The 56,505-nt window shown below is 63.4% G+C and carries 52 protein-coding genes and 1 pseudogene (1 of these 53 only partly in view); 21 read left to right on the top strand and 32 right to left on the bottom strand.

Annotated elements, in window-relative coordinates; translation table 11 throughout:
- The 3 genes and pseudogenes from M2368_RS18020 to M2368_RS18030 all read left to right on the top strand — a co-directional run.
- Window positions 1-118 (top strand): annotated as a pseudogene (locus M2368_RS18020) (acyl-CoA desaturase); the annotation flags it as partial.
- Window positions 119-582: 464 nt separating this feature from the next.
- On the top strand, window positions 583-786 hold the full coding sequence (locus tag M2368_RS18025; protein WP_105658961.1) for a cold-shock protein: 204 nt from the start codon (window positions 583-585) through the stop codon (window positions 784-786).
- Between the two features lie 701 nt (window positions 787-1,487).
- Window positions 1,488-1,928, top strand: coding sequence for a hypothetical protein (locus M2368_RS18030; protein WP_105662366.1), 441 nt, complete (start codon window positions 1,488-1,490; stop codon window positions 1,926-1,928).
- A 119-nt stretch (window positions 1,929-2,047) separates the two neighbouring features.
- Here the strand turns inward: M2368_RS18030 and M2368_RS18035 are convergent, their stop codons facing one another.
- Complete coding sequence (locus M2368_RS18035; RefSeq protein ID WP_402697699.1) at window positions 2,048-3,010, bottom strand: cation diffusion facilitator family transporter; 963 nt, start codon at window positions 3,008-3,010, stop codon at window positions 2,048-2,050.
- Window positions 3,007-3,438: a transporter substrate-binding domain-containing protein gene (locus tag M2368_RS18040; protein ID WP_332727624.1), complete on the bottom strand. Its 432-nt coding sequence runs from the start codon at window positions 3,436-3,438 to the stop codon at window positions 3,007-3,009. Before M2368_RS18040 ends, M2368_RS18035 begins: the two co-directional genes overlap by 4 nt.
- Before the next feature lie 350 nt (window positions 3,439-3,788).
- Between M2368_RS18040 and M2368_RS18045 the strand changes: the two genes are divergently transcribed.
- Window positions 3,789-5,018, top strand: coding sequence for an MFS transporter (locus M2368_RS18045; protein WP_498724796.1), 1,230 nt, complete (start codon window positions 3,789-3,791; stop codon window positions 5,016-5,018).
- A gap of 230 nt (window positions 5,019-5,248) precedes the next feature.
- Here M2368_RS18045 and M2368_RS18050 read toward each other — a convergent pair whose 3' ends face one another.
- From M2368_RS18050 to M2368_RS18070, 5 genes are all read right to left on the bottom strand, one after another.
- Window positions 5,249-6,139 carry an ABC transporter ATP-binding protein gene (locus M2368_RS18050; protein ID WP_498724797.1) on the bottom strand — a complete coding sequence of 297 codons (891 nt, stop codon included), beginning with the start codon at window positions 6,137-6,139 and terminating at the stop codon, window positions 5,249-5,251.
- Complete coding sequence (locus tag M2368_RS18055; protein WP_105658957.1) at window positions 6,136-7,236, bottom strand: FecCD family ABC transporter permease; 1,101 nt, start codon at window positions 7,234-7,236, stop codon at window positions 6,136-6,138. Before M2368_RS18055 ends, M2368_RS18050 begins: the two co-directional genes overlap by 4 nt.
- Window positions 7,233-8,342: a FecCD family ABC transporter permease gene (locus M2368_RS18060; RefSeq protein ID WP_105662362.1), complete on the bottom strand. Its 1,110-nt coding sequence runs from the start codon at window positions 8,340-8,342 to the stop codon at window positions 7,233-7,235. Before M2368_RS18060 ends, M2368_RS18055 begins: the two co-directional genes overlap by 4 nt.
- A 5-nt stretch (window positions 8,343-8,347) precedes the next feature.
- Entirely contained in the window at window positions 8,348-9,223 is an 876-nt protein-coding gene (locus tag M2368_RS18065) for a siderophore-interacting protein (RefSeq protein ID WP_105658956.1), read from the bottom strand.
- Window positions 9,224-9,366: 143 nt separating this feature from the next.
- On the bottom strand, window positions 9,367-10,356 hold the full coding sequence (locus M2368_RS18070; RefSeq protein ID WP_133833967.1) for an ABC transporter substrate-binding protein: 990 nt from the start codon (window positions 10,354-10,356) through the stop codon (window positions 9,367-9,369).
- Window positions 10,357-10,489: 133 nt separating this feature from the next.
- Here M2368_RS18070 and M2368_RS18075 point away from each other — a divergent pair, with 133 nt between their 5' ends.
- Together M2368_RS18075 and M2368_RS18080 are read left to right on the top strand one after the other, a co-directional pair.
- The gene (locus M2368_RS18075; RefSeq protein ID WP_498724798.1) at window positions 10,490-12,238 is read left to right on the top strand and encodes an ABC transporter transmembrane domain-containing protein; all 1,749 of its coding nucleotides are present in this window, start codon (window positions 10,490-10,492) and stop codon (window positions 12,236-12,238) included.
- Window positions 12,235-14,016: an ABC transporter ATP-binding protein gene (locus M2368_RS18080; RefSeq protein WP_498724799.1), complete on the top strand. Its 1,782-nt coding sequence runs from the start codon at window positions 12,235-12,237 to the stop codon at window positions 14,014-14,016. The genes M2368_RS18075 and M2368_RS18080 overlap by 4 nt, the downstream gene beginning before the upstream one ends.
- A 209-nt stretch (window positions 14,017-14,225) precedes the next feature.
- Here M2368_RS18080 and M2368_RS18085 read toward each other — a convergent pair whose 3' ends face one another.
- The 3 genes from M2368_RS18085 to M2368_RS18095 all read right to left on the bottom strand — a co-directional run bounded on the left by M2368_RS18085 (window position 14,226) and on the right by M2368_RS18095 (window position 18,062).
- Window positions 14,226-15,269, bottom strand: coding sequence for a hemolysin family protein (locus M2368_RS18085; RefSeq protein WP_133833964.1), 1,044 nt, complete (start codon window positions 15,267-15,269; stop codon window positions 14,226-14,228).
- Window positions 15,266-16,612, bottom strand: coding sequence for a hemolysin family protein (locus M2368_RS18090; protein WP_332502756.1), 1,347 nt, complete (start codon window positions 16,610-16,612; stop codon window positions 15,266-15,268). The genes M2368_RS18085 and M2368_RS18090 overlap by 4 nt, the downstream gene beginning before the upstream one ends.
- Window positions 16,613-17,273: 661 nt before the next feature.
- On the bottom strand, window positions 17,274-18,062 hold the full coding sequence (locus M2368_RS18095; protein WP_498724800.1) for an SDR family NAD(P)-dependent oxidoreductase: 789 nt from the start codon (window positions 18,060-18,062) through the stop codon (window positions 17,274-17,276).
- Between the two features lie 287 nt (window positions 18,063-18,349).
- Here M2368_RS18095 and M2368_RS18100 point away from each other — a divergent pair, with 287 nt between their 5' ends.
- Together M2368_RS18100 and M2368_RS18105 are read left to right on the top strand one after the other, a co-directional pair.
- Window positions 18,350-18,928, top strand: coding sequence for a hypothetical protein (locus M2368_RS18100; protein WP_498724801.1), 579 nt, complete (start codon window positions 18,350-18,352; stop codon window positions 18,926-18,928).
- Window positions 18,925-20,511 carry a GMC family oxidoreductase gene (locus M2368_RS18105; RefSeq protein ID WP_105662354.1) on the top strand — a complete coding sequence of 529 codons (1,587 nt, stop codon included), beginning with the start codon at window positions 18,925-18,927 and terminating at the stop codon, window positions 20,509-20,511. Before M2368_RS18100 ends, M2368_RS18105 begins: the two co-directional genes overlap by 4 nt.
- Before the next feature lie 17 nt (window positions 20,512-20,528).
- Here M2368_RS18105 and M2368_RS18110 read toward each other — a convergent pair whose 3' ends face one another.
- From M2368_RS18110 to M2368_RS18120, 3 genes are all read right to left on the bottom strand, one after another.
- Entirely contained in the window at window positions 20,529-21,329 is an 801-nt protein-coding gene (locus tag M2368_RS18110) for an IclR family transcriptional regulator (RefSeq protein ID WP_388025876.1), read from the bottom strand.
- A 95-nt stretch (window positions 21,330-21,424) separates the two neighbouring features.
- Window positions 21,425-21,745 (bottom strand): putative quinol monooxygenase, encoded by a 321-nt coding sequence (locus M2368_RS18115; protein ID WP_105658946.1) that lies wholly within the window; start codon window positions 21,743-21,745, stop codon window positions 21,425-21,427.
- Between the two features lie 191 nt (window positions 21,746-21,936).
- On the bottom strand, window positions 21,937-22,353 hold the full coding sequence (locus M2368_RS18120) for a cold shock domain-containing protein (protein WP_498724803.1): 417 nt from the start codon (window positions 22,351-22,353) through the stop codon (window positions 21,937-21,939).
- Between the two features lie 25 nt (window positions 22,354-22,378).
- Here M2368_RS18120 and M2368_RS18125 point away from each other — a divergent pair, with 25 nt between their 5' ends.
- A complete protein-coding gene (locus tag M2368_RS18125; protein ID WP_332595309.1) occupies window positions 22,379-23,611 on the top strand; it encodes a glutaminase in 1,233 nt (410 codons plus the stop codon).
- Between the two features lie 10 nt (window positions 23,612-23,621).
- Here M2368_RS18125 and M2368_RS18130 read toward each other — a convergent pair whose 3' ends face one another.
- Window positions 23,622-25,508 carry a glycerophosphoryl diester phosphodiesterase membrane domain-containing protein gene (locus M2368_RS18130; protein WP_498724804.1) on the bottom strand — a complete coding sequence of 629 codons (1,887 nt, stop codon included), beginning with the start codon at window positions 25,506-25,508 and terminating at the stop codon, window positions 23,622-23,624.
- Between the two features lie 177 nt (window positions 25,509-25,685).
- Here M2368_RS18130 and M2368_RS18135 point away from each other — a divergent pair, with 177 nt between their 5' ends.
- On the top strand, window positions 25,686-25,946 hold the full coding sequence (locus tag M2368_RS18135) for a GlsB/YeaQ/YmgE family stress response membrane protein (RefSeq protein WP_498724805.1): 261 nt from the start codon (window positions 25,686-25,688) through the stop codon (window positions 25,944-25,946).
- An 88-nt stretch (window positions 25,947-26,034) separates the two neighbouring features.
- Here M2368_RS18135 and M2368_RS18140 read toward each other — a convergent pair whose 3' ends face one another.
- Both M2368_RS18140 and M2368_RS18145 read right to left on the bottom strand, forming a co-directional pair.
- A complete protein-coding gene (locus M2368_RS18140; RefSeq protein WP_133833959.1) occupies window positions 26,035-26,334 on the bottom strand; it encodes a hypothetical protein in 300 nt (99 codons plus the stop codon).
- Between the two features lie 284 nt (window positions 26,335-26,618).
- Window positions 26,619-27,167 (bottom strand): MarR family winged helix-turn-helix transcriptional regulator, encoded by a 549-nt coding sequence (locus M2368_RS18145; RefSeq protein ID WP_133833958.1) that lies wholly within the window; start codon window positions 27,165-27,167, stop codon window positions 26,619-26,621.
- Between the two features lie 207 nt (window positions 27,168-27,374).
- Between M2368_RS18145 and M2368_RS18150 the strand changes: the two genes are divergently transcribed.
- Window positions 27,375-27,749, top strand: coding sequence for a hypothetical protein (locus M2368_RS18150; RefSeq protein WP_498724806.1), 375 nt, complete (start codon window positions 27,375-27,377; stop codon window positions 27,747-27,749).
- Window positions 27,750-27,954: 205 nt separating this feature from the next.
- Window positions 27,955-28,437, top strand: a complete 483-nt coding sequence (locus tag M2368_RS18155) for a hypothetical protein (RefSeq protein WP_105658938.1) — start codon at window positions 27,955-27,957, stop codon at window positions 28,435-28,437.
- 645 nt (window positions 28,438-29,082) lie between these two features.
- Here M2368_RS18155 and M2368_RS18160 read toward each other — a convergent pair.
- Both M2368_RS18160 and M2368_RS18165 read right to left on the bottom strand, forming a co-directional pair.
- Window positions 29,083-29,586 (bottom strand): DUF3253 domain-containing protein, encoded by a 504-nt coding sequence (locus tag M2368_RS18160; RefSeq protein ID WP_105658963.1) that lies wholly within the window; start codon window positions 29,584-29,586, stop codon window positions 29,083-29,085.
- Between the two features lie 307 nt (window positions 29,587-29,893).
- Window positions 29,894-30,394: a hypothetical protein gene (locus tag M2368_RS18165; protein WP_105658936.1), complete on the bottom strand. Its 501-nt coding sequence runs from the start codon at window positions 30,392-30,394 to the stop codon at window positions 29,894-29,896.
- Between the two features lie 281 nt (window positions 30,395-30,675).
- Here M2368_RS18165 and M2368_RS18170 point away from each other — a divergent pair, with 281 nt between their 5' ends.
- Entirely contained in the window at window positions 30,676-31,593 is a 918-nt protein-coding gene (locus M2368_RS18170) for an MsnO8 family LLM class oxidoreductase (RefSeq protein ID WP_332488110.1), read from the top strand.
- A gap of 234 nt (window positions 31,594-31,827) precedes the next feature.
- On the opposite strand, the gene M2368_RS18175 is transcribed toward M2368_RS18170, so the two are convergent.
- Window positions 31,828-32,529 (bottom strand): FadR/GntR family transcriptional regulator, encoded by a 702-nt coding sequence (locus tag M2368_RS18175; RefSeq protein ID WP_105658934.1) that lies wholly within the window; start codon window positions 32,527-32,529, stop codon window positions 31,828-31,830.
- 168 nt (window positions 32,530-32,697) lie between these two features.
- Here M2368_RS18175 and M2368_RS18180 point away from each other — a divergent pair, with 168 nt between their 5' ends.
- From M2368_RS18180 to M2368_RS18200, 5 genes are all read left to right on the top strand, one after another.
- Window positions 32,698-34,146 carry a four-carbon acid sugar kinase family protein gene (locus tag M2368_RS18180; protein ID WP_498724807.1) on the top strand — a complete coding sequence of 483 codons (1,449 nt, stop codon included), beginning with the start codon at window positions 32,698-32,700 and terminating at the stop codon, window positions 34,144-34,146.
- A gap of 28 nt (window positions 34,147-34,174) precedes the next feature.
- The gene (locus M2368_RS18185) at window positions 34,175-35,068 is read left to right on the top strand and encodes an NAD(P)-dependent oxidoreductase (protein ID WP_105662339.1); all 894 of its coding nucleotides are present in this window, start codon (window positions 34,175-34,177) and stop codon (window positions 35,066-35,068) included.
- Between the two features lie 58 nt (window positions 35,069-35,126).
- Window positions 35,127-36,506 (top strand): GntP family transporter, encoded by a 1,380-nt coding sequence (locus M2368_RS18190; protein WP_498724808.1) that lies wholly within the window; start codon window positions 35,127-35,129, stop codon window positions 36,504-36,506.
- 20 nt (window positions 36,507-36,526) lie between these two features.
- The gene (locus M2368_RS18195) at window positions 36,527-37,354 is read left to right on the top strand and encodes a class II fructose-bisphosphate aldolase (RefSeq protein ID WP_498724809.1); all 828 of its coding nucleotides are present in this window, start codon (window positions 36,527-36,529) and stop codon (window positions 37,352-37,354) included.
- 65 nt (window positions 37,355-37,419) lie between these two features.
- On the top strand, window positions 37,420-37,557 hold the full coding sequence (locus M2368_RS18200) for a hypothetical protein (RefSeq protein WP_181149073.1): 138 nt from the start codon (window positions 37,420-37,422) through the stop codon (window positions 37,555-37,557).
- 537 nt (window positions 37,558-38,094) lie between these two features.
- Here the strand turns inward: M2368_RS18200 and M2368_RS18205 are convergent.
- The 10 genes from M2368_RS18205 to purU form a co-directional block, all read right to left on the bottom strand.
- Window positions 38,095-39,543 carry a PepSY-associated TM helix domain-containing protein gene (locus tag M2368_RS18205; RefSeq protein ID WP_498724810.1) on the bottom strand — a complete coding sequence of 483 codons (1,449 nt, stop codon included), beginning with the start codon at window positions 39,541-39,543 and terminating at the stop codon, window positions 38,095-38,097.
- 39 nt (window positions 39,544-39,582) lie between these two features.
- Window positions 39,583-40,785, bottom strand: coding sequence for a Dyp-type peroxidase (locus tag M2368_RS18210; RefSeq protein WP_498724811.1), 1,203 nt, complete (start codon window positions 40,783-40,785; stop codon window positions 39,583-39,585).
- Complete coding sequence (locus M2368_RS18215) at window positions 40,785-41,357, bottom strand: copper chaperone PCu(A)C (protein ID WP_105662334.1); 573 nt, start codon at window positions 41,355-41,357, stop codon at window positions 40,785-40,787. Before M2368_RS18215 ends, M2368_RS18210 begins: the two co-directional genes overlap by 1 nt.
- A gap of 398 nt (window positions 41,358-41,755) precedes the next feature.
- Window positions 41,756-42,664, bottom strand: a complete 909-nt coding sequence (locus tag M2368_RS18220; protein ID WP_146112962.1) for a hypothetical protein — start codon at window positions 42,662-42,664, stop codon at window positions 41,756-41,758.
- 238 nt (window positions 42,665-42,902) lie between these two features.
- A complete protein-coding gene (locus tag M2368_RS18225) occupies window positions 42,903-44,126 on the bottom strand; it encodes an amidohydrolase family protein (RefSeq protein WP_498724812.1) in 1,224 nt (407 codons plus the stop codon).
- 148 nt (window positions 44,127-44,274) lie between these two features.
- Complete coding sequence (locus M2368_RS18230) at window positions 44,275-45,342, bottom strand: M14 family zinc carboxypeptidase (RefSeq protein ID WP_332488140.1); 1,068 nt, start codon at window positions 45,340-45,342, stop codon at window positions 44,275-44,277.
- A 78-nt stretch (window positions 45,343-45,420) separates the two neighbouring features.
- Window positions 45,421-45,915 carry a hypothetical protein gene (locus M2368_RS18235; protein ID WP_498724813.1) on the bottom strand — a complete coding sequence of 165 codons (495 nt, stop codon included), beginning with the start codon at window positions 45,913-45,915 and terminating at the stop codon, window positions 45,421-45,423.
- Window positions 45,908-47,455, bottom strand: coding sequence for a sodium/proline symporter (locus tag M2368_RS18240; protein ID WP_105658924.1), 1,548 nt, complete (start codon window positions 47,453-47,455; stop codon window positions 45,908-45,910). The genes M2368_RS18235 and M2368_RS18240 overlap by 8 nt, the downstream gene beginning before the upstream one ends.
- A complete protein-coding gene (locus M2368_RS18245) occupies window positions 47,452-47,580 on the bottom strand; it encodes a hypothetical protein (protein ID WP_286134668.1) in 129 nt (42 codons plus the stop codon). Before M2368_RS18245 ends, M2368_RS18240 begins: the two co-directional genes overlap by 4 nt.
- Window positions 47,581-47,875: 295 nt before the next feature.
- The gene (gene purU, locus M2368_RS18250; RefSeq protein ID WP_498724814.1) at window positions 47,876-48,748 is read right to left on the bottom strand and encodes a formyltetrahydrofolate deformylase; all 873 of its coding nucleotides are present in this window, start codon (window positions 48,746-48,748) and stop codon (window positions 47,876-47,878) included.
- A gap of 450 nt (window positions 48,749-49,198) precedes the next feature.
- On the opposite strand from purU, the gene M2368_RS18255 reads away from it, so the two are divergent.
- Window positions 49,199-49,867, top strand: a complete 669-nt coding sequence (locus tag M2368_RS18255; RefSeq protein WP_498724815.1) for a GntR family transcriptional regulator — start codon at window positions 49,199-49,201, stop codon at window positions 49,865-49,867.
- A 27-nt stretch (window positions 49,868-49,894) separates the two neighbouring features.
- On the opposite strand, the gene M2368_RS18260 is transcribed toward M2368_RS18255, so the two are convergent.
- The 3 genes from M2368_RS18260 to M2368_RS18270 form a co-directional block, all read right to left on the bottom strand.
- Window positions 49,895-51,766 carry a BCCT family transporter gene (locus M2368_RS18260; protein ID WP_498724816.1) on the bottom strand — a complete coding sequence of 624 codons (1,872 nt, stop codon included), beginning with the start codon at window positions 51,764-51,766 and terminating at the stop codon, window positions 49,895-49,897.
- 210 nt (window positions 51,767-51,976) lie between these two features.
- Window positions 51,977-53,191 carry a formaldehyde dehydrogenase, glutathione-independent gene (gene fdhA / locus M2368_RS18265; RefSeq protein WP_498724817.1) on the bottom strand — a complete coding sequence of 405 codons (1,215 nt, stop codon included), beginning with the start codon at window positions 53,189-53,191 and terminating at the stop codon, window positions 51,977-51,979.
- A 128-nt stretch (window positions 53,192-53,319) separates the two neighbouring features.
- Window positions 53,320-54,258: a LysR family transcriptional regulator gene (locus M2368_RS18270; RefSeq protein ID WP_105662330.1), complete on the bottom strand. Its 939-nt coding sequence runs from the start codon at window positions 54,256-54,258 to the stop codon at window positions 53,320-53,322.
- A gap of 151 nt (window positions 54,259-54,409) precedes the next feature.
- Between M2368_RS18270 and M2368_RS18275 the strand changes: the two genes are divergently transcribed.
- Complete coding sequence (locus tag M2368_RS18275) at window positions 54,410-55,714, top strand: aromatic ring-hydroxylating oxygenase subunit alpha (protein ID WP_105658918.1); 1,305 nt, start codon at window positions 54,410-54,412, stop codon at window positions 55,712-55,714.
- Window positions 55,711-56,505 carry the 5' portion of a flavin reductase family protein gene (locus M2368_RS18280; RefSeq protein WP_332595212.1) on the top strand. The gene runs 597 nt beyond the window's last position, so the window shows 795 of its 1,392 coding nt (coding positions 1-795); it begins with the start codon at window positions 55,711-55,713; its stop codon lies beyond the right edge, outside the window. Before M2368_RS18275 ends, M2368_RS18280 begins: the two co-directional genes overlap by 4 nt.

A 56,505-nucleotide genomic window follows, 5' to 3' on the forward strand; every position in this document is an offset into this window, starting at 1 on the left:
CACCGTGGCCAGTGTCCGCGAATCCTACGCACAGGTGATCACCTACCTGAACAAGGTCGGGCTATCGGCCCGGGATCCTTTCGAGTGCCCGATGACCTCCGGATACCGAATCCCATAACGGTCTTGCTGCAGGCACAGAACAACGAAATCAGCTCCCCTGGCAGGACTTCGGCTTCCCCTCACAGCAAACCGGCGAGATTAAGCGAGCTCCTCATGGTAGTCTAGATATTAGAGCCAATAAGGAAAATTGAAAATTCCTATTGTTCCTCCCTTGGATTTTTAATAAGCGTTTCCTCGGAATTTTTCCCATGAGAGCGAATCGCATCACTTGAAATATTCGTCCCCACTTCCGTGGTGGGGCAGTCGGTTTGAAACTGCGTTTCTATAGAACCTCTTCGACCGCTATTACATGCGTCTCCAGTGAATTCTTACCCCAGAACTCAGAATTCGATGTTCTGGCTCTCCAAGCTATTCATGCTTGATTAAGTGTCACGGGATGCAACAAAAATAATGGCTTCAGTGCTGCTACGGTGGCACAAGCTCAAATCGCGGCATGCCGCGAATTACGATTTAGGAATACACATGGCTACTGGCACTGTAAAGTGGTTCAACTCCGAAAAGGGCTTCGGTTTCATTGAGCCTTCTGATGGATCCGCTGACGTTTTCGCGCATTACAGCGCAATTCAGAGTTTCGGATTCAAGAATCTTGAAGAAGGACAATCGGTCGAATACAAGCTTGAATCCGGCCCAAAGGGCCCTCAGGCTGCAGATATCCAGGCACGCTAAGCGCGTTTAGGTCGATCATCCCAAAAGCGGGGCAGGCGGTCGACGGGTTCTAACGGTCGTTGCAACATCCTGAACAATCAGGCGTTGCAACGACCGTACCTTTTTACGCCAAAGATCAGCACCCAGCAACCCGACACGGTCCTGAAGAGCAAGACCAACACCGGGCTAGACGCAACGCTTCGATCAGGAGCCGGACTAACGAAAGATTTCAAGCAAAGCGAGACCAACGAGGGTTATATAGCCTACAGTTATATTCCTTCCAAGCACTTGACCGGCTCGTTGATACGCGCCGCTTCAGGCATCTGAGCTTTTTCCGGGACCTGCGCGGTCCAAAACGCTCTGGGTATTGAGTGCAGAATTACTTCGATCCACAGCTTTAAGAGGCGAAACAGGAAAGTGCCCATTCGCTATTCATTCAATTCTTCGACTCTAGTTAGCCCGGCAATCTCGTTCTGCTAAATGGATCTCTGCTCCACTGCTTGCGCAGGGACATCCCACTTGAAAACCTGCGAATTGCACCACATTGGGCATGTGTCCACATAAGGCGCCGCTCGGCGGTTGGAAACAAGATGTATTATCAGAAGAACACTCCACGATGAACACCGAGCGCCAAAGGCGAAACCCGGGGGATTCCGCGGCTTTATGCCGCAGAACTTCGTGGGCGGTCACCTTTCGGAGAGCTGCCATCAGCGGAGGATTAAATGAACATGCCTGAACTAAATATGCGCGCCATGCACCGCGTCGAAAAACTTTTGCATTGCCCCGAGGCCAGAACCCATCTCACTGCGTACGGCTGGATGGAGGGCATGCCCGTGGTATTCGCGCAACGCACTGATCCAGTAGATGAAGTAATGGGCTTCGTATCGGTCCATGGCCGGGCTGTACTCATGGTTCTTGACGATGACCAAACCGATGACCTGCAGCTATGGCACATCACGGTACCCAGCCCGCTGTTTCCCAAAGTTCCCCATTTGCCAGCTGGAACCACCATCAGCGAACTCTGCTCCCGGCAGCACACGGAGAAAATGATGCCCTTTCGCGTCGCTTTCTGGTCCCATAGCGCGGCAATCCATGAGATTCCCTGCTTTGTGCGCAACGACTGGCCTGGCCAAGTAGCCACGTCACCCACCGATATCGGCTAGTCCGGCGGGGCAGCCGAGGCGGGCTGCTAGCTCCAGCGCCAGCACCCTGCCTCGCCGGTTTTCCTCGCCGGATCGCCGTGCTTCCGCTGCGCTCCAGGCGGGGGCCTAGACCTCGAATTTCAGCCCTGCTTGAGGAACTCAGGCAGCTCGGGAACTATCGTCACCACCACGTCATACGCTTTCCAGTCGGTTCCCTCTAGCACTTTCCGCGCTTCCTCGGATTGGGCAAGCGTCACGGTATCGGATTCCGGAACGATGAACGCTTCCGTGTGCTGGACCTGGCCGAGTTCGCGGACCCTCAATCCCGCAGTGCGAACCCAATCCAGGGCATGGAGCTGTTCCTCCATGGCCGGGATCAGCGGGTGCGGATCCGTGCCGTCGACACCTTTGGAACGGCGATCCAGCAAATCCGAGGTTGCGGACTTCGTGCTGTCCCAGCCGTCCTTGAGAATGCCGGCAGCGATCACCAGCGCCGCGGTGGAATCAAGCCACCACAATCCAACGCCGATTCCGGCGACACCGACGATCGAAGCAGCATTGGTCTGCCAGTCGGCCTTGGCCATCTTGGAGTCGGCGTAGAGCAGCTTATTGTGCAGCGGTTGGGCAATCTTGATTTTCAACCGTCCCAGCACCACGGCCGGTGCCGCGATCAGCGCCATGACCGCCATCATGATCCATCCTTGCCATACCGTATGGCCAAACAGGTTCATGGTTCCGATGGTCGGGTGCTCCAGTTTAACCAGAGCCGATACCGATTCGTACGCGAGCATCGCTCCGACGACCAGCAACGCCACTCCTGCGACCAGATGCCCGGCTCCCATGGACCGGTGGTAGCCGTAGGGGTGCGAGCGCCGACGAGCCCTCCGGGTGAACTGCAGTGATGCCAAAAAGGCCAGCTGCGGCAGGACTGAGAGCATGTCTTCGATCCACGCTGTGCGCATGGCCTGCGAATTTCCCACCACTAGTGCCACAAGGGTAATGGTGAGCGCCGTGTATCCGATGCTGATCCACTCGAGCTTCGCAGCGCGCGCCATGAGTTCGCGTTGCTCGGGAGGCAAGTGCGTTCCGGCAGCGTTTTTCATGGCATCTCCTGCGTCTGGTCCAGGAAGTACTCCAGCTCGGACAGGAAAGCATTTTCGCCTGGAGGCACGAGCAGGACTATTTTCCTTTCCTTGCCCTTGGCGTCAATGGCGGTCGTGTAGGGACGAGTGACTCCAGCCTTTTCCGACCACGGCGTCTTGGAGGTGATGCCTCCCGCCACCAAATCCAGCTGGCCTGCTTCCAGCTGCTTCACTAGCTGTTCTTCGCCACCAATGGTCCATTGGATTTCGGCACCTGCATGCTGGGCAAAGTCTTCTATGAGCGCTGGTTCGGCGCCCTGGGGTACTCCATCCCGGATTTCCACGAAATCCGAAGCAGGAGATACTCCGGCCCGAAGCGTCCCGGAACGAACCGTGTCCAGGGTTCCTTCGGGGTCCACCGGCACCGCTGGGAAGCAGGCTGTCGCCATGAAGACGCATCCAAGAGCCGCTGCTGCCTTCACTTGCCGGGTGCGGGACGAACTGTGCCGGAACATCATTCCTCCTGAGCTTGATCGGCCGGGTTGGCCTCCAAACTACTCCGAGGACTCGTGCTGCAATGCAACGCCCGGGAAATATCGGCGAACTCTCAGCTCGCACCTGCAACCTGCCGAAGGAGAATTCGCCCTGGGCTAGTGGATCCAGCCCGGAGTTCCGCCGGCAGGGATTCCCGTTCAATGACACGAATGCCGGATCGCTGCCCGGCCCGTGCCACAATCCGAAGTGGACAATAGCGCCGAGCACCAGTTGGCGCGTCCTATGCGAGGAGGCATCGGCGGCAGTGCAAGCCAAAATGGAACAAGTCCAGCAACGGACCAACGCGGCCTGGATCATCATCGTGGCCTCCGGCGTGGTGGCCGGCCTGCACATCTGGAAGCTCGCCCCCGCGCTGACCGTGATCCAGGACGAATTGGGCTTCTCGCTGATTTTCTCCGGCGTGCTGCTGGGCGTGGTCCAGGTAGCCGGCATGGCCGGCGGCCTGGCCGTTTCCCTGCTTTCGGAAGTCAACTCCCAGCGCCGCACACTGATCCTCGGCTTGCTGCTGCTGGTGCTGGGCAGCGCGCTGGGCGCCTTGTCCCCCAGCGCTCCGCTGCTGCTGGCCACCCGCGTCCTGGAAGGGGCGGGCGTGATCATGGCTACCGTCATGGGGCCGGGGCTGGTGCGCCTCCATGCCCCCATCCGGAACCTGAACATGGCCGTGGGGTGGTGGGCCGCCTACATGGGCATGGCCACCTTCATCGGGGTCTTCTCCACGGCGCTGGTGCTCCAGCACCTGTCATGGCACCTGTGGTGGGGCATCCTCGCGTTCATCACCCTGCTGCCGATTCCGCTGATCCTCAAGTTCGTGGGTGCGGATGAACCCGCCGGATCGGCGGCCCTGCGTGAGGCCGCCCGGCGCATCGCCATCACCGCCCGGGCATCGCGCGTGTGGATCAGCGGCCTGATTTTCGGCTGCTACACGGTGCAATGGATGGCAGTAGTGGGGTTCCTGCCCACCATCTACGAGGAATTCGGCCTGGATCCGGTGGCCGGTGGTTTGGCTTCCGCCGTGGTGGGCGGGCTGAACGCGGTGGGCGCGATCCTCTGCGGAGGGCTGCTCCAGCGTGGCGCCAATGGGCGCACGCTGCTGCTAGCCGGCTTCGCGCTGATGTCCCTGGCATCGTTTTGCACCTTCGCCTTCGACTACCCGCCTGGGTTGCTGTGGATCCAGATGATCTGCGTTGGCTTCTTCTCGCTGGCCGGAGCGGCCATCCCGACCACCATGACCCGCGTGGTGGTCGATCTGGCTCCGCCCGGCGGTTCGGCCCCTGCCTCGATGGGCTTGACCCAGCAGATCTTCAACATCGGCAACTTCACCGGCCCGATGCTGCTGGCATCCGTGGCCACAATCACCGGCGGCTGGAATGCCACCTGGTTGCTGACCACAGGCTTCGCGCTGCTCGGGGCAATGCTGACCTTGCTGCTTTCGCGCAAGAACTCGCCCTTCGAGTCCGCTCGGCGATCCCGGTAGCTGATGCCAGCCCGCGGCGTTTGACCACTGCACAAAAGGCTGCGGGAACTACCCCGTTAGCCAAACTTGCGCACCAAGAGCCCCGGCTATCCGGACCGGTTCCCAAGCAGTCAGGAACCTCGTATCCAGCCAGGTTCATGGGATGGCCTCTAAACTCCCCCACCAAGGCTCAAGCGACCGAGTTGTTGTCCTTGGCAGCATCTTCGGCCATGGGCAATCCCCGACCCGCACTATCTGTCGTCTGATTTCGGCGCGGACTCGTGACGCAGCCTGCCGGGGACGGCGACCATCATCGGACCGGATGTCACCGGATCGGGGTGAATCTCGCAGTGCACGCCAAATGCCTCGCCAAGGCTCTGCGCCGTAATGACATCTTCTGGTGCGCCGGAAGCCAGTATCTTTCCGCCACGCATCATCACCACGGTGTCGGCGTATCGCACTGCCTGATTGATGTCGTGCAGCACCGCGACCACGGTTTTTCCCGCATCGCGTTGCTGGGCGAACAGGTCCAGCAGCTCCACCTGATGGGCGACATCCAGATAGGTTGTCGGCTCATCCAGCAGCAGAATGGGTGCCTGCTGGGCCAAGGTGGTGGCCGCCCAGACCCTCTGGCGCTGGCCGCCGGAAAGCTCGGCCAGCCGGCGGGTGGCCAAGGGAAGGGTTCCGGTCGCGGCCAGTGCAGCGTGGACCGCCGCTTCATCCTGCTCGCTATGCTGGGCCAGCAGCTTCTGATGCGGGAAGCGGCCGCGGGCTACCAGCTGGGCAACGGTGATCCCCGAGGGAGCGATGGCTTGCTGGCTCAACAGCGACACTTCCCGTGCATAGGCCTTGGGCTTGTAGGATGCGATGGGGTTGCCATCCAGCAGCACCCGGCCGGCCATGGGCTTCAGCAACCTGGCCAGCGCGCTGAGCAGCGTGGACTTGCCGCAGCCGTTGGGCCCGATGATCGCGGTGAATTTGCCCGCTTCGAAGGACGCATCGAGGCAATCGATGACTGGCTCACGGCCATATCCCAGCTGCACCCCCTGCACCTCAAGCCGAGGCGCTGGCTTCCGCGCCACCATGCCCGCTCTTACCGCGTCGGCTGCCTGCTGAGCGGGTTCGGTTCCCAATGCGCTCATGCGCGACTCTCCCTTATCAATAGCCAAATCAAATACACTCCGCCAAGGCAGACGGTCACAATGCCGACCGGCAGCTGGATCGGCATGAAAGCTATGCGTGCCACGGTGTCCGCTGACACCAGCAGCAACGCTCCGAAGCATCCAGCCGGAACGAGGTCCAGCTCGGCACGGCCGCTGAGCCGGGCCGAGATCTGCGGGGCCACCAGGGCCACGAAGGCGATCGGCCCAGCCGCCGCGGTGGCCACCGCCACCAGGCCAACTCCTACAACCACCATCGACGCGCGCACCAGCTTGGCATTCACGCCCAGCGAAATGGCCAGCGGATCCCCGCATTCCAGGATCCGGGCATGGCGTTGCAGCAGAACCGCGGCAAGCGCGAAAATGCCAATGCCCAGCAGCGAAGGACCCACTACGGCATTGCCGACCGAGTTCAGCGAACCAGCACCCCATACCGCTGCAGACATGGCTACCTGGCGTTGAGCTGCCAACAGCATGAACGTGTTGGCCGAGGCCAGCATGGCGCCAACGCCAATACCGACCACAATGAGCCGGAACCCTGTGGTCCCGTTGCGGCTGGCGATCATGAAAACCAATGCCGCGGCCGCCAGGCCTCCGGCAATGGAACCCACGGCAATCTGTGCGGCACTCGCGGTGGTGAAAAGCATCAGCGCCAGCGCCGCGGTGTAAGCCCCCGAACTGAAGCCAATCACGTCCGGGCTGCCCAGGGGGTTCCGGGTCAACGATTGGAAGAGTGCACCAGAGATTCCGAGGGCGAATCCGAATGCCAGTGCCAGGACCACCCGGGTCAGCCGCCAGTCGCGGACCACCACTTCATAACGGTGCTCGGAGTTTCCCAGCAGCGCGGGAATCACCTGGTCCATCGGCACACGCACATCCCCGAGGGCCAGGGATATGAGCCCAACCAGCAGCCCGCACAGGGCCAGGGCCGTACCCACCAGCAGCGAGGTGCGATCAAGCCGCCAACTCCAACGGCCACGACCGATCCGCACTTCCCGTCGTCCGGTTGGCACCTGGCACCCTTGCACACGCGCACCGGCTGCCTCAGCCGGTGCTGGGATCAGGGGCTTGAGGCTCATAGGGTACTCGCGTTCTTGCGCCGGGCCAAGGCCAAGAGCACAGGTGCACCGGCAAAGGCTGTGATGATTCCCGCCGAGACCTCCGCATTGGGCAGGATCACCCGGCCCAGGATGTCGGAACCAAGCAGCAGCACAGGGGCCAGGACGATGGTGAAAATCAGGATCCAGCCCTGTTGCACGCCAAACAGCCAGCGCACCACGTGCGGAATCATGAGTCCGACGAAACCAATCGGGCCTGCCAGCGCGGTTGCCGCGCCGCAGAGCAATGTCACCGCGGCGATGACCGCGATCCGCACCGGGGCGATGCGCACGCCCAGCGCCTTGGCCGGAGCATCCCCCAGGGCAATCGCATTCAGCGACCCGGCGCAGCACAGCGCGATGGCAAGGCCCACTGCCACGAAGGGGACAATCAGCAGCACTGCTGGAAGCTCGTGGCCGTTGAGATTTCCTGCGGTGTATACCCGCATCATGTCGAAAATCTGCGGACGCAGCAGCACCAGCGCGGTGGTGATCCCCGACAGCACCGCGCCGAAGGCCACACCAGCCAGCACCAAGGTCGACGGGTCGGCGGCGCGTCCTCCCTTGGAGAGGGTTAATCCGTATACCGCCAAGGTTGCGGCGAGCGCACCGCCCAAGGCCCACCAGATGGCACCGAGCACACTCAGCGAACCGAAAGCAAAACTTGCCATCACCAAGGAGAATTGGGCTCCGGCGTTGACGCCCAGGATGCCTGGATCCGCCAGCGGGTTGCGGGTCAGCGCCTGGATCAGGGCCCCGGCTACGCCCAACGCGACCCCGGCCAGAACGCCCAGGACCGTACGTGGAACCCGCAACTGCCGGATGACCTGCGCCTCATCGGTATTGAAGGAGGGATTGGTGATGGTCTGCCAGGCCACGGACAGGTCGATCTGGCGGCTGCCGAAGGCCAGCGAGCACAGCACCGTGAACGCCAACAGGGCAATCAGGCCGGCAAGCCATACCAGCTTGGCTCCCGGTGAACCCACCAGCACCCGGTGCCGTTGGTCCGCATCGGTACCGGCCGCGCTGCCCGGTGGTGCTGCGCCGGGTGGGGCCAGCAACAGCCCGGGGTCCCGTGTGGTTGCCACCGTGCTCAGAGCCCCAGGCGTGCAAGTTCGGACTCGTATGCGATCAATGCCTCGTCGTGGTCTTCGAAGCTGTCCCAGAGGGCATCAAGGGCCTCCTTTATACCGGCATCCAAGGCATCCCACTGGGCACGCCACTTCTCGGCTTGCTCGACCCAGTAGCCAATCACCTTGTATTGGGTGCTTGGCCACCGCAGTTCCCGGTGCAGCATCTTGCGGATCTCACGCAGCGCAGCGGATTGCCCGGCCACCCAGACGTACGGGCGGGTTTCCGATCCGGCCGCCGCCTCAACCGCCTTGCGTGCCACCTTGGGCAACACGCTGGGGGCCACGCCGTTTCCGGCCACAATCCACTGCACGCCCAGGTTCGGCAAACCCGACAGGTCCAGGCGCGAGGCCTCATCCGGGATCTCCACCACCAGCTCGGTGCGCACCTGTTCACCGGTCAGTTCCACCAGCCGTACCGCGGCCGGCAGCCCGGTCAGGTCGCAGATCAGCACCTGCGAGGTTGCTTCCGGCGGACAATCGTACAGCCCGGTCGGTGAGTTCAAGCCGATCCGGTCTCCTGGTTCGGCGGCCAGTGCCCACGCGGCGGCAATGCCTCCGTCATGGACCACGAAATCGATATCGATCCACCCCTCGCCGCAGTCGCGGATGGTGTAGGTGCGCATTGGCGCGTCCGGCTGCCCCGGAGGCGTGCGCCAGGTATCCCCATCGGCTACCGGAAGGCACAGCAGGCTGCGGTCCTCGGTATGCGGGAAAAACAGGCGAACATATTCGTCGCCGACCCCCGTGCTGGTGAAGCCCTGCACCGCGAAGCGCAGCCGCTTCAGCGTAGGCGAGAGCAGGCGGGTGGATTGCACGGTTGCTTCAAAAATTTCCATGAAAGGATCCTGAATCTGGGGGCGTCGGCTGCTTGAAGTGCGAACGCAGGAGGGGTGGTTGAGCTGCGCTCAGGCGCAGGCAATGGCCGTATCCGTCCGGCCGGGAAACTTGACGGGGCCGGACGGATGCGGCCATGGCTGGATTATCCGGCGAGGTCGCTGCGGACCTGCTGCAGGAACGCTGTGGCGCCCGACGGCGAACCGTAGGCCATTTCCATGTTGTAGGTGTAGATCCGCTCATTCTTCACAAAGGGCAGATCCTTCCAGTAGGGCGACTTGGCCATGGAGGCGATGGACTTGTCCAGCTCGGCCTTCGCATCCTCGCCAACGCCGGTGGACATCCACACCGCGTCCACGTCCTTGAGCCGGTCCAGTTCCTCCAAGCTCAGCGACAGGCCTTTTTCGCGGCTCAACTCGGTGGTCTCCAGGCCAATGGTGTCAAAGACTCCGCATTCGAGGTAGGCGTAGCAGTCGACGTTGACCTTGCCATCCCAGTACCCCAGGGTGGCGACGGTCAGGTCGCCGTTTCCGGCTTCGTCGATAGCGGCTTTGGCTTCGGCACCCGCCTGCTGGTAGTCCTGCAGCCACCGGTCGTACTGGGCCTGCCGGTCGAGGTCCTTGGCGGTCCGCTCGAAGTGCGACTGCCACGTTTCGCCGTCAAAGGCGTTGGTCGTGTAGGTCGGGGCAATGGCCGCGAGCTTCTCATGCACCTCGGCGTCATACCCTAGGCCGTTGAGGATGAAGTCCGGGGCGGCGCCGAGGACGCGCTCGTAGTTGAATTCCGGGTAGTTGGCGAACGGGGTGACCCCCTCCAAGGCTTCCTGGTCGAAGTAGTCCGGGAAGGTAGTGAAGCCGGAGTCGCCGCGAATCGGCTGTTCAGCGGCCAGCGGCACCTCCAGGATGGTCAGGATATCCACGTCGGTGGTGTAGAAACCCAGGGCTGCGGCGGGTTGCTGCTCCAGCGAAACTTCGTGGCCTTGCGGGTCCACGGTCTTCAGCGGGGTTCCTTCGGCCGCCGGGGACGATGGCGCCTGGGAGGCCTCGGAGGACTGGCCGCAGCCGGTCAGGGCCAAGGCCGTGGCGGCAAGCAGCGCGGCTGGGGCCAACAAAGTGCGAGTGATCTTGCGGGTCATGCGGGTGATCCTTAAACGGTCGGCCGCCGGGTGCGTGGACTGCGAGGTCCCACGGAGCGCACCACAAATCGGCACTTAGCATAGGCTAGCCTATGTGAGTTACGAAAATAATTAATAGCATATTATGGGTAGCATGTCCTCATCTATGCTCACCGGGCGCACTCTGCTGCGCGGCATGCTGCGAGCCGAACGCGGCCGCATCATCGGCGCCATCGCCCTCCTTTCCTGCTGGACAGCGGGCGAAGCGCTTGTCCCCGCGCTGGTCGGTGCCACCATCGACCACGCCATCGCCGGGCAGAGCTTGCCGCTGCTGGTGGTGTGGCTCGCCGCCCTCGGCCTGTGCTTCCTCATGCTGTCCTCCGGCTACCGCTTGGGTGCACGGCTGGGCAACTCCGGAATGAACCGCCAGGTGCACCTGATGCGAACCCGGATCGCCGAGCATGTCATGGACCCCGGCTATCGGCCTGCCACCGCACGGATGCCCGGGGAAATTGCTGCCATCACCTCGGTGGACACCACCGTCACCGCGACGATCATCCGTCAGGCTTCCCTGGGCTTCAGCGCCTTGGCGGGCCTGCTGGTCTGCGCCGGATACCTGCTCTGGGCCAACCTCTGGGTTGGCCTGGCGGTGCTGGCCATCACGCCACTGGGCATGGCCGCCCTGCGCTGGCTGACCCCCAGATTGAGCCGGGCCAGCGACCGGTTGCAGTCCGATATCGCCGCATCCGGCGCGGCGGCCGCCGATCTCATGGCAGGAGTCCAGGTACTGCGTGGCATCGGCGGCCAGGACCAGGCATCCGAGCGCTACCGTGCCGCCAGCCGCAGCGCCGCCACCGCGGGGGTGGCCTCCGCTTCGGCCACCGGACGGATCGAGGGCGCCCAGGTATTGATCTCGGGGCTGGTGCTGCTGTCCGCCGCCAGCCTGGGCGCCTGGCAGGTTGCTGAAGGAGCCATGGGCATCGGCACCTTGCTGGGTGTGCTGGGCGTGGCCCAGTTCTTGTCCACGCCGCTGGGCACCCTGGTCTCAACGGTGGAAGCCGGCACCCGGTCCATCGCCGCGGCGGATCGCGTTGCCGCATTGCTGGCCGACGGCGGGCGGCAACCCGGAACCCGGCGTCCGGCAGCTGAGCCGGATGCAGCACTTGCCTTGGATGTGCCCGGGCTTGGCGAACGCCCGCTGGTTTTCGTGCCCGGCAGGTTCACCGTGCTGGTCTGCGCCAACGACAGCATGCGCCACCGGCTGGCCAAGCTGCTCAGCGAAGGCTCGGAAAATCCTGGCACCGCGGCAGTCCGCGAAGGTACAGCGGCGGCGGCTGCCGCGCGGCTACTGGTTGATGGAATCGACGCCGCGCAGATCGATCCCGCCTACCTGCCGCAGCTGCTGCGCATGGCCCCGCATCAGGCGCACCTCATCGAGGGCAGCGTGAAGGAAAACATTGTGGGCGACGCAGCGCTGCCCGACCCGCAGACCCTGCAGCTGCTGCTGCGCGCCAGCGGCGTCGACGAGCTGCTGGGCACGCTGCCCGATAGGCTCGAACACCAGGTCCAGGGCCGTGGACATAACCTTTCCGGCGGCCAGCGTCAACGCATCGCACTGGCCCGCGCATTATCCGGCGGACCGTTGGCGCGCGTGCTGCACGATCCAACCAGCGCAGTGGATTCGGTCACCGAGGCGAACATCGCCCAGGGCCTGGTCCAGCTGCGCGCGCATGCCGCCAGCAACGGAGCCGGGGCAGGCACCTTGCTGGTGCTGAGCACATCCCCCACCCTGCTGCATGCCGCAGATGAGGTGCTTTTCCTCGCGGCCGATGGAAGCATCACGCGTTCCACCCACCGCGCACTTGCAGAAAATACGACCTATGAAAAGGTGGTCGGCCGATGAGCGCTGTTCACGACCGGGCAGAACCCTCCGCTCCCGCCCTGCCGACCGCCAGCGCCGCTGCGGCCTGGCGGGCACTGCGGCGAACGCTTCGCCCGCACCGCCTGCTGATCACCTGGGCATCCGTGATCACCCTGGCTGCCTCCGCAACGGCCATGGTCCCGCCGTTTGCCATTGGCATCCTGGTGGATGCGCTGGGCACCGGCGCACCGGGCTCCGCCCTGGTGTGGTGCCTGGCCTCCATTGCCGCCTCCTTGCTCGGCGGCGCGCTGCTGACCTGGTACGCCCGGGTGCTGTACGCGCGCATTGCTGAGCCGACGGTGGCCACGCTGCGCGAGGACGCGGTAGAGCACGCGCTCCACCTGGAGTCGGGAATCCTGGAGCGCGCCGGTGATGGCGAGCTTGTCTCGCGTGTCTCGGATGACTCGCGCCTGATCTCCCAGGCAGTAGCCTGGCTGCTGCCCGCGTTGTTGTCCGCCGGCACGCTGCTGGTGCTGTCGGTTCCAGGGCTGTTCACCCTGCACTGGGTGCTGGGGCTCACCGGGCTGATCGCTGTCCCGATGTACCTGCTCTCGCTGCGCTGGTACCTGCCACGCAGCGCACCGCTCTACCGCGAAGAACGCGAGATCCTCGCTCGACGCACCAATACCTTCTTGAACGCATTCCATGGCCGGGCTATGCTGCATTCGCAAGGCTGGACGCAAACGCAAATCGATGCCCTTGAACACGCAAGCGACGATTCACGCCACGTCGCGGACCGGGTTTTCCGCATGCTGACCCGCTACTTCGCACGCAACAACCGGGCCGAATTCATCACCATGGCCGCGCTGCTGACCTCGGGGTTCTTCCTGGTCCAGGCCAATGCAGCGACGGTTGGCGCTGTCACCACCGCGGCTCTGCTCTACCATCGGCTGTTCGACCCGATCTCCGAGGTGGTCACCTTGTTCGACATGCTCCAGGAGGCGGGGATCGCGTTGCGCCGGGTGACCGGAGTGTTGCTGGCCGCTCGGCGCACCCCGCTGGCCAGATCCGCGGTTCCCTCAGCTTCTTCCCCTGCCGAGGGACTGACTCTAAGTGGTGTCAGCCACCGTTTTGAGACCGGCCCGCAGGTCCTGGGCAATCTCGACCTGCATCTGCGCGATGGCCAGTGCGTCGCCTTGGTCGGTTCGACCGGCGCCGGGAAATCCACAGCAGCCAAGATCTTGTCCGGCGTCATCGAGCCGAGCTCAGGCACCGCCGCGTTGGATGGAACCGCGCTGGCCGCCCTGGACACCGCGACCCTGCGCCGCAACATCGCATTAATTTCGCAGGAGACCCATGTCTTTGCGGGAACTGTCCGGGAAAACTTGCTGCTGGGATCCACGGCGCCGTGCACCGATGCCCGGATTCAGCAGGCGTTGGAAACCTGTCACGCTGGCTGGATTAATGCACTGCCCGAAGGCCTTGATACCCTGCTCGGCTCCGATGGGCATCAATTGACGGCCCACGAACAACAGCACCTGGCGTTGGTCCGCATTGAGCTGCTCAACCCGCGCATCATTGTGATGGATGAGGCCACGGCCGAGTCCGGTTCCAGCAACTCGCGGACCCTGGACATGGCCGCCGCCGCGCTGGCTGCCGGGCGCACCGCCTTGGTGATTGCCCACCGTCTCTCCCAAGCGCGTTTGGCCCACCGGATCATTGTGATGGAGCACGGTCAGATTATCGAGGATGGCAGCCATGAGGAATTGCTGGCAGCCGGTGGGCGCTATGCCCAGCTCTGGGCCGCGTGGGAAGGATAGTTCACGTTCTCCTGGCAGCCATGTTCAGTCCGACGTCGAATAGCTGCTGGCTACGGGCTTCGCACCGCTCGGGGCGGCGCTGGTGCTCTCGCGCAGGATTCCCCCTATGCCAAGGCGCCGTGATGCCCTGGACGAGCAGAGCTGGAGGCCCGAGATGTCCCATCCTGCCTCCAGCCCCTGCCCGGTGCTTTATTGTCCGGCTTGCGCGGCTAGCTTGCGCTGCGGCGCTCGTCCCTGATCTGGCCGACCAGTTCGGCGAGCATGTCCTCCAGGGTCACCATGCCGGTGACCTTGCCCGTTTCGCCATCACGCACCAGGGCCAAATGGGCTCCGGAGAGCTGCATTTCCTGCAGCGCGGTGCGCACGCTTTGCTGCTGCCCGAAGGACGGCAGCTCGCGGATGCCGCTGCGCTGCAGCGGCTGCGTCCGGGCTTGCGCGTCGGCGCCCAGCACGTCCTTGACGTGGACATAGCCCACCGGGGTGCCGCCGGCGTCCACCAGCGGGAAGCGCGAGAAGCCGTGCGCGGCCGCCGCCTCGATCTGCTCTATCGTGGCATCCACCGGCAAGGTCTGCACCTCATCGAAGCTGATCGCCACGGACTCGATGCTCCGGGCATCGAAGTGCAAGGCGCCCAGCAGCAGCTGCTCGTCATGCGCATCGAGCAGGCCTCCCTCCCGGGATTCGGCCACCATGGAAGAGACCTCGTCGCGGGTAAAGGTGCTGGCCACTTCGTTCTTCGGAACGACGCCGAAAATCCGCAGCACCAGGTTGCCCATGGCATTCATCAGCCACAGCACCGGGCGCAGCACCTTGACCAGGATGACCATGCTCGGGCCCAGGATCAGCGCCATGCGCTCGGGTCCGGCCAAGGCCATGTTCTTGGGGACCATCTCGGCAAGCACCACGTGCAGGTAGGTCACCGCGATCAGCGCAATCGCGTAGGACAGCGCGTCGATCATGCCTGCCGGAACGCCGATGGCTTCGAAGGGCCCGGCCACCGCGTACTTCACCAGCGGCTTGGTGACATAGCCCAGCGCCAGCGAGCAGACGGTGATGCCCAGCTGGGCACCGGCCATGACCAGCGAGACGTTCTCGATGGCCCACAGCGTCATCTTGGCGCTGCGGCTGCCTTCCATGGCCTTGGGCTCGATGATGCTCCGGCGTGCGGAGATCAGCGCGAATTCGGCGCCGACAAAGTAGAAGTTCGCTGCCAGCAGCGCGACCGTCACCAGAATTCCCATAAGGTCGCTCATCGCGCGTCCTCCCCTTCTGCCTGCTCGGACACCGTCACATCGACACTGGCGATCCGCTGCCCATCGGTGGCGTGGATGGTGAATTCAAGTTCCTTATGCGGTCCACCGGGCTCGCCCGGGACCACGAGGCGCACGACATCGCCCACCTCGCCGAACTTGCCCAGCTGGACGGTCAGCAGTCCTGCCAAGGTCTCGTAGTCCGAGTCCTCGGGGATCTGGCAGCCCAGCAGCTCATTGGCCTCATCCGGCCGCAGTGCCGCATCCAGCCGCCAGGAGTTCCCGGAGAGCACCTGGATGGTGGAATCCTCCGGGTCGTGCTCGTCGCGCACTTCGCCGACGATTTCCTCCACGAGGTCTTCCAGCGTGAGCATCCCGGCGACGTCGCCGGTCTCGTCGATCAGTACCGCCAGTTGCAGCCCGCCGTTGCGCATCTGGTCCATCAGCTCATCGAGCTCGATGGTATCCGGGACCAGGAAGGCATCTTCTGCACTGTCCCCTGCCGCGGACTGCTGCCGCTGGGCGTAGGGGATGGCGAGCAAGGCGCGGATGTGCACCATGCCCAGCACGCGGTGCCCGCCCTCGTCCACCAGCGGGAAGCGGGAATGCCCGGTCCGCGCGGCAAGCTCCAGCACTTCGTGCACCGTTTCCTGGGCGGTCACGGTGATCATCCGCGACCGGGCGGTCATCACATCATGGGCCCGGCGGTTGCCGAAGGCCACGGTCCGGCGCAGCATTTCGGCAGTTTCCGAGGGAAGCAGTCCCTCGCGGGCCGAATGCCCCACCAAGGCCACCAGTTCCTCGGCCGAACGGGTCGAGGCCAGCTCTTCTTGCGGCTCGATGCCGAAGCGGCGGACAATCCAGTTGGCGTTGCCGTTGAAGAATGAAAGGAAGGGCTTGGTCACGACGCTGAAGCCGCGCTGGAACCCCACCACTGCCTTGGCTGTTTCGAAAGGCTTGGCAATGGCCAGGTTCTTGGGAACCAATTCGCCGAAGACCATGGTCAAGATGGTGGCCAGGATCAGCGCAATGGCAATGGAGACCGAGCGGGCCAGGGTTTCGTCGAGGCCGAAGTCCTGCAGCGGCCCGACGACCAGGGCCGCGATGGCCGGCTCGGCGAGGAAGCCGATGCCGAGGTTGGTCAGCGTGATGCCCAGCTGGGCGCCCGAAAGCTGGGTGGACAATGTTTCCATGCCCTTGAGAACACCGGAGGCACGGCGGTCGCCGTTCGCGGCGGCCTGCTTGACCTGATTCCGGTTAACCGTGATCAGCGCGAATTCAGCGGCAACGAATAATCCGCAACCGAGAATGAGGAGAAGCGCTATGAGTAGCGAGATCCATTCCAATTACATGCACCCCCTGACCTGCGGAGCCTGGCCGGCATGCCTTCCGGGCAGAGGGTTGGAACTATGAGATCTACTGTCGCCTGAAGCGTCCATCATTCCCTTCCGACCGGAGTATCTTCCTCCGGCCTGCTGTGTTCCATCAATTATCCGGCATGCTGCGCGCCAAATTGGTTGAACCGTACAATTGTTTGCCCAATCCCCTGCTCTTGCATAGAGATTTCACAAGATTACCGGCAGCCGAGCTGATCGGCTATGCCGGAGATTCAACAAACCTGTATCTTCGGTTCAGATCCATTGGCTTCTTTTAAGTCCGCGAAATACGCTGGTCCGGCGCATGGCGCCCAAGAAGGAGAAGCTCTATTTCCGGGCGCTACCGTCTTCGGCGGTTCCTGACGGGCGTGGCTCACTGGCGTATTGCTCTTAGCTTCTTCCAACGACCTGGACACGCAGTTCAACTAGGCCGAAGACCCGCAGAATTTCGTCATCGTCAGGCACGGCTCCCAAGAATGCGGACGTCGAAGGGCTGACTACCGCTTGCTTGAAGATGCGCAAATGCCTGGGCGGTGGGCACTGAGCCGGCCGCTTGCCGGCTCACCCAACAGCGAAGAGGTTCGCCGCGGAGCTACAGTGCTCCATGGCGAACCTCGTCAATGCCCATGCGTCAGGAGAAGTTGATGCCGCCATCGATCAAGACAGTCTGGCCAGTCATGTGGTCCGAGTCCGGCCCTGCCAAATAACTCACCAGCTTGGCGACGTCCTCCGGCTCGGAAACACGGCCAGCCAGAATGTTGTCCGCCTGCGCCTGCAGGGCACTGCCCCTCGGGGTTCCTTCACGCGCCGTGAGCCGCTCGTCAATCAAATCCCACATCGCGGTTCCCACCACGCCCGGCGCATAGGAATTGACGGTGATGTTGTGTTTGGCGAACTCCATGGCGGCCGCTTGGGTCAGTCCTCGCACCGCCCATTTGGTGGCCGAATACGAGGCGAGGATGGGAAACGGACGGAAAGCAACGATGGATGCCGCGCCAATGATTTTCCCGCCGCTGCCCTGCTCAATGAAGCGCTTGGCCGCCAGCTGGTAGGAATAGAAGACGCCTTTGATGTTCACGTCGAGCATGCGGTCCAACGCCTCGGGTTTCACGTCCAGGATCTCGTCAACCTGCGCAATGCCGGCGTTGGCCACGAACACCGTCAGGTCGCCCAAGACTTCGGTACCCTCCTTGATCATCCGTTCCACGTCTTCGGGGTTCGACACGTCTCCGGCTACCCCGACCGCACGGCGCCCGCGCTGCTGGACGGCGGCGATGACCTCATCCACGTTCTCCTGGGCTCCCGGGACATCGGCAACGATGATGTCCTGCCCATCATCAGCCAGGCGCTCGGCGATGGCCCTTCCAATCCCTCGTCCTGCTCCGGTGATGAGTGCGACCCCTGCGGTGGATCCTGCCATGGTGATTCCTCCTGTTAGATGCTGCTCGGACTTTGAAGCGGCCCCTTGGCCCGTCGAGTCTGCCCAGCTTGGGGCCCGCGCTCGCTCCGGGGATAGCTTCGTTCTCGCAGAGCGATAATGCCCGCAACGTGGCGCCGAGCGAGTTGCCGGGCCATTCTCACCAGCCGATAACGACGCTGGCAGCACTGTGACGTGCACTACATAATCCAAGTAAGGCTTCACTGCCGGTTTCCCTGCAGAATCAGCGCAGGAACTGACCTAACCGTCTAATAATCGAGGTGACAACAATGGTGTTCCCAGCAAAATATTCATCTCTCAACGCCCTGGAGCTCTCGGATGAGGCTCGGCGGATCTTGACCCGGATCATTCGGGTTTCGTTTCCGCACCCGCAGTTCCCGGATGGGCCCTACGAGCGCATGACAGAGAAAATCATCGAGGCTTCAGCCGAATCCAGCTGGTTCCGCATGGCTTTGACCCAGGGCTTGATGACCCTGGATACGCTCAGCGAAGAGCATTTCCTGGATCTTCCCGATGACCGTGCACTGGCGGTGCTCAAGCGCATCGCGGATCTGGAGTTCTTCGCCTTCATCCGCCGCACCGTAGTCCTCAATTTCTACGATGACCCCGAAGTGCATCTGGCCCTGGGCTACGAAGGCGAATCCTTCTCCAAGGGCGGCTACGTGAACCGCGGTTTCAATGATCTGAATTGGTTGCCCGAACCGCGCATCGAGGAAAGCGGAGAGCCCGTACAAGACCAGGGCCCGCTTCCCTACGCCGTGAAAGCCTACGCACCGGAAACCAGCAGCAAGCCCGTGGACAACGTCCTGGGTGATTCAGGAATCCTCGAGGAAGGGACAACCCGATGAGCACCGAAGAGCAATCGGCAGTGCACGACCATGACGACGACTCGGTAGTTGTCGTCATCGGCTCCGGCGCCGGCGGCGGAACTTTGGCCCATGAGCTGGTTTCCAAGGGCGTCAAGGTGGTCATGCTGGAGGCCGGCCCGTATCTGAAGAATGAGGACTACCACCAGGACGAATGGGCCGCCTTCAACCAGATGGCTTGGCTGGATCCGCGGACCACCTCGGGGTCATGGCGCGTGGCCCGCGACTTCCCCAATCTGCCGGCCTGGATCGTCAAGGCGGTCGGAGGCACCACCACCCACTGGTCCGGGGCCACCCCGCGATTCAAGGCACATGAGTTCAAGGCGCGCAGCACCTACGGCCGGGTCGACGGGGCCAACCTGCTGGACTGGCCCATCACCCTGGACGATTTGGCACCGTACTACGACCGTGCCGAGCAGAAGATGGGCAGCACCCACCGCCACGGGCGTCCCCCTCTGCCGGCCAACAACAACTACAAGGTTTTTGCCAATGGGGCCCAGCGCCTGGGTTACCGCCAGTACGCCACCGGGCCCTACGCAACCAATGCCGAACCCTACGACGGCCGCCCAGCATCCATCCAGGATGGGTTCAACTTCCAGGGCGACAAGAACAAATCCAAATGGTCCACAATGGTCTCGGAAATCCCGAAGTCGCTGCGCACCGGCCTGCTGGATTTGCGTCCCGAATCGCATGCTGTTCAAGTTACCCATACTGCTGCCGGCAAGGTGGACGGAGTCATCTACATAGATTCCGAAGGGAACCCGCAGCGCCAAAAAGCACGCATCGTGGCGGTGGCCGGCAACGCCATTGAAACCCCTCGCTTGCTGATGCTGTCAGCTTCGCCGCTGTTCCCCGATGGATTGGCGAACTCCTCGGGCCAGCTGGGCCGCAACTACATGCGCCACACCACCGGCAGCGTCTATGCCAAGTTCGACCAGCCGGTGAACATGCACCGGGGCGAGACGATGGCCGGGCTGATTGCCGACGAATCCCGCCATGATCCGGATCGCGGATTCTGCGGTGGCTATTACATGGAAACCATCGCGTTGGGGCCGGCGTTCCTCGCCAGCTTCGTGGAGCCCGGCGGCTGGGGACCGGAATTCACTACGCTGCTGGACGACTACTTGAACACTGCGGGCATGTGGATTACCGGTGAGGATATGCCGCAGGAAAGCAATCGAATCACGCTGAACAACACGGTGAGCGACCGCTTGGGCCTGCCGGTGCCGAATGTCCATTTTGACGACCACTCCAATGACCTCGCCATGCGAACGCACGGCTACCAGCAGGGTTCGCTGCTCTTCGAGGCAGTGGGCGCGCGGTCCACGCACCACACTCCCCCGTACCCGTCGACGCATAATCTCGGTACGGCGCGAATGAGCCAGCGTCCTGAAGACGGGGTGGTCAACGCTTTCGGCCAGGCCCATGATGTTGCGAATCTGTTCATCTCCGATGGCTCGCAATTCACCACTGGAGCCGCGGCCAACCCGACCTTGACCATCGTGGCGCTGGCCATCCGCCAGGCCGAGTACATCGTCGAGCAAATGGCCCAGGCCAAGTTGTAGGCTGTCCGGGCACCTCGTTAGTCGGCGCAAGCTGCGCCTAGCATCGAGGTGCCCCGCAGCGCGCGGCTCACCCGCGAAGCCACATCGCGCAGCAGGACGGAGACGTCTCGGTGGCGGGTCTGGAATTCGGCCGGGTCCATGGAAACTGCCACCGATCCGATGACTTGCCCGGCGCCCGTGGTTACCGGGGCGGCCATGCAGGAGGCGCCTCGGATGAATTCTTCGCGTTCGATGGCAATGCCGGTCTCGCGTACGGCGTCCAGTTCTGCGGCAAAGACCTGCGGATCGCAGATGGTCGCGGAGGTCATCCCGGGCATGCCGTGCTTGTCCAGGTAGGCGTGGCAGCGTTCGGCATCCATGGCCGCCAACAGCACTTTGCCGAAGGCGGTCGCATGGGCACCATTGTTGAACCCGAAGCCCATGGGGGTGATGCGCGGGCGCAGTGGCGACTCAACGACGTGGGCCACCACGATATCTTCTCCGCGGTGCACTGCGTAGTAGGCGGCGGCATCGGCCCGCACATGCAATTCGCGGATCAAGCGCGCCACCGAAGGCGGTGTGCCTACCTGCCGGCGCAGCGAGTTATCCAGGGCGTGAAGCTTGTAGCCCAGGGCATAGAGCCCTTCATCGCGCAGGTGGACCAGGTGGCCCGACACGGTCAAGGTCTTGAGCAGGCGATAAACGGTAGGCAAGGGCATCTGCAGTTCTGCAGCGATCTCCTTGGCAGCCATACCCCGGTTATGCGCGGCCACCACGTCCAGCAAGGCGAATGCTTTTTGAACTGAAGCAAGGCCAGCTAGTGAATCGTTATATCCCATAACCCCATCTTGTCGAGGTGAGCTGGGAACTTCAATATGAGTCGCAGCTGCCGCTGGCCTTGCCCCAGCAATTTCAGGGTTCATCGCAAAAGTTGCTAGCTGATTTCCAATTCGCCCATGCGGTCCCAGGTATCGCCTTCGATCTGCCGGCTGACAATGCGCGGAGTTTCAACCAGGGCCGGCGCCATGTCGATCATGGCCTGCTTGAAGTGGTCGCTGCCCACGTGGTCTCCAGCTGCGTCGTCCTGGAAGGCTTCAACCAGAACGAATTCGTTGGGGTCTTCAAGGCTGCGCGACCAATCAAACCAAAGGTTGCCTGGTTCCGCACGGGTTGACTCGGTGAAACTGCGCACCAGATCCGGCCAGCGGTCTGAGCAATCCGGCTTGACTTTGAATTTAACGACAATAAAGTACACGATGACGTCCTTTCGGTAAGCAGCACATCCCTGCAGAAACAGGGCCTACTGCCAGTTTCCCCGGTGCCACGCGGCTGGGCCTATACGCATTATCGACAGGCGAGAATGCGGCAATCCCAAGAGGACAACAGTGTCCTGCAGCAGCCATCCTGTCCGAGACTCCAGGCGCGATAGTGGCAGTGAAATCCAAATCAGAGCAGCCTCAGCAGCGAGTGGTTGCCGGCCAGATCCTCATCGCCCATCACGGCATCCTTCGGCGGTCCCGCTTCAATCTTGTATTCGACTGATTGGCCTTCTTCGACGCTCATGAATCCGAAGCTCTGAATTGCACTGCAATGCGCGAAGGCATCGGCAAATCCGCCAGAAGGCTGGATGAATCCGAAATTGCACGCATGATCAGCCTGCATTTCATGATCTCTCTCCTTATGATCGGGGCCAGTTTTCTGTCCCCATAGAAGTCCCCGCACGGCAAAGCCCTGCGCGGCTGAACGTCCCAGAATTCCAGCAACTTCTGCAGGCACTTTCTGACCGGCCGTAAGCATGGGTACACGGCATAGGGCGCTCTTGCCGATAGGGTGGGCCGTAACCGGAACAATGGCAGAATCCACCCGAGATCCAAGAGGAAATGGCACCATGAAGAATCCGATTCCCGATTACCTCCACGAAGTGCTCGATGCGCTGCGCGACGACACCGCCGGGCAGCGCGCCGGCTACATTCCCGAGCTGGCCGACGCCAATCCGGATTTCTTCGCCCTGGCCGTGACCACCGCTATGGGCAGCACCTACACCGCCGGGGATGCCGGGATCGAGTTCACCATCCAGTCCATCTCCAAGCCCTTCGCCTACGCGGCGGCCATCATGGACCGCGGGCTGGAGCATGTGCTGGAACATATCGGGGTGGAGCCTTCGGGCGAGGCCTTCAACGAGCTGTCGCTGGAGGATGGCACCAATCGGCCGAAGAACCCGATGATCAATGCCGGGGCGATCGCCGCCCACGGCCTGATGGTCGGCGCCGACGCCACCGGCGAGCAGCGCGTTGACCGGGCACTGGATTTGTTCTCCGCACTGGCCGGGCGCCGGCTGCGCATCGACGAAGCGGTCTTCAACTCGGAGCTGGGCACCGCGGACCACAATCTGTCCATGGCCCACATGCTGCGCAAGCACGGGATCATCGACGATGACCCGCATGAGGTGGTCACCGGCTACACCCGCCAGTGCTCCATCCTGGTCACCGTGGCGGATCTGTCGGCGATGGCCGCCACCTTGGCCAATGGCGGGGTGCAGCCGTGCACGCACGAGCGGATCATGGACGAGGCCACGGCCCGCCAGGTGATGTCGGTGATGGCGGTGGCCGGAATGTACGACGGGGCCGGCGACTGGCTGACCCGCGTCGGGATCCCCGCCAAGAGCGGGGTGGCCGGCGGGCTGGTGGGCGTGCTGCCGGACCAGGTGGGCATCGGCGCGTTCTCGCCGCGGCTGGATTCGCACGGCAACAGCCAGCGGGCGCGGCGGGCCTTCGAGCGGCTGTCCACGGACATGGGCATGCACCTGCTGGCCCCGAGCCATGGCCGGCTCGATGTCATCGACGTGCAGCGCGGCGGCACGCGCGAGACCTTCTCGCTGCAGGGCAACGTGCAGTTCACCGCTGCTGCCGAACTGCTCGATATCATGTCCGAGTCGCGTTTCGACGGAGACGTGCACGTGGATATTTCCCGGGTCTTCTCCTTCACCGATGTGGCCCGGCGAATGACCTTGGAAGGGCTGCGCCGGCTGCGCAATGAAGGGCGTCGGGTGTTCTTGCATGATCCGCTGCAGTCGCTGGCAAATCCGGATTTGGGCGATGGCACCTATCCGGAGACGCCCTGAGCGCCGGAATCTAGCGGAAGATGTCCAGGTACGCCAGCGCGGAACCCACCCGGTACTCCGCGGCGGGGTTGTTGGCCACCAGGTAGCGGTCCCGGATGGCCAGTTCCACGTTGTCGGTGACGATGCCGTCCACGCCGATGCCCAGCAGCTCGCGGATGGTGGACTCGTCATTAACGGTCCAGGCATACACCTCCCGGTCCAGCGCGTGGGCCTGCTCCAGGAATTCGCGGGTGAAGGAGGCCTGCTCCAGGGTGTAGAAATCGGCGTTCGCCTTCGGCAGCCCGCCCACGCTCATGGCCACGGTCAGCCCGACCCGCAGCTCGGGGCGCTGCGCCTTGATTTCCTTGACTGCCCGGGGGCTGAGCGAATGGTAGATGTTCTGCGTGGTGGTCCCGGTCGCGTCCAGCTGCGCCAGGAAGCGCTCCAGGTAGCCCTTGGATTCGTGGCCGGTGACCTTCAGCTCCACGAGCACCGGGATGCCCAGCTCATCGGCGTGCTCCAGGTACTCCTGCATGGTGGGGATGCGGTCGGCGAAGCCGCCTTCGCGCACCGTGACCTTCCGGACTTCGGCCAGGGTCATCTCGTGGATGTTCCGGTTCACCCCGGCGACCACCAGCAGGTTGGTATCGTGGCTGGCTACGAAATGCCCGTCCGCGGTTTCCTGGAAATCGGCCTCGACGATGTCGGCCTGATGCGTTGCCGCGGCTTCCAGGGCTCCCAAGGTGTTTTCCACCCCGCCCGCCGAGTAGCCGCGGTGGGCCAGGATCTGCGCGTCCCCGGCTCCCGTTGCGGTCTGCCCCAAGGCAGGGGATGCGGCAAAGCTCGCTGAAAGCACCAAGGCCGCGGCCGCGGTCCCGGCGGTGGCCTTCAGTGCGCGCGACTGCGCGCTGCGATGCCGCTGCGAGCGCTCCTGCAGGGTGACGGGCAGTGCCAGGTGCTCGCGGCTCAGGGCCACCACAATCTGGATCGCCACCACGGTCGCGGCTCCGATCAGCAGGAAACCGAGCGTGTGTCCCACGCCGATGCACAGGGTCGCCACCAGCGCGGAGTTCTGCACGCCGAGCAGGCTGGCGGCCAGATCCGAGGTCCATACCAGCGCCTCGACCAGCAGCGAGGCGCACAGGGCGCAGACTCCCAGCGGGATCCCGATCAGCAGCAGGTAGCGCAGGCTGTTGCGGTGCGTGGCCTTCAGGCTGGTGCCCAAGGCAGCCAGCGGCCGCTTCGGCCCGACAGCCAGCAGCGGCAAGGTGAGCACCAGGCGGAGGTTGGCGTAGATGATCGCCCCGATCATCAGCAGGTAGATCCCCGTGCTCAGCGGCGCCTTGAGGTACTCGCGGGTCACGAAGGGCGGGATCCCCACACCCTGGATCAGCACCGAAGACAGGCCCAAGCCGCCCAGCGGCAGGGCGAGGAAAAAGTACACCATCATCAGCGGCGAGGGGTAGGACAGCATCCGGCCAAGGCAGGCGGCGGTCTCGCGGCACTCGGCCCGCAGGTTGGGAGGCTTCCCGGATTGCTGGCGTTTGACCATCACGATCAGTGCTACGAACTGCACGCTCACCGCGCCCAGTGCCAGCACCGCGATGGCCAGCAGGAGCAGCACCGAGACCGGATGGGCCAGCAGCACGGTGTAGGTCCGGTCGGTGACGTTGTTCAGCTTGCTGATTTCCAGCGCCAGGCCGAAGAGGTACTTGATCGCAGGGATGACCAGCAAGCCATTAGCTGCCTGCAAGGTGGTGATCACCGCCAGGTAGCGGAAAACGCGCACGTGCCCAAGCTTCAGCACGCGCAGCAGGAAACCGAGGATCTGCCTCAGGGCAGGCAGGCCGCGGCCCGAGGGCAGCGCAGCGGCAGGAAAGTTCTGCCTGTCCTTGCGCGATGAAATCCTTGGGTCCACTGCTTTGCTTTGCCTTCCCGCCCGCCGGGTACACCTCGGCTCTCCTTGCAATTCTATCGCCGCCACGTGCCGTTCGCTGTGCGCCTGCTGGATGGCAGCTGCGGGTAGCTTGCTGGACAAGGGGCGAGTGTCGCCGCCAACGGGCAAGACCCAATACGAACTAGTCGAGAAGAACCCATGGATATTTTAAGTTGGATCGTTTTGGGACTGATCGCCGGTGCTATTGCCAGGGCCATCAAACCCGGAGAGCAGGGCGGCGGACGGCTCGCTACTTTGCTGCTGGGCGTCGTCGGCGCAATCGTAGGTGGCTGGATCGGCTCAGCAGTCTTCGGCGAAGGCGTGGACCAGTTCTGGTCCCTGTCCAGCTGGGTCCTGGTCATTGGCGGTTCGCTGATCGTACTAGTCATTAGGGGATTGCTCACGCGCAAGCGTGCCTAACTGCACCTGCAGAGCAACGGTCCACCACGGAATAGTGGTGGACCGTTGCCGTGTGATGAAGTGCCTCTCGCATGCCTGCGCCGGTTGCTCACTGGCGAGAATCGGATTCAAAGTCCCGATCCCGAGCCGAATCAACCTCGGGGCCAGTGTCCGCTTCTCTGGTGGAAGACTCAAACTGTTCCAGTTCATCAGTACTGTGCTCGTGAATTGTCTCGCGTAGACCCTCGACTTCCTGGGCCCGTCCTTCCCAGTAGGCCGGCTCTAAGCCGAAGCCATTAGTCGCTTCTTCGGCCATCTTCTTGAAACCATCTCGATGGTCCTCCAGAGCGTTATTCAGATCCTCGAACTCAGCATGACTGACACTTACATCAACGTGCTTTCGTGGCATTTGCATCATCCTAACTTGTTAGAAAGGCTAAATACTTTCTGGTTTCGTCTAACTTACGCGTCCAAGTTGCCTGCGACAGCTACCACAAGGTTTTCCTCAGAAACCTGTCTTCAGAAACACAGGAACTAGGCCCCTCGCGCGTCAGACGATCACTCAACTAGAGCACGTGGAGAATCAAAATCACTGAAGGAAACTAAACGGGCTACTATCCCTTGGTCGGTCTGCTAACTAAGGTATCGGTCAGATCTTCCAGCGTGGATAAAGCGGTGCTATGCGCTCTACACCTACCGGGAAGACGCGGTGCTCTCCGCCATCTGAGATTTCCCCCTGGAAGGCTGGCTTGGCTCGTCCTCGATCTCGACGCTGCGGATCATGGCCTTCAGGAACTTGGCAACCGCAACCCTCTCGGCCTCGGAGAGCGTGCATACGGCATCCATCATCTGCTCATGCATCCGATGCAGCGTTCCTCGAACGTCCGTATCACTGTAGTCAGTGGGCACAATTCCCACAGACCGCCGATCTGCAGGATGCACAATACGCTCGGCATACCCATCGCGGCATAACCGGTCGATCAATACCGACACCGAGGCATTGGAGATCCCCAGTTCCTCAGCAAAATCCCGCTGGCGGGGAACCAACCCCTTACGGTGCGCAGCGAGCAGGAAGCGCAGCGCCGACATATCGGTCTCATTCATTCCCATCGAACCGCGGGTCGCAGCTCGCATCTTGCGCTCCGCCTCACGGTACTTGCGCATCAGATTCAACAAATCCACCGCCTCGGGCACCGAACGGCCCTCGCCGTACCAATACCCACTGGCTTGATACCTACTCATGAAAACTCCTTCCGCCGGATGCGAACGCCATGCCCGCAACCCCTGGGGTTCCAATACCCTTCTTCGCGAGGTCCAGCTTGCTCAACACAGAAAAAATCATGTAACCTATCTAATAGTTAGCTTGTCTAAAGATATTCTACTACGAAACAGCTATCAGTACCGGAGTGAAAGATGAAAGAATCCTTAGCAGTTCCCGTAGAAACAACGATGCATGACACCAATTCGTGGACCACGCGAATCCACAAGATCGCCGCCTTCGCCTCTGAAGAGTGTCGGAGCCGGGACGCGGTGCATTCAGCAATATGCACCATTACCGGGTCCCCGGAGCAGCTGGTCGTGAATTTGGCCTGCACCGCGAAGAGTGAACGGGACGTATCCTCGCTGATGCAATATGTCAACGACACCCTCATGCCGCAGATGGAGACAGCGCTCGGTGTCCGATTCGAGGTGAAGAATCTGCAGTTCGCCGTCGCCGGCAAGGAGAGCCTGCTCACAGCACCAGAGCACGCGCCCGAAGCTGGACTCCCAGCACATTGGCTCGATCAGCCTTCCACCGCACCTTCGCTGGCCCCCCACCACTGATTTAGGGTTCGAACCTACCAGTTTGGGAAGTGAATCAGATGGATCCCATGCAGATTTGAGCATGGCCTAGGATCTGCAGCACCCGCCGCACGCCAAGAGCGGCACCACCAAAACGACGGGACCTTTCCGAAGCGCATCTCACTGCGGAGAATTACGTCCACATCGATATTTTTCATGAGCAGTGCACGAAAGGGAAGTATCTAAAATGCCAGGTCGAATCGCACGAACCCGAACCGCAGTCAGAGTCGCTGATTTTCTCGCCACCCGTGAAGGCAAGTCCCACCTGTCCGACTACGGCTGGGCGCAGGGAATGCCGATCGTCATGACGCAGCCTGCCGAATCGCTCAACGATGCCATGGGCATGGCATCAATCCATGGCCGTGCAGTGCTGGTGGCCATGCTCGATCCGCAAACCGAAGAACTGCACATGATGCATGTCACCGTCCCCCAAGCAGCACTGAAAGTCACCAGGGCCTGCGCTGATCGACTCACCATGGAAGAGTTCTTCGAACGCCTGGCGACCGAGCTCATTGCTGAGTTCCGTGTGAAATTCTGGAAGAACACTGCCGTCGCCCACAAGATCCCAGCCTGCCCCGCTATGCAGTCGCGAACCACCTCACCGGCTCGATATCCTCTCCCGGAACGCTGCCACGCAGAAGCGCCCGTCGCGGCGGGCGCCAGCCAGTAAGCCCTTCAGCCCAGCGGTCCTGGCTCATTCTCATGGCTGGTCAATACCCATGTTGGGTTGGACCGCTAATGGGCCAGAACCGGGCTTCTTCTGGGGGCTAGTTGTTGGCCTCGGTCCTCTATCCAGGGTTGCGGATACCAGGATCCAGAACAGCCACTAAGCCACAACAAAGTGCACAAAGCGTGATGGCATTACCCATGAAGCGATGATGCTCCCCTTTCGTAGCCTTCGAACCGGGATCTTCTGCCTGCCAGTTCCCTTTCAATGACGCCTTTTCGTGAAAATCATTAAGAAATGCTCACCATCAGCACGTAAAGTTACCTGGGACGCAGCGTCCACTTCAGTCGACTGCCTCCTTTCGTTGGAACTTCGGCAGTTAAACATTTAAGGACGGATTCCAGGAGCTCAGCGAAAAAGTTCATCCCCTACCGAGTTATGCTCGATATTGACCGCGAAGACGACAGCTACTGCCTCTTTAAAGCGCTCCAGCATTACGGTCGATAGCTTAGCGACCACAGCCGGCTCATGGTCACCGAGCACGGCGTCTAGAGGGTCGACTCCTTGCCCGAAGCACTCCCTCTTCACCGGGCATGAAGACCTCGGTGCCAGCATATTCTCGGTTCTTCCCCTAGAGATCGGGCAATTTTATTCGCCTGGGTGTCGGCGTCTAATCCGAATTGGCCCTTTGACACCGTCAGCTTCCACGGGCTCGCCATTTTGAGTTGCAACGACTTCACCTTGCACGGCCAATGCCGCGGCAATCTGGCGCACTTGTCCCATGTACTTACGCCACCCTTCGTCCGGCCCGCCCACTATGCGTGCAACATCACTCGGGCAGATTGACGTGTTTGCCCTATGGCTCAGCAAGCTGCGAATGGTCGCGCGAATTCGCTCTCCCATTGAATCCGATTCCGGCTCCTCCCACCACGGCTGTCCACGTTCGCCCAGTGCGAGCTTGGCATTATTCACACGCTTGCTAGCGCCGATTTCGCCTTGCTTGACTGCCCGGCGGGCTGACATCAGCTCGTTGACCAGCTCTTGTCGTAATTTCGCAGGGATCGAGGGATCACTGGCTCTCCACCGCCGCCCCTTGATTATCAGGTAGCGCCCGTCGGTGGTGGTTTGTACTGGCTTCTCTGAAGGTGCCATCCTATACCCCATCTCCATTCAAAGTCCGACTCCCGAAGCGCACCGTCGCGCTGATCGCATCCTATGGCGAATGAGTCAACTACTAGAGAATTTGCTTTCTATAAATCGTCGAAAATTAACTTGATGAAGGGCAATTGCATTCGCGGACTGCCGCAGGGTTACAGCTGTTTGATAGCTGCAGGGCTTCGGCATTTTATCTTCGTGGCTAGTGCCAGATAGGCGCTGGCACTCCCCCGACCTCTGGGGATGCTCGCTTGGTTTCGGAGCACGCCAACTACTCATCAAATGCTTCCGATACCCGCTCCGATCATGGTTTGGCTGATGCCGGGTTCAATTTTTCCCCGAAGGCAGGGGTCGTTACGGCGCATTCCACGCGTTCGCCGGGCTTGCCGGTTTGCGCCGCGATCTCCTTTACCCCGTCGAGCAGGATCCGGCAGGTGGCGGTGCTGCCTGCGGCAGGCGTAGCCGCGATGGCTGCATCCTTTTCGGCCGTGATGACGCTCTGCGCAGTCCAGATTGATTCGCTGTTCTTGCCAGCACCGCTGGTCGTGGCCACCGCTTGCTCGGTCACTTCGGCCGAGTCTTCGCCGCGGCTGGGCGAGTCCAGGTAGGACACATCACTCAGCGCATCGGCGGCTTCCCCGCTCACGGTGATCTCGTAGGTCACCGCCCAGGCATCCGCAGTCGATTTGTCGAAGCTTTCAATGGCGCCGCATCCAGTCAGGCCCATGCCGAGGACAAGCGCTGCGGAACTGGCCGCCAGCCAGGTCGAAGTGCGGTTGGATGCTGAACGCGAAGTGCCGTGCATGGGATTCCTTTTCTCAGGTGGACGCAGCTGCTGCTTTCTCTACGTGTCAACACTAGTTCCGCGCGCCGGCGATGTCCTCCCGACTGGGAATGATATCCGTTGCCCCGCCTCCCCCCTCAGGGTGGAGGCAAGGATCGCCAGCGCTCCCCTGCTTGCCGCGTCTTGGATGCCCCGCTGCCCTGCGCAACGCGGTAAGCTCACTGACTGGACCCTCGCCGTTGAAAGGACATGATCATGCAGCTGCAGCTTGCCCCGGAGAATCGCAAAGCAGGCCTGCCTGCATGAGGCTTTCCATACTTGACCAGGTCCCGCTCACCGAGCATGCCCCCACCGCAGGCCAGGCCCTGTCCAGCGGCCTGCAATTGGCTCAGGATGCGGAAGCGCTGGGCTACCACCGCATCTGGTTTGCCGAGCACCACCACTCGAAATCCTTCGCCAGTGCCGCCCCGGAAATGATGACCGCGCTGGCTTTGGAACGCACGGAAACCATTCGGGTCGGCACCGGTGCCATCTTGCTGCCGTACTACCAGGCGCAGAAGGTCTCCGAAGCCATGGGCCTGCTGGCCGCCGTGCACCCGGACCGGGTGGACATCGGCGTGGGCCGCGCTGCACTCTCGGACCCGCATTACGCGCAGAAGATTGCCACCCTGGTGCATGATCTGGACGCCGTCCACGAGCCCTCGGATACCGAACCGGCAGGCCGCGTCTGGGTACTGGGCGCTGGCGGTTCCACCGCGCCCTTGCCTGGAATGCTCGGGGCGGGCTACGTCCATGGGCACTTCCTGCGCCCTGCTGGCGGCGAGCCTGCCACCCGGGCCTACCGCGAGGCCGCGGCCAACGCAGGGCACGCCGCCCACACCGTGCTGGCCGTTCGCTTTGCCACCGCCTCAACCGAAGAGAAGGCGCAGGCCCTGGCCAATGCGCTCTTGCTCTGGCGCGTGCGCAAGGACCTCGGCCACGATGGACCGATCCCCTCGACGGCAACGGCGGCGAGCCACCCGTGGAATACGCAGGAACTGGCCCGTGCCGAGGAGCGCAGCAAGGCGCTGATCGTAGGCACCCCGGACCAGGTCCACGACCGGTTACTGGCCTTGGCCGAGGAGCACGGTGCCGACGAGCTGATGCTCAATACCTTGGTCTGCGACCCGGCAGACCGGTTGGATGCCTATCGCCTGCTCGCCGAGAGTTTCAACGCCTGAGCTCGGCTTCTGCGTCATTGCCTCGCATCCCGGTCAGCTGCTCATGGCCCAGCACGCAGGGATGCACCCCGTATCCCGGGATCCCGCGTTCCTGCCAGGGTGCCGAGCCTCTGCCTGCTTCGCCTAGCGCCTTGAACAGAGGATTCTCCTAATTGGCCGGCTCGGCGACACGGACAGCTCCACCTTCAACTCGCTTGCCCGTTCCGCGGCGCCAAACGAAAACTGGCTGGGTGGCTATCGATTGAGCACGAAGGTGTTCAAATCATCCAGCGTTTGCTGCATGTGGTTGTCCATGGCTTGGCGGGCTTGGGAGCTGTCGTGCCGCTGAAGCGCAACCAGGATGTGCTCATGCTCGGCGATGGCGTGCTGCTGGATCTGCGCGAAGGCGCTGGTCTCACGCCGCCGTGAGGAGAGCACTCGGCCCAGCGGCTCGTAGAGCGCCGAAACGAAAACATTTCCCGAGGCCCGCAGGATCACGTCGTGGAATTCCAGGTCCGCTTCGACAAAGCCGTCCAGATCGGCGGCCGCGTGTGCTGCGCGCATGGCTTCGAGCAGTTCGCCCATTGCTGCCAGCTGCTCCTCGGTGATCCGCGAAGCGGCCAGCTCGCAGGCGCCGGTTTCCAGCATGCGGCGCAACTCGATCAGCTGCACGGCAGCCGCGGCCGCCCCCACGCCGGCGGTTGTGGCGCGTACTACCGCCTCCAGCGAATTCCACATGTTGACCGGATTCACATAGGTCCCGCGGCCCCGTTCGACGCGGATGATGTTCTGCGCCGCGAGTGTCTTGATCGCTTCGCGCACCGTCATCCGGCTGACTTCCAGGGTCTCGCAGAGTTCCAGCTCGCCAGGAATCAACTCGTCAACCGACAGTTCACCGCTGACTATGCGGTCCAAGACGCTGTCGGCGACCTCTACGACCAATGACTTCCGGGCCATGCTTCCTCCATCCCCGGGACAATTCATCCCGCCAAAGACCTGTCCAGTCTATGTCCCGCAGGCAGTTGCGGCTGACCGCGATCCATGTAACACTAATCGTCATGACAGATGTCTGACATCTTACCTATGATGCCGAGGCATTGCCCAATGACAAAGGAGTCCTTGACCATGCTTGAGTCCGAGTTGCTCGCCGGATACCTCCCGGAGCGCGAGATCGCGCCCGCGAAAATCGCCGAGGCCGCGCGCTCCACCGGCAGCGTGCTGGTGGTCCTGGATGACGACCCGACCGGAACCCAATCGGTCAGCAACCTTCCGGTGCTCACCAGCTGGGAAGTCGAGGACTTCCGCTGGGCCTTCGCCCTGCAGCTGGATGGCGAACGCCCGCTGGCCGTCTACGTGCTCACCAACACCCGCTCCCTGGACGCCGACGACGCCGCACTGCGCAATGAGCAGGTAGCCCGGGCCGCCTTGCAGGCAGCGGCGGAAACCGGCCTGTCGGTGTCCTTTGTCAGCCGTAGCGACTCCACCCTGCGCGGGCATTTCCCGCTGGAAACCGACACCTTGGCCGCCACCGTGGCCGCCGTGGATCCGGATTCCTCGGTGGATGCCGTGCTGATGGTTCCTGCTTTCGGCGAAGCCGGGCGGATCACCGTGGCCGGCGAGCATTACATGCGCACCATCGATGGCCAGGTCGCCAAGGTCAGCGAGACTGAGTTTGCCAAAGACGCCACCTTCGGATTCAGCACCAGCTATCTGCCGGACTACGTCGCCGAGAAGACCGCCGGGCGCATCGCGGCCAAGGACGTGATGGTCCTGGACTTGGACACCATCCGTTCCGGCGCTTCCTCCATCGCCGGCCGCCTGGCCGAAGCTTCCAACGCACAGGTCGCCACCGCGGATATCGTCACGGAAAATGACCTGCTGGCCTTGTCCGAGGGCCTGCAGCAGGCCGAAGCGGCCGGAACCCGCGTGCTGTGCCGCGTGGGCCCGCCCTTCGTGCGTGCCCGCATCGGCCAGCAGCAGCGCCAGCCATTGTCCGCCGAGGAGATCTACGCGGGCAACGGCGCCGAGCGGCGCACCGCCGGCGGGCTGATCGTGGTGGGCTCCCATGTGGGCGTGACCACCCGCCAGCTGGCCGACCTGACCAGCCGGCACTCGAATGCCACGGTGATCGAGCTGGACGTCCCGGAAATCCTCGCCGACGGCTCCGAGGCCTACCTGAAGGGCAAGGCCGCGCAGATCAGCGCCGCCCTGGCCACCCAGGATGTCATCGTGCACACCTCGCGCAAGCTGGTGAAAACCGATGACGCGGCGCAGTCGCTGGAGATCGCCCGCACCGTGAGCGCTGCGGTGGTTTCGGTCGTCAACCTGATCCTGCACGCCACTCCCCCGCGCTTCGTGATCGCCAAGGGCGGGATCACCTCCTCGGATGTCGCCGCCCATGGCCTGGAAATCCGCCATGCCATCGTGCGCGGGCCGATGCTCCCGGGCATTGTCTCGCTCTGGGAATCGGTGGACGGACCTGCCGCCGGCATCCCCTACATCGTCTTCGCCGGCAACGTGGGCGACGACAGCTCGCTGACCGCCGTCACCGCCAAGCTGAGCGCCACTTTCTAACCATCTTTACAATTTCCTGGAGATCCCAATGAGCACTACCAAAGTTGCAGTCCTCGGCCTGGGCGCCATGGGCCTGCCCATGGCAACCCGCCTGGCCACCAAGCTGGAAGTCAACGGATTCGACATCTCGGCCGAACGCATGGCCCTGGCCAGCCAGTCGGGCATCACTACCTACGCTTCCGCCCGCGAAGCGGTCACCGGCGCTGATGCACTGCTGCTGGCAGTACGCAACGGCGAGCAGCTGGATGCCGTGCTCTTCGGCGAGCAGGGCGTGGCCGGGCAGCTCAAAGCCGGCGCAGTGGTCATCCTGACCTCCACCGTTGGCCTGGAAGCAGTGCCCGCCACCGCCAAGCGCCTGGCCGAACTGGGCTTGGGCCTGGTGGACGCGCCGCTCTCCGGCGGCCCGGTGCGCGCCGGCGAAGGCGACCTGCTGATCGTGGTCGGCGCCGAGCCGGCTCAGCTGGAGAAGGTCCGCCCGGTGCTGGAGCTGCTGGCCTCCACCCTGAGCATCGTGGGCGACAAGCCCGGCGATGGCCAGGCCCTGAAGACGGTGAACCAGCTGCTGTGCGGCGTGCACATCGCCGCGGCCGCGGAGGCCCTGGCCCTGGCGGACAAGCTCGGCCTGGACCAGGCCACCACCCTGGAAGCGCTGCAGGCCGGCGCCGCGAACTCCTTCATGCTCGGCAACCGCGGCCCTCGCATGCTCGAGGCCTACTCCGAGGATGGTGCCGAAGTGCTCTCGCGCCTGGACATCTTCGTCAAGGACATGGGCATCGTAACCTCCGCGGCCCGCTCCCTGCACCTGTCCACCCCGGTGGCCTCGGCGGCCGAACAGCTCTACTTGCTGGGCGAAGCCCACGAGCTGGCCGCGGCCGACGATTCCGCAGTCATCAAGGTCGTAGCCCCGAAGGCTGCCCAGTAAAGTCATCAGCGCGCGAGTTCGACACCCGCGCACCGCGTCAAAGGAGACGACACAACCCATGAGCCCGCTAATGCTGCTACTGATCGCAGTGGCCGGAGTGGCCTTGCTGCTGCTCGGCGTCATCAAGTTCAAGATGCCCGCCTTCATTGTCCTGCTGCTGGTCAGCATGCTCGTGGCCCTGGCCGCGGGCATCCCCATCCAGGAGGTGGCCGGCCTGGTCACCGAGGGCATGGGCGGCACGCTGGGCAGCGTCGCCGTACTGGTGGGCCTGGGCGCGATGCTCGGCAAGGTCATTGAGATTTCCGGCGGAGCCCAGGTGCTTTCCACCCGCTTCACCGCGCTCTTCGGCCCGCGCCGGGTGATCGCCGCGCTGACCACCGCGGCCTTCCTGCTGGCCATTCCGGTGTTCTTCGACGTGGGCTTCATCGTGCTGGTGCCGATCATCTACGGCTTCGCCAAGGCCCTGGGGGTCTCGCCGGTGAAGATCGGCCTGCCGGTGGGCGCAATCATGCTGGCCATCCACGTAGTGGTTCCGCCGCATCCAGGTGTGGTCGGCGGCGCAGAGATCCTCGGCGCCGATATCGGCTGGGCCACCATCCTGGGCCTGGCGTTCTGCGCCCCGCTGGGCGTCTTGAGCTACTTCGTGGCCAAGCGCATCAACCGCCGCGAGATCCCGATGCTTCCGGAAACCGCAGAGCAGTTCGAATCCTTCGGCGCTTCCGGAACCGGCACCACCCTGGCCAAGACCAAGGCCCCGACCTCGTCCATGGTCATTTCCATGATCCTGCTGCCGATCGTGATGATCATGCTCGGCACCGTGGGCGGTTCCCTGGTGGCCGCTGAATCCACTGCGGCCAACATCCTGGGCTTTGTCGGATCCCCTGCTGTCGCGCTGCTGGTCACCGTGCTAGTTTCCTACTACCTGCTGGGCGTGCGCAGCGGCTGGAGCAGCGAGCAGACCGGCAAGGTCATGGACTCCGCTCTGGCCCCGGCGGCCATCGTGATCCTGGTGACCGGCGCCGGCGGGGTGTTCGGCAAGGTGCTCACCGAATCGGGCATCGGCACCGTGCTGGCTGAGTCCCTGGCTGCGGCCGGCCTGCCGATCATCGTGATGGCCTTCATCCTGGCCGCCATCCTTCGCGCCTCGCAGGGCTCTGCAACGGTCGCAATTATCACCACCACCGGCCTGCTGGCCGCAGCCGTGGAAGCCGGCGATTTCTCCACCGTGCAGACGGTGCTGATCCTGGTCGCTGTGGGCTTCGGCGCCTTCGGCCTGAGCCACGTGAACGACTCGGGCTTCTGGATTGTCACCCGCTTCCTGGGCCTGTCCGTGGCCGAGGGCCTGCGCACCTGGACCGTGCTGACCACGGTGCTGGGCGTGGCCGGGTTCGCGCTCACCGCCATTACCTACGCCATCATCACCGCTGCAGGAGTGTAATCATCCCGATGCTCACCCCCATGAACCAGATGGCCGCCCAGGCCATTGCCGCAGGGCACGCCGTCCCCGCCTTCACCTGCTACGACTTCACCACCGCGCTGGCCGTGGTCGCCGAGGCCGAAGCCCAGGACCGCGCGGTCATCCTGAATGTCGCGCCGAAGGCCGCCAGCTCCACCGCGGGCCTGCGGCTGATCTCCGCCCTGCGCACCCTGGGCGAGCAGGCCGCCGTTCCGATAGCCATCCAGCTGGACCACGCCAGCGACGCGCAGCTGATCGTGCGGGCGGTGCAAGCCGGCGCCACCGCGGTGCTCGCCGACGGCTCGGCCGGGACGCTGGAGGAGAATACCGCCTTCGTCCAGCAGGTTCGTTCGCTGATCGGCCCTGAGGTGGTGCTGGAAGCCGAGCTGGGTGCCCTGCCGGGCAACGAGGACAAGGCCTTTGAGCAGAGCGCCTCCCAGCTGACCGATCCGGCGCAGGTGGCCCGATTCGTCCAGGACAGCGGCGCGCAGCTGCTGGCCGTGGCCATCGGCAATGTCCATGGCCGGTACAAGGGCGAACCGAAAATCCACTGGGATGTGCTTGAAGCCATCCACGCCGAATCAACGGTGCCGCTGGTGCTGCACGGGGCGTCGGGCATCGCGCCTGCGGACCTCTCGCGGTCCATTTCCTTCGCGGTGGGCAAGGTCAATTTGAACACCGAGCTGCGCACCGCGACGCTGGCCGCACTGGCTGGGCAGCTGGAAGGCCGCCGTTCCGATGGGCAGAACGTGCTGGGCTTGCTCGGCGACTGGGAGCGCGCGGTCACCGAGGTCGTTTCGACGACGTTCGTCGCGCTGCGCGCCAAATAGCTTGCTGCCATCGGCTCATCCGGTGGCGGCGTGCCGTCACGAACCTCGCGCAGAAGGCACTGGCCTTGCCCGGATCGCTTGCCCTGCATAATATCAGCGTCAGCCAGGACTACCTGGTCGATATCATTGTCGCCAACAGCAGCGAGCTGCAGACCCAGATCATCGACAAGCGGCCGCCTCGGCCACAGATGGCACACTGTTGAAGTGAGCTGATCCTCGGCGAGCTCTGGGCAGCTTCGCTGCACCCGCGTTAGCGCTAACTCGCAATCATGTGAGTTCCCCCGAACAAATATGCCGAGGCAGCCCCTTCGTCTGTCCCCGAGCGCTTTTGCAGCATTCACTTGGAATGTGTTGCCTGCGCAGTGATGGAAAAATTGCAATCCATAGTGGACATCGTAATTTTCATTCGCGATTTCGGACAAAACCGTAGCGCGACTGCTCGCTTTTCCTCTCCCCACAAGACAATTCCACTGCTCCTGGCATGCCTGTCCCGGTGGCCAGATCCTTGGCGCCCCTCAAGCCGAGGCCCATGATGTGCTTGATCTGCCGAATTCCGGCCGGACCTTCGTCGTCCCTTCCGAACTCGCCGCTGGCACGAAGCCAGCTTCGTGATCCGGCATCGCAAATGGCCTCCCTGGGCGCGCACTTTACAGTGCATCAAGATCGCTCAGTCAAGGAGGGGCAGTGATCCGCGTGCAACGCACACAGAACACTGCACAAACACCACTGAGGCCAGCTTGCTACTCTGTGGCCGGGCGTTGGCTCCTAGCTCCATGAGTCCAGCCAATGACCAAGTCTGCGAGCAGGAACAGGGCCAGGCTGATCCCCATCAGGGGCAGGAAGACGCCGACGGCAGCTGCAGCCAGCAAGACCAGCAGGTTGCCCCACCACGGGGCGCGGGCTAGGCCGCCACGTGCAGGTGCTTTGCCCACGCGTTGTCCCGGGTTCTTCGTTGGGCGGCGCTTCCACCACATCGCATAGCCCAGCACCACCATGGAGGCGATGGCAGAGGCCACCAGGAACAGCAGGATCTGGTTGGACAGTCCGAACATGGAGCCCATATGGATGTCGATTCCCCATCGCGAGAGTTTCGCTGCGAGGTTGAATTCGCTGAAATCAACGCGGTCAACGACGTCCAGTGTTTGCCCACTGATGGAGACAGCGTCAACTTCGGTCGGGTAGGACCGCTGGATCTCTTGGACCACCCACGCCTTGCCGTCAGCGGCTGGCGGCTTGATCTCAACCAGTCCAGTATTGACATTGACTTCCTTGGCGATCGAGAGCATGGTGTCGAATGCCGCCGGGTTCACCGATTCGCCGGTTGGCGCGGGCGCTGCCCCGTGGTGGTGGGCGTGTTCATCACCTGCGCTGCTCTCCGCGGCAGACAGTTCAGTGTCCACCGAGGGGGTTCCCCAGTTCAGCGCGGCGCGGAGCTCACTGACGTTGGCGCCACCGTAGGTCGACCAGGTGATGCCGGTGGCGGAGAGGAAGAATGCGCCGAGCAAGACCCAGATCCCAAGCGATCCATGCCAGCTGGCCAGGCGCCGGTAGCCCGTTGCCTTGGCAGCGGGGCGGATGAGGTCTTTTTTGCGCTTGGTTTTCCTGATGCGCAGAATCCACAAGGCAAATCCTGCCAGGGCGATCACTCCCAGCCAGGAGGCTGCCAGTTCGCTATACATGCGCCCTGGCTCGCCGAGCTGCAGGTTGCGGTGCAAGTGGTCGATCCACGTTCGCAGGGGCAGCACTCCGCTGGTTCCGTAGGCGGTCAAGTCACCGCGGATTTCAGCGGTGGCCGGGTCGATGAAAATAGCCCTGGTTTCGCTGGCTCCCAGGTTCTCATCCGCATACATCACCCGAGTGGTATCACCGGGGTGTGGTGCCGGTCGAACCGCCACCAGCGCATCACCGCTGCCCATGTAGGTGTTAGCCACCTCTACTTGATCGGCCAGCGGCAAATAGGCGTCGGCTAGCGGCGCGCGCAACTGATCTGCATAGACAGCCTGTTCGATTTGCGGAGTAATTGCATATAAGGCGCCGCTCACGGCGGCGACAAGGATAAACGGGCCGATGAAGATTCCCGCATAGAAGTGCAGCCGTAGCAGCAGCTGGCCGAACCATCCTTTTCTGTTGGGCTTCGAAATCCCGGTCGGCGGCTGGGATTCGGGGGTCGTGGTTTCCAGAAGAGTCATGAGGGATCCTTGGTGGCAAAGCAGGACGAGTATCGGCGGCTAAGCTGCGAAGAGAGTTTCACCGATGAACCCTCCTTCCGCGCAGCCCTGCGGAATCAGGAAGACGGCCGAGCCGATGGGAGTCGTCCACTGGTTCAGCGCATCGAGGTCCGATAGCCGTTGCTGCATCGGGGTGTATTGTTCGGCCACGCTCTTTTGGTAGGACACGAAGATCAGCCCGGAGTTGGAGATCTCGCTCCCGGTAGGCGGCTCGTCGTAGTTATATCCGCGCCGGAAGATCCGCTCGTTCGTGTTCTCGGAACGGGCTCTGCGGATGTGCGCGTGCGCGGCGATGACCGTGAATCCCAGGGCATTGGTCGCTTCGAAATCCGGCTCATCGTGTTCCTTGCTTCCAGTGGTCGGCGCCCCGTTGCCCAGGGTCCGCCCGACACTGAATTCCCGGCCAGAACGGTCCAGCTCATCCCAGGTATCAACATTCATTCGGATGCGCCGGATGACCATCGTGGTGCTCCCATCCGCGTTCCACACCACGGAGTTGAAATCCTCCGAACCTGGAACGGGGTTCACGGTTCCGTCGACTTGTCCGAACAAATTCCGCATCGTGGTGCCGCTGGCTTCGGATCCCCGGGACCGGCGGAACCCGGATTGCACCCATTTCACGGAGGCTAACCGGCGGGCATCCTTGAGCATCATCCGCTGGGCATGCGCAACGGATAATGGATCATCCGAGGCGATATGCAGCAGCAGATCCCCATCGTTCCAGCGCTCTTCGAGCTCGTCGATCTTGAACTCCGGCAGCGGCTGGCTTTCGCCGGCCGAGGAGCCGGCGAGTTCCATGAGCTTCGGACCGAATCCGAAGGTCACCGTGAGCCGTGCGGGAACAGTGCCCAGTTCCGGTTCGGTGTCTGCCAAGGCCGCCTGGCCTTGGGTGAGCCTTGCCGCGTCATCGCTGAGCAGACGGAGCAGGCGTTGCAGGGACTCGTGGTCAAGGCCATCACGCAAGTTCAACGCGACGTAGCTGGCGTGGGCTTGTGGCTCCGTGGTGATTCCTGCCTGGTGTGAGCCGTAGAACGGAATCACGGCTTGTCCGTGCAGCGGCTCCGAGCCGCCGGCCGGCGCTGCGGCACTGGACAGGGAGTCGATCCCCAGAGCTACGATCGCTCCCAGTCCGGCTGCGGCGCCGCCGAACAGAATTCCTCGCCTGCTTGGTCCTTGTTTGGCGGGTGCGTCTACGTGTGGCATTAGTGATCGTGGGCGCTTTCGGATTCGGAGTCGTCCTTGTCCATCTCGCCGTGATCCATGCCCTCGTGCTCGGAGCCGTCATAGTTTTCATTCGCGCCGGCGAAATCCTTCACCGGGGCGATGGTCTCGGAGCTGGTGCCATCGGAGAATTCCAGGCTCATGTTCACGGTGCTGCCGGGCTTGAGCGGTTCGGCGAGGTCCATGAGCATAATGTGGCTTCCCCCTGGTTCAAGATGCAGTTCGCCGTGGGCGGGGATGGTGAATCCGCCAGTTTTTTCACGCATCACCATGGCCCCGGATTCGTTGGCTACCGTTTCATGCAGTTCCAGATCACTGGAGGCCGGGCTCGTGACCGAGGTGATGGTGATGTCCTGGCCTCCGGTGTTTCGAATCGTGCCGAATCCCGCCGACATCCCCTCATCGATAGCCTTCACCCAAGGATCTTTCATGGTGACAGTGGCGCCAGCCGGAGCCGGGTTGCTGTTGGCAGCAGGGGTGCCGGCACAACCTGCTAAGGCGATCAATGCGGCTGCGGATAGGGCGGTGGTGCGCAGGGCAAAAGAGGTTTTCACTGTTAATCCTAGGAAAATGAGGGAAGCACGAATAGCGCGCTCTGAATTATTGCTGCTGTGGTGCCTGCAACCACCGAGGCATGGTGCCGGTGGGCAGGACGCATGGTGCTGGGCACAGCAGAGGAGAAAATAGCCCTGATCGGATAGGGCTTGCGAAGGTGAGGTGCGAAGCTGGGTCGGTTGGCCGCTGAAGTTCTAGCCGGAGCGCGCAATGGAGTCCGGACAGGCAATGCCGATAAACGAACTCAGAAGGATAGGTTCACCGGCATGCTTTCAAGCAAGCCAGTGCGCACGAGCATGGAAACTTGTCCCGGGATGGGGCATGTCAGGGCCCGATTCCGGGGCCTTTGAAAGCAAGAGCGGAAAAGCAGCAGGCCAAATGGACTGCAACTGTTGCCTTACACCTTTGCCAGTGCGGGTGGGCCTCTGCGAACGACAGACGTTGCATACACAGCCACTGTGCAGCCAGGGATATCGCGCGGTGCGGCAGGAACTGGTTGCGGTCGCACTGGTTGAACGGCGAAGTTGACCAGTCGCCAGAAGAGTTTCCAGGTGAACAGGCTAATGATGTCTGAAGCGGCGATGAGTAGCTGCTCGCTACGGTGAAGCACCAGAACTGTTGCGAACCCAGCAAGGAAGTGAGCAAGCAGCATGGTGCCATCGCCGTGAATTGCCATGGCGGTACTTGCCGAGCCGGTCGCATCGACCGCCAGGGACATCCCATGATGTGCGTGGATGCCTTGCCCTGCGGATGAAAGAGCGGAATGCCCGGCTCCCATGGAGAACAGGAGATGGAAAAGCACCTGGCTGAACCCCACCATGATGGACAACCGCCAGAAGGTGAACCGCTTGCTGCTGAGCAAGATGCAGACCATGAGCGACAGAGACAGCGGGAGAGCGACGTTCAGGATGTCCGGTATGGCTCCGCCCGCAAGCACGTGGGAAGCCAGAGAAACAAACGTCGCGAAGAACGCGGCGGCGGTGCCTCTGAGAGCACGTGATGAGCGGGAGGTCTTTTGCACACCACCAGTATTACAGATCGGTGACTGTATTTCGACAACGTGTAAAACTGAAGGCGGGATCGTTTGGCCATTCAATGCCGGGCGGTTACGTGGATCGCCTCGGGTTTCATGGTGCTTTCCACTGGGTAAATGGATAGCGGGCCCAATCTGCGCACCGGAAAGCAAGATCCGCGCAGCGCCATGGCGCTGAGGAATGCCCACGCCGCTCCCCGCTGCATGCGTCAATCGGCGGTGGACATTGGCAAGGTAGCCCTGCATCGCTGGGTTCTCCCTGTCCAGATCCATGCTGGAGGCCTCAGGGCGAATTCGCCGCCGACGAGCTCACCGGGACCAAAGTTCGGAGGAGAATTGGGAGCGGCTCGAGATCCCGGCCAGGCTGCAGCGCAGCCAGTTCCGCGTCCTATCGAAGCCCGCCGTGGACTCTCTGGTGCGTTCCGCAATATTGAATGCACTGGTGCACTGTTGGAATGCAACTACGCTGTTGAGTTGCGCCGACAAGTTCCACGCGAACACCTGCTCGATTTCAGTAGGGCTCGCTTACCGAGAGCACTTTCAACCCCTCGGCCACCACCCGCCCGTCGTGGATGACGGTGCGGTCAGTGCCCCGGTCCATCACGGTGGAGGCAATGCTCTCGCCATCCACCAGCACCAGATCGGCCCGGTCCCCCACGGCCACCCCTGGGCGGTCGGCCACCGAAACCAGGCGCGGCACCGAGCGGTCCATGATCGAGGCACCGCCCATGGTGGCCACGGCCAGCGCATGCCCGATCAGTTCGTCCTGGCGGAACCCGTTGACGAAAGCCAACTGCCAGGTCCGGTCCAGCAGATCGCAGTTCCCGTAGGGGCTCCAGTAGTCGCGCTGCCCGTCCTCCCCCAGGCCGAATCGCACCCCGGCTCCAACCAGGTCCACCAGCGGCAGATGATTGGAGGTGCTGGGCGCAACGGAGGTCAGCGAGATGTCCAGCTCGGCGAAGGTGTCGATCAGCCGGCGGCTGGCAGCCTCGCTGACGCTGCCCAGCTCGTAGGCATGGGACAGGTTGACCCGGCCCTGCATGCCCAGCGCCCGGGTGCGTTCGGCAATCAGCTCTGCCGAGAAGACGGCGAGCGCACCGGGCTCGTGCAGGTGCACGTCGATGTCCACCTGGTATTTATCGGCCAGCCCGAACACCACGTCGAGGTGGCGGACCGGGTCGCGGTCCAGTGCGCAGGGGTCGATGCCGCCCATGGCATCGGCGCCGGCTTCCAGCGCATCCTCGAGGTGCTTGACGGTACCCGGCTCGCGCAGGATCCCTGCCTGCGGGAAGACCATGATCTGCACCTCGGCCTCGTTGGCGAACTTCTTTTTCGCGGCCACCACGGCCTCGTATTTCTCCAGCTTGGAATCCACATCCACCTGGGCGAAGGAACGCACCCGCGTGGTGCCGCGGGCGATCATCCGTTCCAGGGTTCCGGCCACGCGCTCGGGCAATCCGATTTCGGCATCCCGCCAGTTCTCCCGGTCATTGCACATCATGCCCCACACCCCCGGGCGTCCGGTGTGCTCGCGGAAAGGCAGTCCGATGCGCGTGGAATCCAGGTGCACATGCACGTCGGAGAAGGAGGGGAGAAGGATGCGCCCGCGGCCATCGACGTCCGCCAGGTTGCGCACCTGCTGCGGGTCGTGCACGGAGATCGCTGAAATCTTGCCGTCGCCAATCAGGATGTCGCTGGGCGGACCGCCCCAGGGGCGGGCATTGCGGATGAGCATGGTTCAGCTTCCTTGCCGGTATGGACAGTGCTAGTAGAAACGTACCGCATGCGCCCCTAGGGCCAGCAGCGCTTCGGGCCGAGCGCGGTTCTCCTGCTCCAGGCAGGACAATGGCGGGCCCTTGCGGGCCCGCCATCAACTGGATCGGCTATTCGTCAGCCTCTTCTCCGGGCAACGTCGACTGCTCCGGCAGGCTGTCCCAGAAGGAGGTATCCATGGTTTCCACGGAGCCATCGGCTACCGCCTTGATGGTGCTCTCCAGGGTCAGGATGGTCTGCTGGCGCAAGTAGCCATTGGATTTCTGTCCCAGGACATAATCCGGGTTGCTGTGATCGCTCATGCCGCGCATTTCGAAGAGCAAGGTGGAAATGCCGTATTCGGCCGCGATGCCATTGCGCGCAATGGTGTTGGCGGTCCCGCCCACGTACTTGCCCAAGTGGCCCCAGCCGGTCCGGTCGACATTCTGGTAGACCACTGCGCCCAGGCGCTTGGAACCCTCGCGGACTTCCTCAGGCACGTCCGGGGTCGTCGGGTAGAGGATCGAGCCGGACACCAGCTTGCCGTCCACCGCCGAGCGGGTGCCCTGATGGTGCAGGTCGATCATGTAGTCGATGCCGTAGGCGGAGAGCACATTGTTGTGCAGCGCCTGGATTTCCGGTTGCGTCTTGGCCACGTGGTCCCGGTTGATGTCCACGTTGTTGGCGTTGTAGCGGGTCAGGTGCCGGTCCCCCGAGGCGATGTAGTCATCGAGCGGGAAGTCCACATCGCCCATGGCGCCATCCGGGTTCAGCATCGGCACCACCAGGATGTTGACGTCCTTGAGCACCTCCTTCATCCGCCCCGAGCCCAGGTGCTTGATCACTTCCAGGGTCCCCTCGGTGGTCAGCTGCTCGTTGCCGTGCTGCTGGGTGAGGAACATGATCGTGGGATTTTCCGGGTTAGAAAGGTACTTGGCCAGGAACAGATCGCGTCCCTTGGCGGATTGGCCGATGACTTCCAGTTCCATCGCCGATTGCTTGGCATCCTGCTTGCGCAGTTCGGCGGCCATCGACTCGTGCGTATGCAAGATCGAGGTGTTGATGGTTTCATTTCCGGCGTAGTCCGGCCCGTTGCCTACGGCATTGGCCGGGACAAGCCCCAAGCCGAGGAACAGTGCCGAGCCGGCAACGATGCAGGAGCCCTTCTTCAGCAACTGAGCGGGGAACTGCTTTGGCATATTCTTCATTGAATCTCCGATGTCTTCCTGTGATGGGATGGATCTTGGTCATTGCGCCGTCCTCCGGCGTTTCCAGTCTCAGCTGCCGATGATGAAGTAGCCGCCGTTCAGTCCGTCCACCATGACGCGGTAGGACTTTTTCTCCAGGCTCGCTTCGATCATCCAGTTGGGTTTCCAGACCTTTGCGACACTGCTCTTTTCCCGGACCCCGCCGCGCCAGGCCAGCCGGGCCCGGCGCAGCGCCGCGGTGGACAGCAGGGCCTTGGCCCGCCGGCGTGCGGTGTCGAAATCGATGGTGTTCCACTGCGGATCAGCCACCCGGTCCAGCACTTGGCCGGTTTCCGCATCTTCGGCCTGCCACGGATCGCAGACGAAGGCCTTGCCCGAGTAGTAGTCCACCAAGGCGTGCGCCTGCCCTGACCGCCCGGCCAGCTGCGGCACCTCGAAGATGAACCCCGCAAAGGGATGATAGCGCAGCTTGGCCGACTCGACTCTCAGCCCTGGCGCCTTGGCGGCAAGGATGCGTTGCGCGTCCTGGTCATCGACCAAGGTTTTCAGCACCAGTTCATTCACCGCGGGCCGCCATTTCCGCCTGGCTGGCCAGCAGTGCATCCTGGCCCATGAGCATCTTCTTCGGGATCGGGCCGATCTTCGCAGTCTCATCCAGGGCACGGCCAATATGCTCCGGCACGGGATGCGACTTCTGGCTGGCCAGGCTGCCGATGACCATGGCCGCGGTGGAGGCCAGGATGCCGGTGACCATCGGATCAATGCCGGTGGCATCCGGCGCGCCGGACACCTGCCAGAGCACCGAGACCAGTGTGCCGGCGGCCATCGAGGAGATCGCGCCAACGGTATTGGCCTTCTTCCACCACACCGCGCAGATATAGGAAGGGACAAAGGCGCTGCCCAGCACGGTCGTTGAGAAGATCACCACGGCGGCCACCGCGGGAGGATCAAAAGCGGCAATGCCATAGCCGATGATGGCCAGGGCCAGCACGGTGATCCGCGAGACCCAGACCATCTGCGCATCGCTCATCTTCTTGTTGATGAACCGGGCGTAGATGTCCTGGCTGGCGATGGTGCCGGCCTGCAGCAGCAGGGCATCGGCGGTGGACATGATGGCTGCCATGATCGCTGCCATGACGATGCCCACGGCGAAGGTCGGCAGCACCGCGTCGGCGACCTCGAAGATCGCGGTTTCCGGGTTGGCCAGGTTGGGCAGCAGGATCAGCGCGAACAGGCCCACCAGGTAGGGGCCGGGGATGAACAGCAGGTTGAATACCAATGAGTAGACCCCTGCGGTACGTGCCACCGAAGGCTTCTTCATGGCCATGTGGCTGACCACCACGTGCGGCCAGCCCATGTAGCCGATGGAGAAGACCAGCAGCGCACCGAGAATGACTCCCCACTGTCCCTGGTAGCCCAGATCCGCTCCCCACATGGTCAGCAGGTTGGGGTTGATCCCGCCCACAGTCTCATTGCCCTTGGTGAAACCGCCCACGGCCATCAGCGTGGCAACCAGGATCCAGACCATGCCGACCACCATGATGATGGCCTGCACGAAGTCGGTGTAGGCCACAGCCAGGTAGCCGCCAAGGAAGGTATAGAGGACAATCACGCCGATGGCGATCGCCAAGGCCACCGGGAAGGAAACCCCAGAGACCATTTCCAATCCGCGGCCGCCGGCGATGAACTGGGCCAGGACGTAGAAGAACATGCAGAACAGCGCAACGGGAGCGGCGATGAGCCGGATCCACTTCGAGGGGTAGCGGTGCTCCAGGTACTCGATGGAGGTGATGGAACCCAGGATCTGGGATAGCTTGCGCATGCGCCGGCCCAGGACCGAGAGGTTCAGGATGCCGCCGCCCAGGTCGCCCAGCGCGTACCACATGCTGAAATAGCCTTGGGTGTAGCCCATGGATCCGGCACCCATGAACATGTAGCCGGACATGGAAGAACTCTGCAGCCGCAGCGCGGTGACGCCGGGGCCGAGGCTGCGTCCGCCGAGCAGGAACCCTTCGGCATCTTGCTTGCCTCGCTTCATCGCCCAGAAGCCGATGGCGGCCATGGCGATGAAATAGATGACCAGGAACAGGATCTCGATGCTCACTGCTGCTCCTTCGCATCCTCGCGCTTCCAGCCGCGGCTGAGCCACAGGAAAACAGCTGTGTAGATCACCCAGAGGGCCGGAACCCCGATGATGACCATGGTCGTGAACGCCGGTAGTCCAAACATCGACACATTCCTTCTGGGAGCCGCTGGTTCTTATTTCATGAGCTGGGTCACAAGCACCCGCTTGATCCATAGCCTTGCATAGCCCCCGTGGCCAAGACAAGGATAATTCCTAGGTTAACTTGGGAAAACTTCCGTGCCCCTGCATTCGACCGCACTGTCTTCCCGGCCTTTGCGCCTCCGGTCGAGCGCCTCCGGGCCCAAACGGCGGGCAACAGCAAAGGCCCCGGCCGGGTTCGGCGGGCATCGTCATATGATGTCCGTAGAATCCCCGCCGGGGCCTTTGGCCCGGAGGGTGCTAGCGCAGCACCACAGTGCGCGAGCCGCTGAGGAAGACCCGGTCTTCGCAGTGCCAGCGCACCGCATCGGACAGGGCTTTGCACTCGGTATCGCGTCCGGCGGCCACCAGGTGCTCGGGCGCGTAGCTGTGGTCCACTTCCTGGACGCGCTGGGTGATGATCGGCCCCTCGTCCAACTCCGAATTCACGTAGTGCGCCGTGGCGCCCACGGTCTTCACCCCGCGTTCGAAGGCCTGGTGGTAGGGCTTGGCCCCCTTGAAAGAGGGCAGGAACGAATGGTGGATGTTGATGGCCCGGCCGGTGAGCTTGCGGGTGAGGTCATCGGAGAGCACCTGCATGTAGCGGGCCAGCACCACCAGATCCACCTCGAAGCGCTCCACCAGGTCCATCAGCTTGGACTCGGCCTCGGGCTTGGTCTCAGGAGTGACAGGAATGTGGAAGAACGGAATCCCGTTCCACTCGACCTGCTGCCGGTGGTCCGGGTGGTTGGAGACTACTGCCGCGATCTCCACCGGCAGCTCCCCCATCCGGGCGCGGAACAGCAGGTCGTGCAGGCAGTGGCCGAACTTGGAGACCATCACCACCACGCGCTTCTTGTTGCCGGCCGGGCGCAAACCCCAGGTCGCCTGGTGCTCATCGGCGAGCTGGCCGAGGCCCGACTCGAGTTCGGCGATCTCGGCGGGGATATCCTCCGCCGCGGCAACCTCGAATTCGATGCGCATGAAGAGCGTCCCGGAAAGCTGGTCGTCATGCTGCTTGAGCTCCCGGATGTCGCCATGGTACTTGAGCAGCAACCCGGTGACCGCATGCACGATGCCCGGGCGCTCGGCGCAGGTGAGGGTCAGGACATACTTGTTGTTCGGTTCGGTCATCGTGCCGCTCCTTGGTTTCGCCGAGATGGCATTAGCTTCGCCATGGCTCGTAGTGGTTTTTCGGGGGATTTTCATGCGGTTGCACCTGGCTTCCGCGCAGTGCTCTGCGCCACGGATTCAAAGCCGTCCGGTCTGAGTTTTCCCAGCGGAACTGCGCGCCGCCCCTGCCTTCGGAAGCAGCTGCGGGCAGACTCGCCAACCTCTGGCCGGATACTGATATATCAATTGATGATCACAATACTATGTGTGCTTCAGCACAGCGTCAACAACTTTTCCGGCGGTTCTTCCTGGCGCCTTTCCCAGCGCCCCCAGTACGGTTTTCCGCTCTGCCGCTGGCCGGCAAGCCAAGGGCTGTTGAGCGCATCGGCACAGTAAAAGCGCCCAAATCGAAGCCGGGGCGATACTCTTTGTGTGTCGGCAATTGATTTTTGAACAGTGATAGAGAGCGATATGCCAAGGCCCACCGAACTGACCAGCGCCGCCACCGAGCAAGGCTCGATGGCTGATCGAGCCTACAACGCATTGCGCGACCGGCTGGTGCTGCTCGAAATCGCTCCGACGCACCCGATCCACGAGCCGCAGCTGGCCGAAGAACTGGGCATTGGGCGCACCCCGATGCGCGAGGCTCTCAAGCGGCTGGAAACCGACCATCTGGTGGTGTCCTATCCGCGCCGCGGCACCTTCGCCACGGCCGTGGATTTCCATGAGCTGAACTACATCTCCGAAATGCGCCAGGTGCTCGAGCCGCTGGCCGCGCGCAACGCGGCCGCGAACAAGGACCCGCAGATCCGCGAGCAGCTGGCCGGCTACCTGCAGCAGATCGATGCCCTGGATCCCGCCCTGGACCAGCGTTCGCTGCTGCTGCTGGATGTGCGCATCCACCGGCTCATCTACAAAGCGGCGGCCAACAAGTACCTGGAGGAAACCCTGGTGCGCCTGGATAATCTGGTGACCCGGATCTGGTGCCTGGTCATCGACCAGATGCCTCCGATCGCAGAGCACATTTCCGAGCATTCGGCCCTGCTGCGCGCCATCCTCGACGGCGACGCGCAGCTGGCAGCGCGGCTGGTCTCCGAGCATGTGGCCCACTTCGAGCAGGCCCTGCGCCGCGCCCCCTAGCTGGATGCCGGGGACGCGAACCGGCCGCTAGCGGCCGGCGCCCTCGGGTTCCAGATCAGTTTCGGGCCGCGGCTGCGGTTCGCGCACCGGGGCTTCCAGCTCCTGGGCCACCGGCTCCGGCCGGTCTCCAGCCGGCAGGCCCGACGCGGCCACAATGGAGTTCTCCCTGGTCATCAGGCTGAACTGCTCGCCTTCGTGGCGGTCGATTCCGTCATCCACCGCCTGCTCCAGCACCTCCATCGCCACCTTGCCGCGCAGCACCAGCGGATCACGGCACAGGTCCTTCCACAGCGCCACGCACAGCAGCAGCATCACCAGCACGAAGGGCAGCGCCGAGACGATGGTGATGTTCTTCAGCCCGTTCAGGGCCGCCGCCGGATGGTCCCCGCCGGCCAGCAGCATGACCGCGGCCACCGCTCCCACCGAGACGCCCCAGAAGACCACCGACTTCTTCGAGGGCTCCTGCGCGCCGCGTTCGCTCAGCGCGCCCATCACGATCGAGGCGGAGTCCGCCCCGGTGACGAAGAAGATGGCAATCAGGACCACGGCCAGAGCCATCAGCGCAATGGAGAACCATTCGGGGAATGGCAGTGCGCCCAGCAGCTCGAAGAGCACCGAGTTGAAGTCGATGTCCGGGGCCCCGTCCACCATCTGGGCCAGCGCCTGGCCCATGTCCCCGTTGCGCTCGGCCCGCTCCTGCAGGCCGATGGCGCCGCCGCCGAAGATGGCGAACCAGAACAGCGTGACGGTGGAAGGTACCAGCAGCACCCCGGTGACGAACTGGCGGATGCTGCGCCCGCGCGAGATCCGCGCGATGAACAGGCCCACGAACGGGGTCCAGGAAACCCACCAGGCCCAGTAGAAGATGGTCCAGGAGGAAAGCCAGGCGGCCATGTCGCCGTCCCCGGAAGCCGCGGTCCGCGAGGCCATTTCCGGCAAGTCAGCGATGAAGGAGCCCACCGCATTGGGAATCACGTTCAGGATGAACAGCGTGGGCCCGCCGATGAACACGATCAGCGCCAGGATCACCGCCAGCACCATGTTGATATTGGACAGCCACTGGATGCCGCGCTCGATTCCGGAGACGGCCGAGGCCACGAACAAGGCGGTGAGCACCGCAATGATCAGTACCAGGACCCCCGAACCCACCGAGGACAGCAGCCCGGCGGACTGGATGCCGCCGCCGATCTGCAGCGCGCCGAGCCCCAGCGAGCAGGCCGAGCCGAAAAGCGTGGCCAGGATAGCCAGGATGTTGATCGTCTTCCCGCCCCAGCCGTGGACGACCCTTTCTCCGAAGATCGAGGTGAACATCGAGGAGAACAGCTGCGGGCGGCCCAGCCGGAAGCTGCCGTAGGCCATGCCCAGCCCGACAATCGCGTACATGGCCCAGGGGAACAGCGTCCAGTGGAACATGGTGGTGCCCATGGCCGTGCCCACCGCGGCCGAGGTCTGCCCGCCCACGGTTTCCGGCGGCGGAGACATGTAGAAGTACAGCGGTTCGCCCACCCCGTAGAAGACCAGCCCGATGCCCATGCCGGTGGCGAACATCATCGAGATCCAGGAAACCGTGCTGAACTGCGGCTTCTCCCCGTCCTTGCCCAGCGGGATGCGCCCGAAGCTCTTGGCCGCGACCACCAGCACGAACAGGGTGAAAACGGTCGCGGCGATCACGAAGATCCAGCCGGTGTTCGTGATGACCCAGTCGAGGGCCTTCCCGGCCGCGGAGCCCAGCCCTTCGGGCGAAGCGAAGCCCCAGGCGATGAACGCCAGGGCGAGGAGTCCGGCAATGCCGAAGACCCAGTAGTCGGTGCCGGAGGACAGGTATCTTCTGGGCCGGCGCCGGCGAGCCGAGTGCAGCTCGCTGACCAGGTCGTTCACGGGTTGCTCAGTGCGTTTCATTTCGGTTTCCTTCAATAAAGGCAATAGGTGGCGGGCCGGCAGGGGAATGCGGGCGCGCCGAATCAGCCGGGGTCCCGGGGTTGCTCGTGAGTGGTGGCCGGGGCCGGCAAATCGGCCGGGCTCAAGAGCCGGCCGGAAGTGCGCCGTGCAGGCCGGGAATTGTTCCCGGCCTGCACGGCGGGCAGCGGTTAAATGCGCGTCAAGCGCGGATCAGGCGCTGATCAGCCCGTGCGGGTCGAGCACGAACTTCTGCGCGGCGCCTTCGTCGAAGGCCGCGTAGCCCTGCGGGGCCCGGCCCAAGCCAATGGCCGTGGCGTTGACGTTCTTGGCAATCGAGACCTTGTCCGAGAGGATCGCCTGCATCAGCCCGCGGTGGTACTTCATCACCGGGCACTGGCCCGTGACGAAGGTGTGGGACTTGGCGAAGCCCAGGCCGAAGCGCATGGACAGCGAACCGACCTTGGCCGCTTCGTCCTCGGCGCCCGGATCCCCGGTGACATAGAGTCCCGGGATGCCCAGGCTGCCGCCGGCACGGGTGATTTCCATCAGCGAATTGAGCACCGTGGCAGGCTGTTCCTTGCCAGCGTCGTGCCCGTGCCCGCGCGCCTCGAAGCCCACCGCGTCGATGCCGCAGTCGACCTCGGGCACGCCCAGGATCTGGGCGATCTGCTCGGCCGGGTCGCCCTGCGAGACGTCCACGGTTTCGCAGCCGAAGCTGCGCGCCTGGGCCAGCCGGTCGGCGTTCAGGTCCCCGACAATCACGGTGGCCGCACCCAGCAGCTGCGCGGAGGTGGCCGCGGCCAGGCCCACCGGGCCGGCGCCGGCGACATAGACGGTCGAGCCGACGGTGACCCCGGCGCCGATGGCTCCGTGGTAGCCGGTCGGGAAGATGTCCGAGAGCATGGCCAGGTCCAGGATCTTCTCCATGGCCTGGTCGCGGTCGGGGAATTTCAGGGCGTTCCAGTCCGCGTAGGGCACCAGCACGTATTCGGCCTGGCCGCCCACCCAGCCGCCCATGTCCACGTAGCCGTAGGCGGAGCCGGGGCGGTCGGGATTGACGTTCAGGCAGATGCCGGTTTGCCCGACCTTGCAGTTGCGGCAGCGGCCGCAGGAGATGTTGAAGGGCACCGAGACGACGTCGCCGACCTTGAGGAATTCCACATCGCGGCCTACTTCCACCACTTCGCCGGTGATCTCGTGGCCCAGCACCAACCCGACGGGGGCGGTGGTGCGGCCGCGGACCATGTGCTGGTCCGAACCGCAGATGTTGGTGGCGATGGTGCGCAGGATGACCCCGTGGTGCACCTGCCGCCCGACGTTTGCCGGGTGGACCCCGGGCCCGTCCTTCAATTCGAATTCGGGGTACGGGGTGTCGATCAGCTCGACCTTGCCTGCCCCGGCGTAGCTTACTGCCAAGTTGCCCATAGCGGACCACTTCCTTGAAATATCAGTTGGATACCAAATCGGATGTGCCCAAGTCTGACCACTGGATGTGATCCATGTCAATAGCCCGGCGAGAAATCCGCCGGGTCCGGCAGCCCGCCAGCGGCCGGCTACCCGTCCAGTTCCTCGGCCGAGCGCAGGGAAATGATGTCCTTGGCGGTGCGCTGCAGGATATCCAGGGATTCCTCGATCAGCGGCGAGCCGCGGCTGCCCTTGCGGGTCACCGCCACGATGCGCCGCGAAGGCTTGGCCGCCCCGGAAATCCGGCGGCGCACCACGTTCTGCGCATCGCCCAGGGTGGCCAGCCGGGGCAGCAGCCCCACGCCCAGGCCCGCCCCGATGAAGGCGATCATGGTTTCCCACTCCACCGCCTCGTGGGCGATATGCGGGGTGACCCCCAGCGAAGTGAAGGCGGCAACGAATAGCGCCCGGTAGACCGACTGCCCGGATTCGGAGATCCACGGGTCATCGGCCAGGTCCTCCAGGGCCACGGACTTGTGCTGCGCCAGCCGGTGCGTCGCGGGCAGCACCACATCCAGCGGGTCATCGAGCAGCACGGTCTGCTCGAACCGGTCCCTGGCGGCAGAACCCCCGGACGTCTGGCTGGCCACGATCACGGCCAGGTCGATCCGCTCCGCGAGTAGCAAGTCCAGGCAGCGCTGCGGCTGCGCTTCGATCAGCTGCACCTCGGTATCGGGCCGGGTGGCTCGCAGGTTCGCGGCCAGCGGGGCAAGCAGCTGCGCGGCAGCGGTGGAGAAACCGCCCAGGCCGAACTGCCCCTGCACCTGCCCGGAGGCGTTGCGCGCGGACGCCGCGAGCAGCTCCCATTGCGTCACAATCCCGTCCAGGCCCGCAACGAAATGCCGGCCCGCGGAGGTCAGCCGCACCCCGCGGCCCTCCTTGGTGATCAGCTTGATGCCCAGGGTGCGCTGCAGTTCGCGCAGCTGCGCGGAGACCGCCGAGGCCGAGTAGCCGGTCAGTTCCGCGGTGCGCGCTACCGAGCCTGTGGAGGAGAAGACCCGCAGGGTGGCGAAGCGTGGATCAATCATGCACCAATTGTGCACGGTTCCGTTCAATTTCTTGCGCTTTTCTTGCCGACTATTTCTTCCTAGTCTCGATTCATGCGGTGACCGGCCTCACATCGGCCCGCGCAACCACAGCCAGAGGACGCCAGCCGCGTCGTGTTCCAAGGAGTAACAGATGACCGCTTCGGTAAGCGCACCGCGCACTACGCGTGGGAAGCTCGCTACGTCGGTGAACCAAGAACAGCTCGCCGAGATCACCGAACTCTTCCGCAACCGGCGCAAGGGCTACTCGCTCGAAGCCCCGCTGTACACCGACCCCTCAGTATTCGATGTCGAAATGCAGGCCATCTTCGGGACCCACTGGCTGTTTGCCGCGAGCATTGCCGAGATCCCCGAGCCCGGGGACTACGTGACCGTGGACTACGGTCCGCATTCGCTGATCGTGCTGCGCACCGAGGAGGGCGGGGTCAACGTGCTGCACAACGTCTGCCGGCACCGCGGCGCCCGCGTGCTCACCGAAGCTTCGGGCAGCACCGGGAACCTGGTCTGCGGCTACCACTCGTGGACCTACTCCCCCGAAGGGGACCTGATCCACGCCTCCGCCCCGGGCGAAGGCAAGTTCGACAAGAGCTGCTTCGCGCTCAAGCGCGCCCACGGCCGGGTCCATGCCGGGCTGGTCTTCGTTTCCCTGGCCCAGGACCCGCCGGCGGACTTCGACGAGGTCGCCGGCATCTTCGAGCCCTACCTGGCCCCGCACGATATCGCCCGCGCCAAGGTCGCCTACCAGCAGGACATCATCGAGGAGGGCAACTGGAAGCTGGTGATGGAGAACAACCGCGAGTGCTACCACTGCGACGGGCACCCCGAGCTGGCCTGCTCGCTGTTCCCCACCTGGGGGCTGAGCGACGACACCGTTCCGCCGCACCTGGAAGAGGTATGGGAACGCAACCAGCAAGCCCAGGCGGCCCTGGAGGAACGCTGCCGCCGCTACGGATTGCCCTACGAGGTCGTGGAGCAGCTGGACACCCGCATCGCCGGCATCCGCATCTCCCGCGAATCCCTGGACGGCGACGGGGAATCCTTCTCCGCCGACGGGCACCGCCTGTCCAAGAAGCTGCTCGGCGAGCTGCGCGACTTCCGGCTGGGCCGCTGCTCCATGCACCTGCAGCCCAACAGCTGGTTCCATTTCCAATCCGACCACGTGATCACCTTCGCCGCCTTCCCGATCAACGAGCACCAGACCCTGGTGCGCACCACCTGGCTGGTGGCCGATGACGCGGTCGAAGGAGACGACTACGACCTGGAGAAGCTCACCCACACCTGGAAGCAGACCAACCTGCAGGACAAGGCCTTCGTCGAGCTGTGCCAGAAGGGCGCAGCCAGCCCGGCCTACCAGCCGGGCCCGTACATGAAGAGCGAATACCAGGTCGAGGCGTTCATCAACTGGTACACCCAGCGCGTGCTGGAGCACCTGGCATGAGCGCAGGCGCCCAGCTGGCATCGAGCGTAGCGGCCCAGCGCATCCGCGGGCTGGAAATGCCGTGGAACCGGGTCCTCAGTTCCCAGGAAGGCCCGGCGAGCGCGGCCCGCGCGCTGGGACCCTGGCACCCCCAGGAGTTCCTGGCCGAATGCGTGCAGACCATCGAGGAAGCCGGCGGGCTGATGACCTTCGTCTTCCGCCGCGCCGATGGCGCCCCGCTGGCCTTCCGCGCCGGGCAGTACCTGAACATCGCCTTCCCGGTGCATGGCGAAGACCAGGACCCGGTGGACCGCAGCTATTCGATCTCCAGCGCGCCCACCGTGCCCTGGACCTTCAATGTCAGCATCAAGCGCGATCCCAAGGGCCTGGTCTCCTCTTGGGCGCATGAGAACCTGCGTCCGGGCATGGTGCTGGAGATGCTCGGCCCGGTGGGCGCCTTCCATCTGGGCGATTCCGACCGGCGCGCCCGCTACCTGTTCCTTGCGGCCGGAGCCGGGATTACCCCGATCATGTCGATGGTGCGCACCATCCACTCGCTGCCCGGCCAGGCCGATGTGGTGGTGCTCTGCCACGGCACCGTGCCCGGGGACTTCGCTTTCTGGCCCGAGCTGGAATACATTGCGCAGGTCGATTCGCGGATCAAGGTGTTCTACTCGCTGGGCGACCGGGCCAAGCCCAAGAGCTGGAAGGGCTTTGCCGGGCGGCTGACCACGGCGATGATCGACGCAGTGGCCCCGGATGCCAATGGCCGCAAGGTGTTCGCCTGCGGGCCGGAAGGGTACCTGAATTCG

Source organism: Arthrobacter sp. JUb119 (assembly GCF_024807995.1).
In the GTDB taxonomy this organism is placed as follows: Bacteria; Actinomycetota; Actinomycetes; order Actinomycetales; family Micrococcaceae; genus Glutamicibacter.

What these genes read in the sequence shown, in the direction of transcription:
- M2368_RS18065 (WP_105658956.1), bottom strand. Translation starts at nt 9,223, where the DNA reads ATGGAAATTTTTGAAGCAACCGTGCAATCCACCCGCCTGCTCTCGCCT.
- M2368_RS18040 (WP_332727624.1), bottom strand. Translation starts at nt 3,438, where the DNA reads ATGGCGACAGCCTGCTTCCCAGCGGTGCCGGTGGACCCCGAAGGAACC.
- M2368_RS18255 (WP_498724815.1), top strand. Translation starts at nt 49,199, where the DNA reads ATGCCAAGGCCCACCGAACTGACCAGCGCCGCCACCGAGCAAGGCTCG.
- M2368_RS18055 (WP_105658957.1), bottom strand. Translation starts at nt 7,236, where the DNA reads ATGAGCCTCAAGCCCCTGATCCCAGCACCGGCTGAGGCAGCCGGTGCG.
- M2368_RS18260 (WP_498724816.1), bottom strand. Translation starts at nt 51,766, where the DNA reads ATGAAACGCACTGAGCAACCCGTGAACGACCTGGTCAGCGAGCTGCAC.
- M2368_RS18155 (WP_105658938.1), top strand. Translation starts at nt 27,955, where the DNA reads ATGCCAGGTCGAATCGCACGAACCCGAACCGCAGTCAGAGTCGCTGAT.
- M2368_RS18165 (WP_105658936.1), bottom strand. Translation starts at nt 30,394, where the DNA reads ATGCACGGCACTTCGCGTTCAGCATCCAACCGCACTTCGACCTGGCTG.
- M2368_RS18095 (WP_498724800.1), bottom strand. Translation starts at nt 18,062, where the DNA reads ATGGCAGGATCCACCGCAGGGGTCGCACTCATCACCGGAGCAGGACGA.
- M2368_RS18140 (WP_133833959.1), bottom strand. Translation starts at nt 26,334, where the DNA reads ATGCCACGAAAGCACGTTGATGTAAGTGTCAGTCATGCTGAGTTCGAG.
- M2368_RS18210 (WP_498724811.1), bottom strand. Translation starts at nt 40,785, where the DNA reads ATGCCACACGTAGACGCACCCGCCAAACAAGGACCAAGCAGGCGAGGA.
- M2368_RS18270 (WP_105662330.1), bottom strand. Translation starts at nt 54,258, where the DNA reads ATGATTGATCCACGCTTCGCCACCCTGCGGGTCTTCTCCTCCACAGGC.
- M2368_RS18275 (WP_105658918.1), top strand. Translation starts at nt 54,410, where the DNA reads ATGACCGCTTCGGTAAGCGCACCGCGCACTACGCGTGGGAAGCTCGCT.
- M2368_RS18160 (WP_105658963.1), bottom strand. Translation starts at nt 29,586, where the DNA reads ATGGCACCTTCAGAGAAGCCAGTACAAACCACCACCGACGGGCGCTAC.
- M2368_RS18175 (WP_105658934.1), bottom strand. Translation starts at nt 32,529, where the DNA reads ATGGCCCGGAAGTCATTGGTCGTAGAGGTCGCCGACAGCGTCTTGGAC.
- M2368_RS18220 (WP_146112962.1), bottom strand. Translation starts at nt 42,664, where the DNA reads ATGGATCTGGACAGGGAGAACCCAGCGATGCAGGGCTACCTTGCCAAT.
- fdhA (WP_498724817.1), bottom strand. Translation starts at nt 53,191, where the DNA reads ATGGGCAACTTGGCAGTAAGCTACGCCGGGGCAGGCAAGGTCGAGCTG.
- M2368_RS18225 (WP_498724812.1), bottom strand. Translation starts at nt 44,126, where the DNA reads ATGCTCATCCGCAATGCCCGCCCCTGGGGCGGTCCGCCCAGCGACATC.
- M2368_RS18105 (WP_105662354.1), top strand. Translation starts at nt 18,925, where the DNA reads ATGAGCACCGAAGAGCAATCGGCAGTGCACGACCATGACGACGACTCG.
- M2368_RS18245 (WP_286134668.1), bottom strand. Translation starts at nt 47,580, where the DNA reads ATGTTTGGACTACCGGCGTTCACGACCATGGTCATCATCGGGGTTCCG.
- M2368_RS18100 (WP_498724801.1), top strand. Translation starts at nt 18,350, where the DNA reads ATGGTGTTCCCAGCAAAATATTCATCTCTCAACGCCCTGGAGCTCTCG.
- M2368_RS18075 (WP_498724798.1), top strand. Translation starts at nt 10,490, where the DNA reads ATGTCCTCATCTATGCTCACCGGGCGCACTCTGCTGCGCGGCATGCTG.
- purU (WP_498724814.1), bottom strand. Translation starts at nt 48,748, where the DNA reads ATGACCGAACCGAACAACAAGTATGTCCTGACCCTCACCTGCGCCGAG.
- M2368_RS18085 (WP_133833964.1), bottom strand. Translation starts at nt 15,269, where the DNA reads ATGAGCGACCTTATGGGAATTCTGGTGACGGTCGCGCTGCTGGCAGCG.
- M2368_RS18070 (WP_133833967.1), bottom strand. Translation starts at nt 10,356, where the DNA reads ATGACCCGCAAGATCACTCGCACTTTGTTGGCCCCAGCCGCGCTGCTT.
- M2368_RS18125 (WP_332595309.1), top strand. Translation starts at nt 22,379, where the DNA reads ATGAAGAATCCGATTCCCGATTACCTCCACGAAGTGCTCGATGCGCTG.
- M2368_RS18150 (WP_498724806.1), top strand. Translation starts at nt 27,375, where the DNA reads ATGCATGACACCAATTCGTGGACCACGCGAATCCACAAGATCGCCGCC.
- M2368_RS18110 (WP_388025876.1), bottom strand. Translation starts at nt 21,329, where the DNA reads ATGGGATATAACGATTCACTAGCTGGCCTTGCTTCAGTTCAAAAAGCA.
- M2368_RS18185 (WP_105662339.1), top strand. Translation starts at nt 34,175, where the DNA reads ATGAGCACTACCAAAGTTGCAGTCCTCGGCCTGGGCGCCATGGGCCTG.
- M2368_RS18080 (WP_498724799.1), top strand. Translation starts at nt 12,235, where the DNA reads ATGAGCGCTGTTCACGACCGGGCAGAACCCTCCGCTCCCGCCCTGCCG.
- M2368_RS18030 (WP_105662366.1), top strand. Translation starts at nt 1,488, where the DNA reads ATGAACATGCCTGAACTAAATATGCGCGCCATGCACCGCGTCGAAAAA.
- M2368_RS18035 (WP_402697699.1), bottom strand. Translation starts at nt 3,010, where the DNA reads ATGAAAAACGCTGCCGGAACGCACTTGCCTCCCGAGCAACGCGAACTC.
- M2368_RS18190 (WP_498724808.1), top strand. Translation starts at nt 35,127, where the DNA reads ATGAGCCCGCTAATGCTGCTACTGATCGCAGTGGCCGGAGTGGCCTTG.
- M2368_RS18170 (WP_332488110.1), top strand. Translation starts at nt 30,676, where the DNA reads ATGAGGCTTTCCATACTTGACCAGGTCCCGCTCACCGAGCATGCCCCC.
- M2368_RS18050 (WP_498724797.1), bottom strand. Translation starts at nt 6,139, where the DNA reads ATGAGCGCATTGGGAACCGAACCCGCTCAGCAGGCAGCCGACGCGGTA.
- M2368_RS18135 (WP_498724805.1), top strand. Translation starts at nt 25,686, where the DNA reads ATGGATATTTTAAGTTGGATCGTTTTGGGACTGATCGCCGGTGCTATT.
- M2368_RS18195 (WP_498724809.1), top strand. Translation starts at nt 36,527, where the DNA reads ATGAACCAGATGGCCGCCCAGGCCATTGCCGCAGGGCACGCCGTCCCC.
- M2368_RS18145 (WP_133833958.1), bottom strand. Translation starts at nt 27,167, where the DNA reads ATGAGTAGGTATCAAGCCAGTGGGTATTGGTACGGCGAGGGCCGTTCG.
- M2368_RS18205 (WP_498724810.1), bottom strand. Translation starts at nt 39,543, where the DNA reads ATGACTCTTCTGGAAACCACGACCCCCGAATCCCAGCCGCCGACCGGG.
- M2368_RS18180 (WP_498724807.1), top strand. Translation starts at nt 32,698, where the DNA reads ATGCTTGAGTCCGAGTTGCTCGCCGGATACCTCCCGGAGCGCGAGATC.
- M2368_RS18230 (WP_332488140.1), bottom strand. Translation starts at nt 45,342, where the DNA reads ATGCCAAAGCAGTTCCCCGCTCAGTTGCTGAAGAAGGGCTCCTGCATC.
- M2368_RS18025 (WP_105658961.1), top strand. Translation starts at nt 583, where the DNA reads ATGGCTACTGGCACTGTAAAGTGGTTCAACTCCGAAAAGGGCTTCGGT.